At 71.3% G+C, this 55,783-nt stretch carries 56 protein-coding genes and 1 pseudogene (1 of these 57 cut by a window edge); 36 read left to right on the top strand and 21 right to left on the bottom strand.

Going from position 1 to position 55,783, the window contains the following annotated elements:
* The 4 genes and pseudogenes from ACGF5T_RS30180 to ACGF5T_RS30165 all read right to left on the bottom strand — a co-directional run.
* Positions 1-296, bottom strand: partial view of a DEAD/DEAH box helicase gene (locus tag ACGF5T_RS30180; RefSeq protein ID WP_356609373.1) — the beginning only. Its footprint begins 1,216 nt before the window's first position; only the first 296 of its 1,512 coding nucleotides appear in the window; its start codon is at positions 294-296; its stop codon lies off the left edge, out of view.
* A 280-nt stretch (positions 297-576) separates the two neighbouring features.
* Positions 577-780: a cold-shock protein gene (locus tag ACGF5T_RS30175; RefSeq protein ID WP_003974279.1), complete on the bottom strand. Its 204-nt coding sequence runs from the start codon at positions 778-780 to the stop codon at positions 577-579.
* Between the two features lie 307 nt (positions 781-1,087).
* A pseudogene (locus ACGF5T_RS30170) lies at positions 1,088-1,177 on the bottom strand (restriction endonuclease); the annotation flags it as partial.
* A gap of 74 nt (positions 1,178-1,251) precedes the next feature.
* Entirely contained in the window at positions 1,252-2,484 is a 1,233-nt protein-coding gene (locus tag ACGF5T_RS30165) for a PP2C family protein-serine/threonine phosphatase (protein WP_356609473.1), read from the bottom strand.
* Positions 2,485-2,900: 416 nt separating this feature from the next.
* On the opposite strand from ACGF5T_RS30165, the gene ACGF5T_RS30160 reads away from it, so the two are divergent.
* Positions 2,901-3,281: a DUF393 domain-containing protein gene (locus tag ACGF5T_RS30160; protein WP_356609371.1), complete on the top strand. Its 381-nt coding sequence runs from the start codon at positions 2,901-2,903 to the stop codon at positions 3,279-3,281.
* Between the two features lie 52 nt (positions 3,282-3,333).
* Here ACGF5T_RS30160 and ACGF5T_RS30155 read toward each other — a convergent pair whose 3' ends face one another.
* The 3 genes from ACGF5T_RS30155 to ACGF5T_RS30145 all read right to left on the bottom strand — a co-directional run bounded on the left by ACGF5T_RS30155 (position 3,334) and on the right by ACGF5T_RS30145 (position 6,537).
* Positions 3,334-4,428 carry an HTTM domain-containing protein gene (locus tag ACGF5T_RS30155; protein WP_366768919.1) on the bottom strand — a complete coding sequence of 365 codons (1,095 nt, stop codon included), beginning with the start codon at positions 4,426-4,428 and terminating at the stop codon, positions 3,334-3,336.
* Positions 4,418-5,035 carry a DUF5819 family protein gene (locus ACGF5T_RS30150; protein WP_392889881.1) on the bottom strand — a complete coding sequence of 206 codons (618 nt, stop codon included), beginning with the start codon at positions 5,033-5,035 and terminating at the stop codon, positions 4,418-4,420. Before ACGF5T_RS30150 ends, ACGF5T_RS30155 begins: the two co-directional genes overlap by 11 nt.
* A 242-nt stretch (positions 5,036-5,277) precedes the next feature.
* On the bottom strand, positions 5,278-6,537 hold the full coding sequence (locus ACGF5T_RS30145) for an ice-binding family protein (RefSeq protein WP_366768921.1): 1,260 nt from the start codon (positions 6,535-6,537) through the stop codon (positions 5,278-5,280).
* A gap of 346 nt (positions 6,538-6,883) precedes the next feature.
* Here ACGF5T_RS30145 and ACGF5T_RS30140 point away from each other — a divergent pair, with 346 nt between their 5' ends.
* The 6 genes from ACGF5T_RS30140 to ACGF5T_RS30115 all read left to right on the top strand — a co-directional run bounded on the left by ACGF5T_RS30140 (position 6,884) and on the right by ACGF5T_RS30115 (position 10,144).
* Positions 6,884-7,321: an Asp23/Gls24 family envelope stress response protein gene (locus ACGF5T_RS30140; RefSeq protein ID WP_356609365.1), complete on the top strand. Its 438-nt coding sequence runs from the start codon at positions 6,884-6,886 to the stop codon at positions 7,319-7,321.
* Between the two features lie 37 nt (positions 7,322-7,358).
* Positions 7,359-7,586 carry a hypothetical protein gene (locus ACGF5T_RS30135; RefSeq protein ID WP_356609363.1) on the top strand — a complete coding sequence of 76 codons (228 nt, stop codon included), beginning with the start codon at positions 7,359-7,361 and terminating at the stop codon, positions 7,584-7,586.
* A gap of 215 nt (positions 7,587-7,801) precedes the next feature.
* Entirely contained in the window at positions 7,802-8,635 is an 834-nt protein-coding gene (locus ACGF5T_RS30130) for a YhjD/YihY/BrkB family envelope integrity protein (protein WP_361014044.1), read from the top strand.
* 215 nt (positions 8,636-8,850) lie between these two features.
* A complete protein-coding gene (locus ACGF5T_RS30125; protein ID WP_356609359.1) occupies positions 8,851-9,438 on the top strand; it encodes a DUF5994 family protein in 588 nt (195 codons plus the stop codon).
* A 5-nt stretch (positions 9,439-9,443) separates the two neighbouring features.
* Complete coding sequence (locus ACGF5T_RS30120; protein ID WP_366768934.1) at positions 9,444-9,656, top strand: hypothetical protein; 213 nt, start codon at positions 9,444-9,446, stop codon at positions 9,654-9,656.
* A 5-nt stretch (positions 9,657-9,661) separates the two neighbouring features.
* Positions 9,662-10,144, top strand: coding sequence for a DUF5994 family protein (locus ACGF5T_RS30115; protein ID WP_356609357.1), 483 nt, complete (start codon positions 9,662-9,664; stop codon positions 10,142-10,144).
* A gap of 159 nt (positions 10,145-10,303) precedes the next feature.
* Here ACGF5T_RS30115 and ACGF5T_RS30110 read toward each other — a convergent pair whose 3' ends face one another.
* Positions 10,304-10,741: a hypothetical protein gene (locus ACGF5T_RS30110; protein WP_003974483.1), complete on the bottom strand. Its 438-nt coding sequence runs from the start codon at positions 10,739-10,741 to the stop codon at positions 10,304-10,306.
* Between the two features lie 517 nt (positions 10,742-11,258).
* Between ACGF5T_RS30110 and hemL the strand changes: the two genes are divergently transcribed.
* The 7 genes from hemL (at position 11,259) to ccsB (ending at position 19,112) form a co-directional block, all read left to right on the top strand.
* On the top strand, positions 11,259-12,575 hold the full coding sequence (gene hemL / locus ACGF5T_RS30105) for a glutamate-1-semialdehyde 2,1-aminomutase (RefSeq protein ID WP_356609355.1): 1,317 nt from the start codon (positions 11,259-11,261) through the stop codon (positions 12,573-12,575).
* Complete coding sequence (locus tag ACGF5T_RS30100) at positions 12,572-13,261, top strand: histidine phosphatase family protein (RefSeq protein ID WP_356609353.1); 690 nt, start codon at positions 12,572-12,574, stop codon at positions 13,259-13,261. The genes hemL and ACGF5T_RS30100 overlap by 4 nt, the downstream gene beginning before the upstream one ends.
* Before the next feature lie 157 nt (positions 13,262-13,418).
* Entirely contained in the window at positions 13,419-14,714 is a 1,296-nt protein-coding gene (locus ACGF5T_RS30095) for a hypothetical protein (RefSeq protein ID WP_366768922.1), read from the top strand.
* Positions 14,715-14,780: 66 nt separating this feature from the next.
* Positions 14,781-15,482: a TlpA disulfide reductase family protein gene (locus ACGF5T_RS30090; RefSeq protein ID WP_366768923.1), complete on the top strand. Its 702-nt coding sequence runs from the start codon at positions 14,781-14,783 to the stop codon at positions 15,480-15,482.
* A 10-nt stretch (positions 15,483-15,492) separates the two neighbouring features.
* Positions 15,493-16,254 (top strand): cytochrome c biogenesis CcdA family protein, encoded by a 762-nt coding sequence (locus ACGF5T_RS30085; protein ID WP_384696474.1) that lies wholly within the window; start codon positions 15,493-15,495, stop codon positions 16,252-16,254.
* A 3-nt stretch (positions 16,255-16,257) separates the two neighbouring features.
* Entirely contained in the window at positions 16,258-17,979 is a 1,722-nt protein-coding gene (locus tag ACGF5T_RS30080) for a cytochrome c biogenesis protein ResB (RefSeq protein ID WP_356609346.1), read from the top strand.
* Entirely contained in the window at positions 17,976-19,112 is a 1,137-nt protein-coding gene (gene ccsB, locus ACGF5T_RS30075) for a c-type cytochrome biogenesis protein CcsB (protein WP_356609344.1), read from the top strand. The genes ACGF5T_RS30080 and ccsB overlap by 4 nt, the downstream gene beginning before the upstream one ends.
* A 90-nt stretch (positions 19,113-19,202) precedes the next feature.
* Here ccsB and ACGF5T_RS30070 read toward each other — a convergent pair whose 3' ends face one another.
* A complete protein-coding gene (locus ACGF5T_RS30070; protein ID WP_361014062.1) occupies positions 19,203-20,603 on the bottom strand; it encodes a condensation domain-containing protein in 1,401 nt (466 codons plus the stop codon).
* 129 nt (positions 20,604-20,732) lie between these two features.
* Positions 20,733-21,449, bottom strand: coding sequence for a MerR family transcriptional regulator (locus ACGF5T_RS30065; protein ID WP_361014065.1), 717 nt, complete (start codon positions 21,447-21,449; stop codon positions 20,733-20,735).
* A 116-nt stretch (positions 21,450-21,565) separates the two neighbouring features.
* On the opposite strand from ACGF5T_RS30065, the gene ACGF5T_RS30060 reads away from it, so the two are divergent.
* Entirely contained in the window at positions 21,566-23,188 is a 1,623-nt protein-coding gene (locus ACGF5T_RS30060; protein ID WP_366768925.1) for a carboxylesterase/lipase family protein, read from the top strand.
* Here ACGF5T_RS30060 and ACGF5T_RS30055 read toward each other — a convergent pair.
* A complete protein-coding gene (locus ACGF5T_RS30055; RefSeq protein WP_366768926.1) occupies positions 23,115-23,663 on the bottom strand; it encodes a hypothetical protein in 549 nt (182 codons plus the stop codon). The genes ACGF5T_RS30060 and ACGF5T_RS30055 overlap by 74 nt on opposite strands.
* Before the next feature lie 106 nt (positions 23,664-23,769).
* Here ACGF5T_RS30055 and ACGF5T_RS30050 point away from each other — a divergent pair, with 106 nt between their 5' ends.
* From ACGF5T_RS30050 to ACGF5T_RS30030, 5 genes are all read left to right on the top strand, one after another.
* Positions 23,770-24,726: a helix-turn-helix transcriptional regulator gene (locus tag ACGF5T_RS30050; RefSeq protein WP_366768927.1), complete on the top strand. Its 957-nt coding sequence runs from the start codon at positions 23,770-23,772 to the stop codon at positions 24,724-24,726.
* On the top strand, positions 24,674-24,799 hold the full coding sequence (locus ACGF5T_RS30045; RefSeq protein WP_366768928.1) for a DUF397 domain-containing protein: 126 nt from the start codon (positions 24,674-24,676) through the stop codon (positions 24,797-24,799). The genes ACGF5T_RS30050 and ACGF5T_RS30045 overlap by 53 nt, the downstream gene beginning before the upstream one ends.
* A 62-nt stretch (positions 24,800-24,861) precedes the next feature.
* Positions 24,862-25,065, top strand: coding sequence for a DUF397 domain-containing protein (locus ACGF5T_RS30040; RefSeq protein ID WP_366768929.1), 204 nt, complete (start codon positions 24,862-24,864; stop codon positions 25,063-25,065).
* A 237-nt stretch (positions 25,066-25,302) separates the two neighbouring features.
* The gene (locus ACGF5T_RS30035) at positions 25,303-26,172 is read left to right on the top strand and encodes a helix-turn-helix domain-containing protein (RefSeq protein ID WP_366768930.1); all 870 of its coding nucleotides are present in this window, start codon (positions 25,303-25,305) and stop codon (positions 26,170-26,172) included.
* 16 nt (positions 26,173-26,188) lie between these two features.
* Positions 26,189-27,061 carry a hypothetical protein gene (locus ACGF5T_RS30030; RefSeq protein ID WP_366768932.1) on the top strand — a complete coding sequence of 291 codons (873 nt, stop codon included), beginning with the start codon at positions 26,189-26,191 and terminating at the stop codon, positions 27,059-27,061.
* A gap of 15 nt (positions 27,062-27,076) precedes the next feature.
* On the opposite strand, the gene ACGF5T_RS30025 is transcribed toward ACGF5T_RS30030, so the two are convergent.
* Complete coding sequence (locus ACGF5T_RS30025) at positions 27,077-27,400, bottom strand: PLD nuclease N-terminal domain-containing protein (protein WP_356609326.1); 324 nt, start codon at positions 27,398-27,400, stop codon at positions 27,077-27,079.
* A gap of 88 nt (positions 27,401-27,488) precedes the next feature.
* Here ACGF5T_RS30025 and ACGF5T_RS30020 point away from each other — a divergent pair, with 88 nt between their 5' ends.
* The 9 genes from ACGF5T_RS30020 (at position 27,489) to ACGF5T_RS29980 (ending at position 35,997) form a co-directional block, all read left to right on the top strand.
* Positions 27,489-28,946, top strand: a complete 1,458-nt coding sequence (locus tag ACGF5T_RS30020; RefSeq protein ID WP_356609324.1) for a menaquinone biosynthesis decarboxylase — start codon at positions 27,489-27,491, stop codon at positions 28,944-28,946.
* Positions 28,943-29,848 (top strand): menaquinone biosynthesis prenyltransferase MqnP, encoded by a 906-nt coding sequence (mqnP, locus tag ACGF5T_RS30015; RefSeq protein WP_356609322.1) that lies wholly within the window; start codon positions 28,943-28,945, stop codon positions 29,846-29,848. Before ACGF5T_RS30020 ends, mqnP begins: the two co-directional genes overlap by 4 nt.
* 31 nt (positions 29,849-29,879) lie before the next feature.
* A complete protein-coding gene (locus ACGF5T_RS30010) occupies positions 29,880-30,557 on the top strand; it encodes a UbiX family flavin prenyltransferase (protein ID WP_361014091.1) in 678 nt (225 codons plus the stop codon).
* Positions 30,558-30,623: 66 nt separating this feature from the next.
* A complete protein-coding gene (locus ACGF5T_RS30005; protein ID WP_219184458.1) occupies positions 30,624-31,079 on the top strand; it encodes an Lrp/AsnC family transcriptional regulator in 456 nt (151 codons plus the stop codon).
* Between the two features lie 60 nt (positions 31,080-31,139).
* Positions 31,140-32,303, top strand: coding sequence for an aminofutalosine synthase MqnE (gene mqnE, locus ACGF5T_RS30000; RefSeq protein WP_392889823.1), 1,164 nt, complete (start codon positions 31,140-31,142; stop codon positions 32,301-32,303).
* Positions 32,304-32,545: 242 nt separating this feature from the next.
* Positions 32,546-33,070, top strand: a complete 525-nt coding sequence (locus ACGF5T_RS29995) for a GNAT family N-acetyltransferase (RefSeq protein ID WP_366768451.1) — start codon at positions 32,546-32,548, stop codon at positions 33,068-33,070.
* A gap of 100 nt (positions 33,071-33,170) precedes the next feature.
* Entirely contained in the window at positions 33,171-33,470 is a 300-nt protein-coding gene (locus ACGF5T_RS29990) for a DUF4229 domain-containing protein (protein WP_356609313.1), read from the top strand.
* Positions 33,471-33,791: 321 nt separating this feature from the next.
* On the top strand, positions 33,792-35,141 hold the full coding sequence (locus ACGF5T_RS29985) for a dicarboxylate/amino acid:cation symporter (protein WP_366768452.1): 1,350 nt from the start codon (positions 33,792-33,794) through the stop codon (positions 35,139-35,141).
* 160 nt (positions 35,142-35,301) lie between these two features.
* Positions 35,302-35,997, top strand: coding sequence for a TetR/AcrR family transcriptional regulator (locus tag ACGF5T_RS29980; protein WP_356609309.1), 696 nt, complete (start codon positions 35,302-35,304; stop codon positions 35,995-35,997).
* Here ACGF5T_RS29980 and ACGF5T_RS29975 read toward each other — a convergent pair.
* Positions 35,970-37,064, bottom strand: a complete 1,095-nt coding sequence (locus ACGF5T_RS29975; protein WP_366768453.1) for a MaoC/PaaZ C-terminal domain-containing protein — start codon at positions 37,062-37,064, stop codon at positions 35,970-35,972. The two genes, ACGF5T_RS29980 and ACGF5T_RS29975, sit on opposite strands and share 28 nt — an antisense overlap.
* Positions 37,064-38,359: a 3-oxoacyl-ACP reductase gene (locus tag ACGF5T_RS29970; RefSeq protein WP_366768454.1), complete on the bottom strand. Its 1,296-nt coding sequence runs from the start codon at positions 38,357-38,359 to the stop codon at positions 37,064-37,066. Before ACGF5T_RS29970 ends, ACGF5T_RS29975 begins: the two co-directional genes overlap by 1 nt.
* A 101-nt stretch (positions 38,360-38,460) precedes the next feature.
* Between ACGF5T_RS29970 and ACGF5T_RS29965 the strand changes: the two genes are divergently transcribed.
* Both ACGF5T_RS29965 and ACGF5T_RS29960 read left to right on the top strand, forming a co-directional pair.
* Positions 38,461-39,747 (top strand): acetyl-CoA C-acetyltransferase, encoded by a 1,287-nt coding sequence (locus ACGF5T_RS29965; protein WP_356609303.1) that lies wholly within the window; start codon positions 38,461-38,463, stop codon positions 39,745-39,747.
* Positions 39,748-39,983: 236 nt separating this feature from the next.
* Positions 39,984-41,915 (top strand): AMP-binding protein, encoded by a 1,932-nt coding sequence (locus ACGF5T_RS29960; protein ID WP_356609301.1) that lies wholly within the window; start codon positions 39,984-39,986, stop codon positions 41,913-41,915.
* Positions 41,916-41,927: 12 nt separating this feature from the next.
* Here ACGF5T_RS29960 and ACGF5T_RS29955 read toward each other — a convergent pair whose 3' ends face one another.
* From ACGF5T_RS29955 to ACGF5T_RS29945, 3 genes are all read right to left on the bottom strand, one after another.
* Positions 41,928-42,572, bottom strand: a complete 645-nt coding sequence (locus ACGF5T_RS29955) for a methyltransferase domain-containing protein (protein WP_361014379.1) — start codon at positions 42,570-42,572, stop codon at positions 41,928-41,930.
* A 314-nt stretch (positions 42,573-42,886) separates the two neighbouring features.
* On the bottom strand, positions 42,887-43,192 hold the full coding sequence (locus ACGF5T_RS29950) for an AzlD domain-containing protein (RefSeq protein WP_392889876.1): 306 nt from the start codon (positions 43,190-43,192) through the stop codon (positions 42,887-42,889).
* A 5-nt stretch (positions 43,193-43,197) separates the two neighbouring features.
* A complete protein-coding gene (locus ACGF5T_RS29945) occupies positions 43,198-43,923 on the bottom strand; it encodes an AzlC family ABC transporter permease (protein ID WP_361014110.1) in 726 nt (241 codons plus the stop codon).
* A gap of 68 nt (positions 43,924-43,991) precedes the next feature.
* Here ACGF5T_RS29945 and ACGF5T_RS29940 point away from each other — a divergent pair, with 68 nt between their 5' ends.
* Positions 43,992-44,558 (top strand): XRE family transcriptional regulator, encoded by a 567-nt coding sequence (locus ACGF5T_RS29940; protein ID WP_361014113.1) that lies wholly within the window; start codon positions 43,992-43,994, stop codon positions 44,556-44,558.
* A gap of 138 nt (positions 44,559-44,696) precedes the next feature.
* Here the strand turns inward: ACGF5T_RS29940 and ACGF5T_RS29935 are convergent, their stop codons facing one another.
* Complete coding sequence (locus ACGF5T_RS29935; protein ID WP_003974443.1) at positions 44,697-44,900, bottom strand: cold-shock protein; 204 nt, start codon at positions 44,898-44,900, stop codon at positions 44,697-44,699.
* A 291-nt stretch (positions 44,901-45,191) separates the two neighbouring features.
* On the opposite strand from ACGF5T_RS29935, the gene ACGF5T_RS29930 reads away from it, so the two are divergent.
* The 3 genes from ACGF5T_RS29930 (at position 45,192) to ACGF5T_RS29920 (ending at position 52,772) form a co-directional block, all read left to right on the top strand.
* Positions 45,192-46,040, top strand: a complete 849-nt coding sequence (locus ACGF5T_RS29930) for a menaquinone biosynthesis protein (RefSeq protein ID WP_356609293.1) — start codon at positions 45,192-45,194, stop codon at positions 46,038-46,040.
* 112 nt (positions 46,041-46,152) lie between these two features.
* Positions 46,153-47,922, top strand: a complete 1,770-nt coding sequence (locus ACGF5T_RS29925) for a serine/threonine-protein kinase (RefSeq protein WP_366768455.1) — start codon at positions 46,153-46,155, stop codon at positions 47,920-47,922.
* Positions 47,923-48,290: 368 nt separating this feature from the next.
* Positions 48,291-52,772, top strand: a complete 4,482-nt coding sequence (locus ACGF5T_RS29920) for an FtsK/SpoIIIE domain-containing protein (RefSeq protein WP_366768456.1) — start codon at positions 48,291-48,293, stop codon at positions 52,770-52,772.
* Between the two features lie 60 nt (positions 52,773-52,832).
* Here the strand turns inward: ACGF5T_RS29920 and ACGF5T_RS29915 are convergent, their stop codons facing one another.
* The 3 genes from ACGF5T_RS29915 to ACGF5T_RS29905 are packed head-to-tail and all read right to left on the bottom strand — an operon-like array spanning position 52,833 to position 55,247.
* A complete protein-coding gene (locus ACGF5T_RS29915) occupies positions 52,833-53,447 on the bottom strand; it encodes a DUF3592 domain-containing protein (protein WP_366768457.1) in 615 nt (204 codons plus the stop codon).
* Between the two features lie 12 nt (positions 53,448-53,459).
* Positions 53,460-54,923 (bottom strand): hypothetical protein, encoded by a 1,464-nt coding sequence (locus ACGF5T_RS29910; RefSeq protein WP_366768458.1) that lies wholly within the window; start codon positions 54,921-54,923, stop codon positions 53,460-53,462.
* A 9-nt stretch (positions 54,924-54,932) separates the two neighbouring features.
* On the bottom strand, positions 54,933-55,247 hold the full coding sequence (locus ACGF5T_RS29905; RefSeq protein ID WP_366768459.1) for an SAV_915 family protein: 315 nt from the start codon (positions 55,245-55,247) through the stop codon (positions 54,933-54,935).
* Between the two features lie 120 nt (positions 55,248-55,367).
* On the opposite strand from ACGF5T_RS29905, the gene ACGF5T_RS29900 reads away from it, so the two are divergent.
* Positions 55,368-55,670, top strand: coding sequence for a hypothetical protein (locus ACGF5T_RS29900; protein ID WP_366768460.1), 303 nt, complete (start codon positions 55,368-55,370; stop codon positions 55,668-55,670).
* Positions 55,671-55,783 lie beyond the last annotated feature (113 nt).

The following is a 55,783-nucleotide window of genomic DNA, read 5'->3' as shown; positions in this document are numbered from 1 at the left end:
AACGGCACCGTCACGCCCTGCGAGCCGAGCGCCGCCAGCAGCTCGTGGGGCATGTCGAGAGCGGCGAAGGCCTCCGCGGCGGGAAGCGCGGGAGTGATCGTCTCGGGGAGGGCGAACTCGCCCTGAACCGGGGCGGGTCGGCGGCCGTGACCGCCGGAGCGGCTCGGCCCGCCGGAGCGGTTCGGCCCGCCGGAGCGGCGCGGGGCCGACGAACCGAAGCGGCTGCCGCCCCTCTGGGAGTCGGCACCGCCGTTGCGGGTGCGGGTGAATCGTTCGTTCGTGCGTGTGCGGTTCATGCGGAACCTTCCTCGACTCGGCACATATCAAGGAATTCCCGCAGCGAAGAGCGGCACGGAGAATTGCAAGAAAGGCCGGTGGGCGCGGCCACGGAACTGGCCGGCGAAAAGGGGGCGGGCGCGGACCCCTGAAACAAGTGATGCGCCGTGCGGCCGATCCGGGCGCGGTGAGCGTACGGATGTCCTGGCCGTCGTCCACAGGAAAACTGCGGAAAAATGCGAGCAGCTGGGGCCCGCACCCCGAAGGATGCGGGCCCCAGCTGCTAAGTGCGCGTCAGAGTCAGGCGAGAACGATGTTCTCGGCCGTCGGGCCCTTCTGGCCCTGCGCGATGTCGAAGTTCACCTTCTGGCCTTCGAGCAGCTCACGGAAGCCCTGGGCGGCGATGTTCGAGTAGTGGGCGAACACGTCGGCGCCGCCACCGTCCTGCTCGATGAAGCCGAAGCCCTTTTCCGCGTTGAACCACTTCACGGTGCCAGTAGCCATGTCTTTTTCTCCTTCGGGGCAGTGCGTCGGTACCCGCACTGTGCGGGCACCGCGTCGCCGCGATGATCACCCCATCCGGAAAAGACCGGATATACAAAAGCGCTTCCGTCGGCACGGGGGCCGGACGGAGGGCGCTTGAAGTCTGGGAACCACAACTGCAACTGAGATCGACAGTAGCACGGTGCGGCGGTCTGTGGGTGCTGAAGAAATCCGCTCCGCTTACTGCGGTAGAGAATCTGTCTGCGCGTTCCATTTGAATCTCGACCCGCGACTACAGGTATTGCTCCAGCCGGAACGAAGCGTTTCAGCCGACGAGTGGTCGGCCCGCGAGCGCTATGACCTGCTCGCGGGCGGCGGGGCTGTGGCCGACGAAGCGTTGTGAGACCAGGACGCGGTGGTCGACGCGGGGACGAGACGGACGCGGTTTTGGTCGGAGCGCATGGGCTCCGAGCGAAGCGACCAGACGGCTCGTCAGCTGGGAGCGGCCCGTCCTGTCCGCGACGGGGCAGAGGCGTCGGCGAGGTCGGCACCCGTGTCGGCGTCCCGCCCTACCCTCTCGATGCCGTGCCAGTCCAGGCACATGATGGTCGCGTCGTCCTCCAGATGTCCCTGATTGGCATCGACGACGGCAGTTATGAGGGCGCGGGCGGCTTCGCGGGGATGCAGTGCGCGGGTACGGACGATCAGGTCCGGCAGGGCGACGCTGCCGGCGTTGCGTTCCAGCATGCCGTCCGTCAGCATCACCAGCCGGTCACCGGGCCGTAGATCCAGCCGCTGGACACGGTAGGTGTGCGGTACGTGCAAACCGAACGGCATGTCGACCTGCGGAGTGATCTGCCGCACCTGCCCGTCCCGCATCACCAGCGGCCAGGGGTGCCCGGCGTTGATGAACTCGGTACCGCCGTCGGCCAGGCTGATCCGCAGAATTTGTCCGGTGACGTAGCCCGGGCTGTGCTCGCGCATGGCCTGATCGGCCTGGCGGGCCTGCTCGGCGAGGTCGGCGCCCGCCCGTCGGGCCCGGCGCAGGGCACCCACGGCGAGGGTGGCCAGGAGCGCGGCGTCGACGTCGTGGCCCATGGCGTCGGTGACGGAGAGCTGCACCGCGTCCCGGTCGATCGTGTAGTCGAAGGTGTCGCCCCCGACGTGGTCGGCGGGTTCCAGGGCCCCGGCGACCGCGAACTGTGCCGCCTCGCACGCCAGTGACGCCGGCAGCAGCCGGTGCTGGATCTCCGCCGCCAGGCTCAACGGCTTGGTGCGGCGGCCCCACTGATAGACGTCGGTGAAGGACCGGTTCGCGATGACGATGTACGCCAGGGCATGCGCGCTCTCGCCGATCTCCTGCATCACCTGGGCGTCCGGTGCCGCGGGCAGGAACAGTTCGAGAAGCCCTATGGCATCCCCTCGGTTGGTCACCGGGGCGACCACGCGTACCCGCCTGTCTTCGCCCGTTTCCTCCACGCGCGGCTGCTGGGTGCGGATCACGTCGTCGTACAGGGTGCCCCGCATCGTGATGCGGCGGGCGGGCTCGCCGGTATCGACGCTTCCTGCGGCCCCCAGCCGTACGACCGAACCGCCGGTGAAGTCGGTGATCAGGAACGACACCGACACGGCCCCGAGATGCTCCCTGAGCATCCGTGCGACCACGTCGAGGGACTCCACCGGTGCAGCGGTCTCCGCCGCCGCCAGCACCCCTGCCAGGGTCAGGGCCCCGCCCTGGACACTGCTCACAGAAGAGGTCATCGGCTCGCTGTCCCTGCCCGGCACGTCTCCGCTCACGCCCACTCCCTGCTGCTCGATGCTCCGGGCCTCGTCCAGTGTGCCGAAAATGCCGGTGCCAGGCCGATGCGGGCAGTCACATTCCACCACGACCGCCACATCGGACGCGTCAAGGCAACTCGAACAGACGGGGTCGGGCGAAGGCGCCGTTGCGTACCCCGGAGCTGCCGGCTGCGAGCGGGTCGGGCGGCGGGATCTGGCCGTGGCCGTCTCACACCCCACCCGTTGCATCGCGAGCCTGAGGCCCGAAACCCTGGCCGCGTCGGCTCGTGACGATGAACCGTCGGAAGCGCCATGGGGCGGCCTGCCCTGGCCGACTGCCCTGGTGAGGCAGGATTGCTGCCATGCGGACCCGACCTGTACTGGTTTACGACGGTGACTGCCGATTCTGTACGACGTCAGTCACCTTCCTCGAACGCCGGCTACGACCCGACTGCTCCATCACACCGTGGCAGTTCGCTGACCTGGCCGCTCTGGGCGCCACTCAGAGTCAGGCCGAGTACGAGGCCCTGTGGATCACGCCCGACGGGGCCGTGTACGGCGGTGCGCAGGCGGTGGCCAGGCTGTTGCTGCGCGCAGGCAAGGGGTGGGCCGTTCTCGGCGCGCTGCTCACCCTGCCGCCGTTCCGCTGGGTCGCGCACGGCGTCTACCGGATCGTCGCGAACAACCGCGACCGTCTGCCGGGCGGAACCGCGACCTGCGCCCTGCCCGCAGGCCGTCGCTGACGGTGGCCCCGGCGGACCGTCGGTGTCATCCCTTCCGCCCTGCCGCCGACCTTCACCGCAGGTGCAAGCCGGGGCTCCCGGACTTGACCTGCGGAGGCACGGCGCCACCCCCGGCCACTCCGGTCTCACCGCGGGGCCGCGGCAGCCGTACGCCGAACCGCCGTGCCGTACGGCGCCCCAGGCGGGGCAGTGAGGTGTAGAAGCGGTCGGGCAGGAACACGGCGTCCGCGATGATCATGGCGCCCGAGAAGACCGGCAGCCCCAGCAGGACCGCGATGCCGGCGTGCATGCCCAGCAGGACCGCGAGGACCGGGTACTTGAGCCTGCCGAACAGTACGAACGGGAAAGCGACCTGGGTGAGCACGGTCAGGTAGCTGATGGCCGCGATCGCGAGTGGGTACTGGTCCAGGAAGAGGGAGAGCGCGGGCCAGGGCTGGAAGAGTTCGAGGTGCAGTACGTAGTGGAGTGCCGTGCCGTCGGCCCAGTACGATCCCTGGACCTTGTACAGGCCGGCTGATCCGTACAGGAAGCAGACCTGGGCCGCGATGACGAAGACGCCGCAGTTGTGCACCACGGTGGTCAAGGTGACGCGGGCGTCACGGAGTTGCCGAGCGGTCGGGCCGGGACTCTTCGCACGGGGTGTCGCACCGGCCGCGCGAGCCGCCTTGCGTCGCTCGCGGCGTGCGTCCAGGGACCAGCGTCGGCCGCACGCGGTGAGCACGAGGTACAGGGACATCAGGAGGACCAGGTTGTCGCCTCCGTCCGTCATGAAGATCGACCGTGAGTGGAACGACGTCACCACGACGGCGAACACGATGGACGTGGCCCGGGTCCGCCAGCCGAGCATGAACAGCGCGGACGTCACGAGAGCCACCCCGTAGCACAGCTCGAAGTAGGCCCGGTCGTCCGACAGGAGCAGGAAGCTGTACCACCCGGTCTGGTCGAAGAGCTGCGCGGCCAGCGCGGGTGTCCACGGGGAGCCCGGACCCCAGATCTCGTGGCGGTGCGGGAACTCGCGGAGCAGGAAGACCAGGTAGAGCAGTCCGTAGCCGATGCGCAGCACCGACGTGGCGTACAGGGATACCGGTCGGCCGGTGACGAGCGTGAGTGCCGCAGCGGGGAGCTTGCGCAGCCGTTCACTTCCCATGAGAGGTCACCTTCCACCAGGGCAGGAGTCGGTTCTCGACAGGCTTCGGTGGACTGTCCGCCGCGTTGGAGCCGGGTGCCGCGACGGGGAGCGTGATGACCCGGAGCTGGATGAAGTCGATGTGGCGGCCGTCGTCGCCGCGGTGCTCGGCGATGCGGTCCGAGGCGATGTTGTTCATGTATTTCTGGAGCATCGCGGCCCGCTCCGAGCGAGCGGTGTCGTCCTTCCCGTGTGATTCGGCGTAAGCGGTCCAGGCGCGGCGCAGCAGATTCTGTGCCGTGTGGCTGGGAAACGCCTGGTGTTCGATGGCCTCACTGTCCACGGCCGACAGGTCGAACCAAGGACTGACCTGCATCGATCCACCGGGGTCGGCGTGCGCGGTTCTCGCCAGGACCTGTCGGTTGACGGAATCGGGATTGGGCGCGAAAAGCCGCCAGTTCTGTTCGAAGAGGGGATAGACCCATGCGTCGATCTGCTGGTTGTACCGCCGGGAGACGGGGTTGGGCGGTGCGACGTGGAAGAAGACGAGGGCGACGTGGACCGCAGTCACGGCCAGGCAGAGGAACACGGTCGTGTGCAGGACCGTTTTCAGTAGCCGTACCCCCACCGGCAGTGATCCGGAAGCGCCCGGTTCGGCGTGGCGTTCCCGCGGCGGACCGGAGTCGCACTGCCCGAGGTCACGCACGTCCGCTGCTTCGATTCGGCTGGCCACCGCCCACCTTGCCTTCATGTCTTCTGCCCGCAATCGGTATGCATCTGGAGACGCACCGGAGGCGCGCTGCGGAATCGATGTGATTCCGCAGCGCGCCGTCATCCGGTGGAGGGACTCATCGCAGCTCGATGGGCTGTCTAGCCCTTGGAGTCCTCGTGTTCCTCGGTCTTCGGAGCGTCGCCGTAGCCGTAGCTGCCGGGGAACTCGTCAGGTCCCATGCCGTAGCCGTGGTCCGGCTTGCTGGGCATTCCTCCGTTCCCCTTGCCGGGCTTGCCGCCCTCGTCATGACCCTCTCCGTGGCCACCACCGGGCTTACCGTCATGGTCGTCCCCGTGGTTGGGCCCACCGGGCTTGCCGTGGTGGCCGCCGGTGTTGCCCGAGGTGTTTCCGGCGGTGACGTTGTTCCCACCGGTGTTCCCGGTGGTGTTGCCCGCCGTGTTGCCGGAAGTGTTGCCGGAGGTGGACCCCACGGTGCCCCCGCCGGTGACGAGCGGCCCGCCCAGGAGGCCGCCACCGATCAGGCCCACGGTGGTGCCGGTGGTCGTACCGGTCGTGGTGCCGACCGTGGTCCCGGTCGTGGTCCCGGTCGTGGTCCCGGTGGTGGTCCCGGTCGTGGTGCCGGTGGTGGTCCCGGACGTGGTGCCGGACGTCGTGGTCGAGCAGCTGCCCGGGAAGATCCTGTTGTTGTCGAGCGTCACGGCGCCGTTGCGGGCCAGCGCCCGGCCCTCGATGTTCGTCCCCGTGTTCACGCTGATCGAGGTCAGTGCCATAAGGGTGCCGACGAACGTCGAGTTGGTGCCGAGCGTGGCCGAACTTCCGATCTGCCAGTACACGTTGCACGCCGAGGCGCCGTTCGTGAGCAGCACCCGGCTGGAGGAGGCCGTCGTCAGCGCCTCGGGGATCTGGAAGACCCAGACGGCGTTCGGGTTCCCGCCGGCGTCCAGGATCAGGTCACCGGTGAGGCCCACACCGGACGAAGCGGTGTAGACGCCGGGGAGCAGGGTCTGACCGGCACCGATTCCCGCCGCGAGGGCGAAGTCGGTGGCCTGGCTCGCGGCGTTGTTGTACGCCGTGACGAGGTCGCTCTTGGCGTTGTTGGCTACCTGGTCCGCCGCGTGCACGGCACCGAGGACCTGGCCCGGCGGGAACCCGGAGATGGCCGTCCCCGGACTCACTCCGAGATCCTGACTGAGGAGTGACGGCCCGGTGTTGGTGACCTCGGAACCTGCCAGAACCGAGAAACTGGCAGCCGTGCCGAGGGGTACGGGCGTGGCGATCGCCTCGGCAGGCGTCGGCACGACGGCGACCATCACGGCGGCAACCGTCGCCGCGAGTCCTGTGGTCAGCCATCCGGTCAGAGAGCGGCGTCTGGCCGCCTGCGGGATCTTCAGCTTCATTTGAGAGGCCATTTCCTGTGGAGGGGCCGTGAGCTACCGGGCCTTTTCCTGCCGGGAAGCTTGAGAATTGGTGGCATATTACGCAGAGATGTGCCCGAGTGGGATTGATTGCGGGCGGGTCGCGCCCGGTCGAAAATTCAGAACCCCAATGCACGCAACTATTCCGCAATTAATATTTACGTCGGCGGGGTTGGGTGACGGAAGGGCGGGATTTGATATTTCGCAGCGCGACGCGGTCCGTGCCGAGGGGCGGGGGGAGGCCCGATCGCCTGGTGGAGCAAAAAGTATGAAAGGCGTACATTTGGACGAGAGTGCCGTGTGGGCCTCGTGAGGGAGGACTGTCCCGATGACTGAGAACACCGGCGTCAAGCGTGGTGGAGCGCCCGGGTCCCGCGGCCGGACGACCATCGCGGATGTAGTGGTGGCGAAGATCGCCGGAATGGCGGCGAGGGACGTGCGCGGCGTCCATGCCCTGGGGAGCGGATCCGCCCGCGCGATGGGATCCATGCGGGAACGGATGCCTGGTGCCGGGAGCGGCCGGTCCGCCACCCGCGGAGTCGGTGTCGAGGTCGGAGAGACGCAGGCGGCCGTTGATCTGGAGATCGTTGTCGACTACGGCGTCCCCATCAAGGACGTGGCCGGTGAGGTGCGCGAGAACGTGGTCTCGGCGGTGGAGCGGATGGCGGGTCGGGAAGTCGTCGAAGTCAACATCACGGTGAGCGACGTGAAACTGCCCGATGAGGAGGAAGAGGAGGAAGAGGAGGAGGGACAGCGCGTCCGGTAGTCGAGGTGGAAGGCCGGAGTAGGCCAAGGAGCACGTGATGAGCAGAGCCGTGGTGGGCCTGATCACGGGAATGGCCCTGGGTTTCGCCGCCTATTTCGGGGACGCCTGGGCGTTCCTGCTGGTCCTGGGGCTGGGCGCCGTCGGTCTCGCGGTCGGGCGGTTGATGGAGGGCGACCTCGAGCCGGGCGACCTCGTCCGCCGCCGGGATCGGGGCGAACGGATACGCGGGGACCGGCGACGGGTCCGGGGAGACTGGCGACAGTGACCGGTGGCGCCCGGGAGGCGCACGGGTGCTCTCCGTGAGGAGCGCGGTGCGAAGCCACCGTGATGCTGCCTGAGGGCGCGTCGTCGAGAGGCGCGAAGGCCGGCTGGTGGCTGGTGGTGGGCCCGGTAGGGACGGCTGGGGCGCGTCGTTGGTCGGGTGAAGCGTCCCGTCGTGCCCTCACGTGGTGACGGTATGGACCGTGGTAGTCGACAGACATGCCGATGAAGCCTTCTACTGCCGCGGACCGTCCACCATGGTTCGGGCGGCTCCGCCTCGCCGTCAGTCGTTCACCGGTCGGGCGTGGATGGCGACGGAGCAGGGGCATCGAGCTGGGGTCGCGTTCGCTGAGCTTTGCGGCGCTCGGGTTGCTCACGCTGGTGCCTCTGCTGATCATCGTCTCCTCTGCCGATCCCGAGCGCGGACGGGGGTTCGCACAGTGGCTGGGGGAGGGGCTTGGCGTCTCGCCTGCCTCCAGACGGCAGGTCGAGAAGTTGTTCACCCGACCCGGGCAGGCGCTGCGGAGCACGACCGTGTTCGGTATCGCCGCCCTTGCCGTGTTCGGCCTCTCCTTCGGCGCGGCGGTGCAGACCGGCTACGAGAAGGTCTGGGACCTGCCACCGGCCCGCTGGTGGGCCAGGTGGCGGCATCTGGTCTGGATCGGCGTTCTCACCGGATACCTCTTCCTCTCCGCCACCACCACGCTGCGGCCGAAACCGCTGGCAGGAGGGGTCGTTGCATCGCTGAGCGCTGTTCTGTTCCTCTGGTGGTCCCAGCATCTGCTGCTCGGCGGCCGGATCCGCTGGCGTGCCCTGCTCCCGGGCGCGGTGGCCACCGTGATCGGTCTGCTCGGCCTGAGGGTCTTCTCCAGCGTCGTGTTCTCGCCGTTGATCGCGTCCAACGCCGTCACCTACGGTCTCGTCGGCACCGTCCTGGTCATTCAATCCTGGCTGGTCGGCGTGGGTGTCGTCCTCTTCGGCGGCGCGCTGGTCGGCCGATTGCTGCATGAGGAACTCCTACGCCTGAGGCCCCCACGGAAACGGCGCAGATGAGAACGGCCCCGCACCACCCGGTCAGTTTGCCTGGGCCGCCTGTTGAGCCAGAGTCCGGAGGAGAACCCAGGTGGGTTCCACGGTCCGTGCGGATGGTTCCAGGAGTACGCTGAAGTTACCGAGGGCATTCCGTACACCGGCTTCCACGCTCGTGTCGTTTTCGGCGATAGATGACACGGGCCGGTGGTAATCGGCCCGGGGCAGAGGTTCGCACCATGACTGCGACCGTTTCCCTCCCGCCGACATCCGAAGACCGGTTCACCACCTCGTCTCCGCGTCTGTCACTGGCTCCCGCAGGTTCCGCACCCGCTTTGCTGGACGGTGCCTGGTGGCCCCGCTCCCCTGATCTCGCGGCGGAACTCCCCGCGTTGCTGGCCTTGCTCGATCCGCTTTGGGGACGGATCACCCGGGTCACCGTGAATCCGGTTCACTGGCCCGTCATTCCGCGCAAGGTGATCGTGGCCGGGCGTGTGGTGAAGGTCGGCTGGTTCCTGGCCGAGCAGGACCCGCACGAGCTGCTGCTGCTTTCGTACCGCGTAGGCCGCTGGAACCTGTTGGTGATTCCGCCGTCGACGCCGGCTGCTTCGGCCGCGTGGCTGATGGCGGCCGGGAGCGACCCGCTGGGCACGTCGACCGCGAGCCGGCTCGTGGCGGAGGCGGAAAACCTGCGGACTGCCGCGAAGGACGACCGTGCCTCGGAAGCGGTCTGGAACTCCGAAGGTGGGCACCTGGCCGATCCTGCCCCGCGTCCACGGATCCCCGGAGTCACCATCGGCGTACCGAACCAGGCGAAGGGGATGTGACCACCATGGAAATCCTCGTCACTGTAATCGTGCTCCTGGCGGCGATCGCCCTGGGCGTGCTCGTCATCCACCTGCTCAACGCCCAGCACGATGAACGCATCGCCGCCTTCCACTACGGCCACCCCGGCCCGGCTGTTCCGGGACCGGGATCACCCGCTCCGCGGAAGGCACGCGGTCGGGACGGAGCGAGCGGGATCGGTACGTCGGGAAACAGGTGATCCTCATGACCGGCTCCGACCCCCCTTCGGCTGCCCGGCACCTGCCGGGTGGCGTGCACGGGGACGTACTTCCCGGATACGCGCTGCTCCGGCTGCGGACCACGGAGTCGCGAGATGGTGTGCTCGACGGTGCGTGGTGGCCGCGGTCGCGCGACGTCCGTGCCGAGCTGCCCGCACTGGTGGACGCCCTCACCGGCCATGTCGGCCCGATCACGCGCGTCGGACTGGACGCCGCTGCCTGGGACGGGCTCACGACGCGGATCGTCGTGGACGGCCGGGTGGTGCACATCGACTCCTTCGCGGTGGGCGATGACACCGTTCTCGTCACCCGAGGCGACCGGGACGTCTTCTCGCTGCTGGTGGTTCCGCCGGAGACGGCTCCCGAGGCCGCTCGCGCCGCGATGGCTCAGGCCGTCCGGAGCGACAACACCACCCGGGCGGAACAGATACTCATCGCCACCCGAAGCGCGCCGACGTCGCCGGAATGAGGCCGGCCGATGATCCAGCAGGACCCGCACCACCCTGGGCACCTCGGCACCCCGGCAAAGCCGACGTGCCCTCCATGTGCCCTGACCGCCTGACGGCCCCTCCCCGGCACGCAGAAGGGCGAGGCCCGAAGACCCCGCCCGGCCCTACGAAACCCCAGCTCAGGGCCACACCAGGCAGTACGGCTGGTGCCCCGCCTCATGCAGCCGGTGCGAGAAGTCCTGCCACTCGTGCAGCAGCTGGTACACGTTGAACGCGTCCCGTGGGCCGCCCCGGTCCGGGACCGTCGACCAGATGAAGGCCGCCGCGCCGACGGCCTCCTCGCCGATGCCGCGCAGGGGGTCGACGACGGTCATCGGGAGCTTCACGACCGCGTAGTCGGGGTGCAGGACGACCAGCTCCAGCGGGGGCACCTTGTGCAGGGGGACGCCCTCGATGCCGGTGAGGACCATCGCGGCCATGGTCTCCGGCTTGATCTTGGTGAACATGCCGTTCATCCCGAGCTCGTCGCCGCCGAGTTCCTCGGGGCGCATCGAGATCGGGACGCGTGCCGCGGTCGCGCCGTCGGGCGCGCCGAAGTACTTGTAGGTCACCCCCACCCGACCACCATTCCTGCTCCCCGCCCCCAGCCGGTCGGCCCGCCGGTCGAGCCGGTCGGGCTCGCCCGGGATGCCGTGTGCCTGACGTGCGTCGGTCGCTTCCTGCGCCTCGCGCCGGTGCCTCCCCCGCCGGGCACGTCGAGGACCCAGGTCGTCGGTCCCCTCGCCCAGTCCGCCACCGCGATGCATATCTCCACCCGACTGCTTTTCTAGGACGCGTGGCCCCCGCCGCGCAACCCGATCATCGTGTCAGTGACCTCCCCCACGGCCGCTCGCCGAAACGTGCGGTGAAACATATGTCCGTCATATGTCCGCGGGACGTCGGCGGCCCCCCTCCACGCCGCCCGCGTGAGCTGCGTGGATGGGCTCCAGTCTGGCAGACGGTACGGCGATCGGGGCGGTTGTCTACCCTGATGAGGTCACCCTGGGCAACCAGGGGGCGTGCGGGGCCCCAGCCGGGCCCGGGCAGCGTCCGATACGTCGGAGAAGGTCGAGAAGGTCGGAGAAGTCGCAGGTCATGAGCGAACTGGCATACCCATACGAAGCACCGGCCTCGCAGGCTCTGTTCGACCGCGCGGCGGCCGTCACGCCCGGCGGTGTGAACTCCCCGGTGCGCGCGTTCCGCGCCGTCGGCGGCACGCCCCGGTTCATGGTGTCCGGCACCGGGCCCTACCTCACCGACGCCGACGGGCGGGAGTACGTCGATCTGGTCTGTTCCTGGGGGCCGATGATCCTCGGGCACGCGCACCCCGAGGTGGTCGCCGCGGTGCAGGAGGCGGTGGCGCGCGGGACGTCGTTCGGGACGCCCGCCGAGGGTGAGGTCGCCCTCGCGGAGGCGATGGTCGAGCGGGTCGCCCCGCTGGAGGAGGTGCGGCTGGTCTCCAGCGGCACCGAGGCCACGATGTCGGCGATCCGGCTGGCCCGCGGGTTCACGCAGCGGACCAAGGTGGTCAAGTTCGCCGGGTGCTACCACGGCCACGTCGACTCGCTGCTGGCCGCCGCCGGCTCGGGCCTGGCCACCTTCGCGCTGCCCGACACCCCCGGCGTCACCGGCGCCCAGGCGAGCGACACGATCGTGCTGCCGTACAACGACCTCGAGGCGGTGCACGCGGCCTTCGCCGCCCACCCCGGCGAGATCGCCTGCGTGATCACCGAGGCCTCGCCCGGCAACATGGGCGTCGTGCCGCCGCTGCCCGGGTTCAACCAGGGGCTCAAGGACGCGTGCGCCGCGAACGGCGCGCTGTTCGTCTCCGACGAGGTCATGACCGGCTTCCGCACCAGCAGGGCAGGCTGGTTCGGCGTGGAGGGCGTGGTCCCCGACCTCATGACCTTCGGCAAGGTCATGGGCGGCGGCTTCCCGGCCGCGGCCTTCGGCGGACGCGCGGACGTCATGGCGCACCTCGCCCCGGCCGGCCCCGTCTACCAGGCCGGCACCCTCTCCGGGAACCCGGTCGCCACCGCCGCCGGCCTCGCCCAGCTGCGGCTCCTCGACGACGCCGCGTACGACAAGGTCGACGCGGTCTCGGCGCGGATCCGGTCGCTGGTCACCGAGGCGCTCACCAAGGAAGGCGTCGCGCACACCCTGCAGAACGCCTCCAACATGTTCTCCGTCTTCTTCACCGACGGGCCGGTCACCAACTACGACGAGGCCAAGGCGCAGGAGTCCTTCCGCTTCACCGCCTTCTTCCACTCGCTGCTCGCGAACGGCGTCTACCTGCCGCCGTCCTCCTTCGAGTCCTGGTTCGTGTCCACCGCCCACGACGAGCGGGCCCTCCAGCGCATCGCCGACGCCCTCCCGGCGGCGGCCCGCGCGGCCGCGGAGGCGAGCGCATGAGCGAGGACCGCGACCAGGAGCTGACCGTCGTCCACGTCATGCGGCACGGCGAGGTGGAGAACCCGACCGGCGTCCTCTACGGCCGCCTGCCCGGCTACCACCTCTCCGACCTGGGCCGGCGCATGGCCGACCGGGTCGCCGAGCACCTCGCGCCCCGGGACGTGACGTACGTCGTCGCCTCCCCGCTGGAGCGGGCGCAGGAGACGGCGACGCCGATCGCCAAGACGCACGGACTCGACCTCGCCACCGACGCGCGGCTCCTGGAGGCCGAGAACGTCTTCCAGGGCAAGACCTTCGGCATCGGCGACGGCGCGCTGCGCCGGCCCGCCAACTGGAAGCACGTGGTCAATCCGTTCAAGCCGTCCTGGGGCGAGCCGTACGTGGACCAGGTCGTGCGGATGATGAGCGCGCTGGAGGCGGCCAGGGAGCGGGCGCGCGGGCACGAGGCCGTGATCGTCAGTCACCAGCTGCCGATCTGGACCCTGCGGTCCTACGTCGAGCGCCGCCGGCTCTGGCACGACCCGCGCAAGCGGCAGTGCACGCTGGCGTCGCTGACCACGTTCACGTACCGGGGCGACCGGATCGTGTCCGTCGGCTACACCGAGCCCGCCCGCGACCTCGTCCCGGCCCACCTCCTCGCGGGGGCCAGGCCGGTCAAGGGGCAGGGCAAGGCGTACGGGGCCTGACCGCCGCGGTCCGCGCTCGCGACCGACCGCCGTGACCGGCCCCGCGACCGGCGGTATGTGACGCTCGTTACGTAACCCGCACATATTTCCGGAACCCGCACGTTCGTCACGTCCTCTGACTGGATGACCACCAGAGGACGTGACGAACGAGGTTGCGATGCGCACTTCCACCCGCACTCTCACCCGCAGGGGGATGCTCGGACTCGGCGCGGGGGCCGCGGCCGCCGCCGGGCTCGCGGGCTGCGGCTCCGGCTCCCACACGGCGTCGGGCGGGACGCACCAGGCCGGCGGTTCCGGGAAGCCGTCGCCCTCCGGGAGCGGCGAGGCCCCCGCGAAGCCCATCGGCGACGGCTCCACGTCGTACACCGGCAGGCAGCCGCACCAGCCGGACGCGCCCGTGCCGCTGGAGCCGGGCGAGACCCCGCCGCAGTTCGTCGTCTTCTCCTGGGACGGCGCGGGCGAGGTCGGCAACGGGCTCTTCCCGCGCTTCCTCGACCTCGCGAAGGAGCACGGCGCGCACATGACCTTCTTCCTCTCGGGCCTGTACCTGCTGCCCGAGTCGAAGAAGCGCCTCTACGACCCGCCGAACAACCCGCGCGGCGCCTCCGACATCGGCTACCTCACCGACGCCCACATCAAGGACACGCTGAAGAACGTCCACCGGGCCTGGCTCGACGGCCACGAGATCGGCACCCACTTCAACGGCCACTTCTGCGGCGGCACCGGCACGGTCGGCAACTGGACGCCCGCGCAGTGGCGCAGCGAGATCGACCAGGCGAAGTCCTTCGTGAAGGAGTGGCGGACCAACACCGGCTGGACCGACCTGCCGTCGCTGCCCTTCGACTACGACAAGGAACTCGTCGGCGGCCGCACGCCCTGTCTGCTCGGCCAGGACAGCCTGCTGCCCACCGCCCGGGAGCTGGGCTGGCGCTACGACGCCTCCTCGCCCGGCGGCCGTCAGGTGTGGCCGGCGAAGAAGGACGGGATCTGGGACCTGCCGTTGCAGCAGATACCTTTCCCCGGCCACTCCTTCGAGGTCCTCTCGATGGACTACAACATCCTCGCCAACCAGTCGCTGAACTCGACCAAGGCGCCCGCCCACAACTACCCGGGCTGGCGTGAACAGGCCACCGAGGCCTACGTATCCGGCTTCAAGCGGGCATACGAGACGAATCGGGCGCCCTTCTTCGTCGGCAACCACTTCGAGGAGTGGAACGGCGGCATCTACATGGACGCCGTCGAGAACGTCATCGAGCACATCGCACGGGAGAAGGAGAAGGGGGACGGCCAGGACATCCGGCTGGTCTCCTTCCGCCAGTTCACCGACTGGCTGGACGTGCAGCGCCCCGAGGTGCTGGCCAAGCTCCGCACCGTCGAGGTGGGGCAGCGGCCGGCCGGCGGCTGGAGCACCTTCCTCAAGGAGGCCCCCACGCCCTCGGGAAACGCCGCCTGAAATGCGGGTTTCCGCCCCTGAGGGGGGTGCGCAAGATCCCCGGAACGGACATGCGAAACTTTTCACATGAGTGCCGCCAGCCGCGCCCCCCTGCGCTCGAACCGCTCGAACCGGTCGAACCGCTCGCACCGCGCCAGCACCACCGCCCGGGCCCGCCGCCGTGTCGTCCTGACCGCCGGCGCCGCGGCGGTCGCGCTGCTGGCCACCGCCTGCGGCTCGGGCGGCACCTCGGGCGGCGGCGGTGACACCGGCTTCGTCACGGGCGCGGACGGCATCTCCACCGCCGACAAGGGCGAGCGGGCCGACGCCCCCGACCTGTCCGGCGAGACGGTCGACGGAGGCCGGCTCGACGTCGGCGACTACAAGGGCAAGGTCGTCGTCCTCAACGTCTGGGGCTCCTGGTGCCCGCCCTGCCGGGCCGAGGCCAAGAACTTCGAGAAGGTCTACCAGGACGTGAAGGACCAGGGCGTCCAGTTCGTCGGCATCAACACCCGCGACACCTCCACCGGCCCGGCCCGCGCCTTCGAGAAGGAGTTCGGGGTCAGCTACCCGAGCCTGTACGACCCCACCGGCAAGCTGATGCTCCGCTTCGAGAAGGGCACCCTGAACCCCCAGGCCATCCCCTCCACGCTCGTCATCGACCGGGAGGGCAAGGTCGCCGCGCGCACCCTCCAGGCGCTCAGTGAGGAGAAGCTCCGCAAGATGCTCGCCCCGTACCTCACGGACGAGTCGGACGAGTCGGACGAGTCGGGCAAGTCGGAGACGTGACGTGACCTCGATGTCCACCCTCGCCGCCGAGGGCTTCAACGGCACGGTGCTCAACGGCGCCCTGCTGGTGGCCCTGCCCATCGCGCTCCTCGGCGGCCTCGTCTCCTTCTTCTCGCCCTGCGTCCTGCCGCTCGTCCCCGGCTACCTCTCCTACGTGACCGGGGTCACCGGCACCGACCTCGGCGAGGCCCGCCGCGGCCGGATGGTCGCCGGAGCCTCCCTCTTCGTCCTCGGCTTCACCGCCGTGTTCGTCTCCAGCGGAGCGCTGTTCGGCTACTTCGGCTCGACGCTCCAGGAGGAGCGGGGCGTCCTGACCAAGGTGCTCGGCGTCCTCATGATCCTCATGGGCGTCTTCTTCATCGGCCTGATGCCCTGGTTCACCCAGCGCGAGTTCCGCTTCCACAAGCGCCCGGTCACCGGCCTGGTCGGCGCCCCGCTGCTGGGCGCGCTGTTCGGCATCGGCTGGACGCCCTGCATCGGCCCGACCCTCGCCTCCGTGCTGGCGCTCTCCGCCGACCAGGGCACCGCCGGGCGCGGCGCCATACTGACCGTCGCGTACTGCGTCGGCCTAGGCGTGCCCTTCGTGCTCGCCGCGGTCGCCTTCCGCAAGGCGCTCGGTGCCTTCGGCTGGATCAAGCGCCACTACGTGTGGGTGATGCGGGTCGGCGGCGTCATGATGATCGCGACCGGCCTGCTGCTGCTCACCGGCGTGTGGGACAGCATCGTGCAGGACATGCAGACCTGGTCCAACGGCTTCACTGTAGGGATCTGACCGATGAGCGACACGACCACGGACAAGACCCCGGCGGCGGGCGAGGACCAGGATCTCGGCGCCGCCGGCTCCCAGCTCTCCACCGCCCCCCGGGAGGAGGCCCCGAACCTCCCCGCCCTCGGCGTCGTCGGCTGGGTCCGCTGGTTCTGGCGGCAGCTCACCTCGATGCGGGTGGCGCTGCTGCTGCTCCTGCTGCTGTCGCTGGGCGCGATCCCCGGCTCGCTGATCCCGCAGAGCGGCGTCGACGAGATGAAGGTCGCCGAGTTCCGCGACCGGCACGACATCCTCGGGCCGCTCTACGACAAGCTCGGCCTCTTCCACGTCTACAGCTCGGTGTGGTTCTCCGCGATCTACATCCTGCTCTTCGTCTCCCTCATCGGCTGCATCGTCCCGCGCACCTGGCAGTTCGTCGGCCAGCTCCGCAGCCGCCCGCCCGGCGCGCCCCGCCGCCTGGACCGGCTGCCCGCGTACACCACCTGGCGCACCGCGGCCGAGCCCGAGCAGGTCCGCGAGGCCGCGCTCCGGCTGCTGGGCGGACGCCGCTTCCGCGCCCACACGGTGGGCGACGCCGTCGCCGCCGAGAAGGGCTACGTGCGCGAGGCCGGCAACCTGCTCTTCCACATCGCGCTGATCGTGATGCTGATCGCCTTCGGCTGGGGCCAGCTGTTCAAGTACGAGGGCAACAAGCTGATCCTGGAGGGCGACGGCTTCTCCAACACGCTCACCCAGTACGACGACTTCAAGTCCGGCAACCTCTTCGACCCGGACCACGACCTGACCCCCTTCAGCTTCAGCCTGAAGGACTTCCACGGCACCTACGAGGCGAGCGGCCCCAACCGCGGCACCCCGCGCGTCTACGAGGCCGAGGTGACCTACAGCGAGGGCGCCTTCGGCAAGGAGCGGACCAGGACCATCGAGGTCAACGAGCCCCTGGAGATCGACGGCTCGAAGGTCTACCTCACCGCCCACGGCTACGCGCCCATCGTCACGATCAAGGACGGCCAGGGCAACGTCGTCATGGACAAGGAGGCGACCGCCCTGCTGCCGCTGGACTCCAACGTCACCTCCTCCGGCGCCGTCATGGTCCGGGACGGCTACCGCAACGCCGAGGGGAAGAAGGAGCAGCTCGGCTTCAACGCCTTCTTCCTCCCGACCTACGGCGGCAAGGGCAGCACGATGCTGTCGACCTTCCCCGCGCTGATCAACCCGATGCTGGCGCTCTCCGCCTACCACGGCGACCTCGGGGTGGACGCGGGCTTCGCCAAGAGCATCTACCAGCTCGACAAGACCAACCTGGAGGAGTTCAAGGACTCCGACGGCAAGCTGTTCAAGAAGCAGCTCAAGGTCGGCGAGACCATGACCCTCCCGAACGGCGCCGGCACGGTCACCTTCGACGGAGTCCAGGAGTGGGCCAACTTCCAGGTCACCGAGCAGCCCGCCAGCGGCTGGGCGCTCGCCGGTTCCGTCGCCGCGATCCTCGGCCTCGCCGGCTCCCTGTTCATCCAGCGCCGCCGCGTGTGGGTGCGGGCCGTCAAGGGCGCCGACGGGGTGACCGTCGTGGAGATGGCCGGCCTCGGGCGCAGCGAGTCCGCCAAGGTCCCCGAGGAACTCGGCGACCTCGCGGGCGCCCTGTACGAGCAGGCGCCCGACGCGCCGAAGAACGACGACGACACCCCCGATTCCCCCGACACCCACGTCGTACCTGCCGAAGGGGCTGAGAAGTGACTCTCGCCGCCGCAACCGATCTGGCCGCCGCGACCAACGAGAACCTCGCGAACATCAGCAACACGCTGATCTACTCCGCGATGGCGGTCTACACCCTGGCGTTCTTCGCCTACATCGCCGAGTGGCTCTTCGGCAGCCGCAGCAAGGTCGGCCGCACCGCCGCCGCGCTCACCGCGACCGGCGAGGCGGCGAAGACGAGGACCGCCCCGGCGGTGACCGTGAAGAAGGCCGGCTCCACCGCCGTACTGGAGCGGCCCCAGGTCGTCGTCCGCTCGGCGAGCGGCTCCCGCGACGTGCCCGACGGGCCGGGGGCGCACGGCGGCACCGTGCAGGGCGACCTGTACGGGCGGATCGCCATCTCCCTCACCGCGCTCGCCTTCGTCATCGAGTTCGGCGGCGTGCTCGCCCGCGCCCTGTCGGTGAAGCGGGCGCCGTGGGGCAACATGTACGAGTTCAACATCACGTTCACGACGGTCGCCGTCGGCGTGTACCTCGCGCTGCTGCTCCTGAAGAAGAACGTCCGCTGGCTCGGCCTCCCGCTGATCACCACGGTCCTGCTCGACCTCGGCCTCGCCGTCACGGTCCTGTACACCGCCAGCGACCAGCTCGTCCCCGCGCTCCACTCGTACTGGCTGTACATCCACGTCTCCACCGCGATCTTCTGCGGCGCGGTGTTCTACGTCGGCGCGGTCGCCACGATCATGTACCTCTTCAAGGACAGCTTCGAGAGCAAGCTCGCCTCCGGCGGCACGCCGGGCCGCTTCGCCAGCTCCGTCCTGGACCGGCTGCCCGCCGCGGCCTCCCTCGACAAGTTCGCCTACCGCGTCAACGCCGCCGTCTTCCCGCTGTGGACGTTCACGATCATCGCGGGCGCCATCTGGGCGGGCGACGCCTGGGGCCGCTACTGGGGCTGGGACCCCAAGGAGGTCTGGTCCTTCATCACCTGGGTCGCCTACGCCTGCTACCTGCACGCCCGCGCCACCGCCGGCTGGAAGGGCCGCAAGGCCGCCTACCTGGCCCTGCTCGCCTTCGGCTGCTGGCTGTTCAACTACTACGGCGTCAACATCTTCGTCTCCGGCAAGCACTCCTACGCCGACGTGGGCCTGGGCGCCCTCCAGTCGGTGGGCTTCTGAGCCCTCACCGCCGAAGGCCGGTTCCGGTGACCCTGGTCACGGGGACCGGCCTTCGCCGTGCGCGGGGAGGCACGGCACGGGGCGGTGTCCCTAGGGGCGGTCGCGGGCCACGCCGGTGATGATGTCCCGCAGGCGTTCGACGTACAGGCTCAGGTTCTTGTGGGCGATGTCCGTGTCCGGGTGGCGGGCGGCGAACCACAGGCCCTCCGGGAGGCGGGTGACCCAGGCGCACACCTGGTCGCCGTAGGAGACCCGCAGCAGCGCGTAGGCCGACTGGCCGGGCCAGTGGCCGGAGCCGGGGACCTCGCGGGCGTCGACGTAGGACACGATCGAGTACAGGTCCGGTGAGACCGGCCGGAAGTCGGTGCCGAGCAGGCGCAGCACCCGGTCGATCGGCATGCGCGACATCCGCCGCTTGGCCCGGAGTTCGGCGTGGACGGTCCGCAGGGCGGTGGGGAAGTCCCGGGCCCGGTCCGCCGGCACTTCGATCGGCGCGCCGCCCACGTACCAGCCCACGGACTCCGACCACTGGGACCGGGACCTGGTGTGGAACGGCACCACCGTGCGGTAGACCGGCTCCCCGCCGATCTCGTGGACGGCGAGCGCGGTCGCGGCCAGGACGCCGGCCAGGCTGCCGCCGTAGGGACGGCAGTACGCCTCGAAGGCGGCGGCGTCGGCCGGGTCCACCAGCGGCTCGCGCAGCAGCCTCTGCTCCGGCAGCGGCCCGCCCGGCTCCAGCCCGAGGTCGACCGGGAAGGAGGGCAGCCGCCCGTCGCACCGCCGGATGAACTCCCGCCAGCGGGCCACGACGTCGTGGTCGCCGTCGATCCGGTCGGCCTCCGCGCGCTCCGCCTCGCAGAAGTCGACGTAGCTGCCGACCGGCGGCTCCTCCAGGGTCCGGCCCTCCACCCCGGCCCGGTACAGCTCGTGCACCTCGGCGGGGATGCGGTACAGGGAGTAGGCGTCGACGTTGCTGTGGTCGAAGGCCATGTAGACGCTCGCGCCGTCGTCCCGGACGACGGCCGTGTAGATCAGGTTGGGCCAGCGCAACGCGTCCGCGACACCGTCGAAGCGGGTCTGGAGGTGGCGGGCCAGGTCCGCCGCGTCCGGGAAGTCCCCGACGTCCTCCCGGCGCAGGGCCACCGCGTCCGCGTCGAGCGTGAACCGGCGCATGGTGTCGTCGGCCCCTCCGCCCCAGCGGAAACCGCTGCGCAGCGTCTCGTGCCGCAGGGTCCAGGCGCGCAGCGCCTCCTGGAGCGCGTCCAGGTCGACCGGGCCGGGGAGGTCGAAGGCCGCGCCCAGCCAGGTCGGCACGAACAGGCCGTCGTCGCGGAGCGACCGCGCGGTGCGGATGTGCGACTCCTGGATGTACGCCGGTGGCCGGGCGTCCTCGGGCAGGGCCGCCGCGACCTCGACGGTCGCCGGACTGAGCGTCCACTCGACGAGGTGCCCGGGCCGGATCTCGCAGCGGTGGATGTCGGTCAGTCGCACGAGGGGTCTCCGTTCGCAGATGTCACAGACCCGACCAACTGAATGCCCACTCCGCGACCGTGCACCGGGTGTGTCGGCACTCTTCAACGAAACGGATGGCCCCTCGAACGGCGGTACGGGGACCGCCGTTCACCCCGCCCGGTCGTCCCCCAGGTAGGCGTCGAGGGCCCCCGCGCCCGCGAGCATCGCCCGGGTCCGCGCGGTGAGCGCCCGCTCCCGTGCCCCGAGCGCGGCCCGCAGCGCCTCGCTGCCGCCCTCGCGCCGCAGGCCGTCCAGGACGGGACGGATCTGCTCGAACAGGTAGTGGGCACCGCGCAGCGTGTGCACGAGCCGCGCGTCGCGTACGTCGGCGGGCCCGAACACCCGGTAGCCGGTGCCGCGGTCACGCCGGGGTGTGAGCAGCCCCGCCGCCTCCCACACCCGCAGCGCGGACGTCCGTACGCCGATCAGCGCCGCCACCTCGCCGATGCGCAGTCCGGCGGAGCGGGGCGGCGGCCCGGGCTCCTCGCGGGCCAGCGCCTCCAGTGCCGCACTCGCCTCCCGCAGCGAGACCCGCTCCGTGTGCAGGGCCGCGTGCGCGCCGTCGACGAGCGCGAGCGCGCCGGGCACGTCCCCCTCGTGCACGGTCCGCATGATCCGCGTCGCCGCCACCGGCCCGTACCCCGGTTGCAGCGTCCGGTACGTCAGGAGCGCCCGCAGGTGCCGTTCGCCGAAGACGCGGTAGCCGGACTCGGTCCGGTCCGCCGGGGGGAGGACGCCGGCGTCCTCGTAGTTGCGGATCTGCTGCGTCGACAGACCGGCCCGGCGGGCGAGGTCGACGGTGCGCAGACGGCGGTCGTTCGTCATCGACGAGAAGGGTAGGCCCCGGGCCGAGACTGGTGATTCACGCGATGCGGGAGACGGTGGCGGACGCCGACACTGCGGGGGCTGTTGCCCCCACCCACCCCGTCACGGAGGTGCCGATGTCCGGCCCGCTCACGACACGCACGCCGAGAACCCGCACCGCACGCTCATGGCAGCGCCGCTTACGAGGAGCGCTGTCCGGCGTCCTCCTCCTGTCGGCGACCGCCCTGGCCGCCGCCCCCACCGCACTCGCCACCCCCGCCGCCGCGGCCGACGCGCCGACCGTCACCACCCGCTACGGGCAGGTGCGCGGCGCGACGGCCGAGACCACCCACGACTACCTGGGCATCCCCTACGCCGCTCCGCCCGTCGGTGACCTGCGCTGGAAGCCGCCCGCGGCGCCCGCGCGCTGGACGGGCGTCCGCGACGCCACCACCCCCGGCAACCCCTGCATGCAGGCGAACTCCGCCACCCCCTGGGGAGACCTGGCCGGACCCGGCACCCCGAGCGAGGACTGCCTCTACCTCAACGTGCACGCGCCCGCCGAGCGTTCCGTCACCAAGCGGCCGGTGATGGTCTGGATCCACGGCGGCGGCTTCACCATCGGCTCCGGCGCCTTCTACGACGGCGGGAACCTGGCCACCCGCGGCGACGCGGTCGTCGTCACCCTCAACTACCGCCTCGGCGCCTTCGGTTACCTGGCCCACGAGGGCCTGGCCGGCGAGTCCCCGGAGGGCCTCTCGGGCAACTACGGCCTGCTCGACCAGCAGGCGGCCCTGCGCTGGGTACGGCAGAACATCGCGGCCTTCGGCGGCGACCCCGGCAACGTCACCGTCTTCGGCGAGTCGGCGGGCGGCGGCAGCGTCTGCCAGCACCTCGTCTCGCCGCGTGCCACCGGGCTCTTCGACCGGGCCATCGCCCAGTCGGGCTGTGGCTTCCCGCTGCCCACCCAGGAGTCCCAGCAGCGCACCGGCGCCTCCTGGGCCGCCTCCCTGGGCTGCGCCGACGTGGCCTGCCTGCGCGCCAGGCCCGCCGGGGAGCTGCTCACGGCCTCCACGGCCCCCACCGCCCGCTGGGTCCCCAACGTCGACGGCCGCGTCCTGCCCCTCCAGATCGCGGACGCCCTGGAGAGCGGCCGCTTCCACCGCGTCCCGGTCCTCCAGGGCACCACCGCCGACGAGGGCCGCCTCACCGTCGCGACCACCTACGACCTGGCCGGCCGGCCCCTCACGGCGGCCGGCTACCCGGTGGCCGTCCGCACCCTGTACGGCGACCGCGCCGAGTCGATCCTCGCCCGCTACCCCCTGTCGGCGTACGGCACCCCCGCCGAAGCCCTGGGCGCGGTCCTCACCGACTCCCAGTTCGCCTGCCTCCAGTCACGCACGGCGCGGCTGATGTCCGGCCACACCCGCTCCTACCAGTACGAGTTCGCCGACCGCCAGGCCATGGACCACCTGAACCTGCCGGTCGGCTTCCCGCTGGGCGCCCCGCACGGCTCCGAGATCCGGTACGTCTTCGGCGGCGTCTCGGGCACCCCCGCCCAGAACGCCCTGGCGGACAGGATGCTCGGCTACTGGACCAACTTCGCGCACACCGGCGTCCCGTACGCGGCGGGTGCCCCGCGCTGGAACCAGTACCCCAAGGTGCAGGTGCTCGCCCCCGAGGCGATCACGGCGTCGACGACCTTCCCGCAGGACCACCGGTGCGACCTGTGGCTCCCGTCGGACCCGGCCCGCTCCTGAGGGTCTCCAGCACCGGCTCCAGCACCGCGTAGTCCGCGAAGCAGCGCCGGTAGCGCAGGTGCCGGGTCTCCCGGGTGTGCCCGCGCTGCCACTCCTCCACCTCCTCCGGGCCCCCACGCGGCCCGGAGGAGGCACCGCAGTCGGCCTCGTCGCCCGACACGCAGCGCGCCTCGTACTCCGGCCATGCGGACGGGTCCTGGACGATCGTGAACGGCACGTACCGGAACACCCGGCGCAGCGCGTGCGCCTGCCGCTGGTGCCGGGTCAGCAGCACGTCCGCGTCGGTCTCCGCGCTGCCGTCGCCGACGGCCCGGGCCTGGGCGCGCAGGACGGCCAGCTGCGCGCAGAGGGCGCAGCCGGCCACCGGTTCGGGCGGCGGCGGCAGCGCGACCAGCGCCCGTGCCGTCGACGCGTCGCTGAGCGAACGGCCGTTGACCGCCCGCACGGCGGCGCTCAGTCGACCTTCGTGATCCATCGTGCAACCTCCGTGACTCTGGGTGTATCGAGGGTTGCTCAGGGGAATCGTGGGGAGCAATGCTTGGCGCGTGACACTCGTGGACTGTCACGAAGGGGGTCGCTTCGTGGGACGGCGCAACGCCGGTGGTTCGGGCGCGAGTACGGCCGCCGTGTTCGGCGAGGTGCTGCGGCACTTCCGTGAGGCCGCGGGGCTCACGCAGGAGGGCCTGGCGGCCCGCATCCCCTGCGACCGCTCGCATGTCGCCCGCGTGGAGGCGGGCTCGCGGGTACCGCAGGACACGTTCGCGAAGACGTGCGACGAGCTGCTGGGCGCGGGCGGGGTGCTGGGGCGGCTGTGGGGGCGGATCGACTGGTATCCGGAGGTGGAGCATCCGGATTGGTTCCGGCGCCGGGCCGAGATGGACGCGGTGGCCGTCGCTCTGCGGGAGTACCAAGAGCGGGTGGTGCCGGGGCTGTTGCAGACGGAGGCGTATGCGCGGGCGTTGTTCTCCCGCGTCGCGAGCGGCGAGGAGCTGGAGGAGCGCGTGCGGGCACGACTGAGCCGACAGCAACGCTTCATGGGCGACGAGCGCCCGTCCTACGTCGTCGTCCTGGACGAGAGCTGTCTTCGCAACGTGGTGGGCGGCCCGGAGGTGATGCGGGACCAGTGCGCGGCCCTCTTGAACCTCGGGCGTCGCCCCAACATCCGCATCCAGGTGGCGCCCGCAAGCTACCCGGAACTTCTGCGGCCCAACGTCTCGATGTCTCTGATCGAGCTACCCGGCGGGGAGCGTTGGGTGTATTCGGAGTCGCTGGAACGGGGTCATTTCACCAGTGATCCAGCCGTGTTCGCCCAGCAGAGCCACACCTATGATGTGCTCAGGGCGGACTCACTTTCGACTCGCCAGACGGCCGCCCTCATCGGTGACGCGATCGAAGGGTACGACCATCATGGGCAGCCACGAATCCGACGCAACGTTCTGGATCAAGAGCAGCTACAGCGGGGAAAACGGCGGCAACTGCGTCGAAGTGGCCCCCGGATTCCCCGGCGTCGTCCCCGTCCGCGACAGCAAGAACCCTGACGGCCCCGTCCTCCTCGTCGGCCGCGCCGCCTGGTCCGCATTCACCGGAGCGCACCTTCTCGTGCACCGGTGACAGGGGCCCAACTCGCGAGGACGTCGCCCTCATCGGCGACGCGATCGAAGGGTACGAAGACCATGGGCAGCCACGAACCCCACGCGATGTTCTGGATCAAGAGCAGCCACAGCGGCGCCAACGGCGGGGACTGCGTCGAAGTGGCCCCCGGCTTCCCCGGCGTCGTCCCCGTCCGCGACAGCAAGAACCCTGACGGCCCCGTCCTCCTGGTCGGCCGCGCCGCCTGGTCCGCATTCACCGGAGCCCGCTTCCTCGTGCGCCGGTGACACGGGCGCCTACCCTGAAAAAACCACTGGGAGAAAGAAACCCAGCCAAGCCCCACCCCACCCTCCCGCCCACGGCGTCGCCTCACTCGCCTGGGTGAACATCACCGGTTGGGCTGGCTTTCGGGGGCCCCAACTCCCTTACTCTCAGCGCATTAACCGCTGACATATGTCAGCCCCCGAGGGGACTCGGAATCCCCACGAGGGCCTGGCCAACGAGGAAGTCGAACCCTCTTCCTGATGGATACCCGCGACCCTAGCGTGCCCCCGCACGCCCCGTCCGCCCCCGGCGGCAAACACCCCCGATCAGGGGTCACGCACGAGCACGTGCGCCACACCACCAACTTCACCGTGGTCGGCAACCACCTCGCCCAGCACCCGCACCTGTCGCTGCTGGCGATCGGCCTGGGCCTGTACATCCAGTCGGTGCGCGTCGGCACTCCGGTGGACATCAGGAGCCTCACCGCCCGCTTCAAGGAGGGCGCGACCCGCATCGGCGCCGCCCTGAACGAGCTGGAGGAGTACGGCTACCTGCGCCGCGAACGGGAGCGCGTCCCGGACGGCCGCATCGTCACGCGCACGGTGTCGTGCAACGACCCGGCAAGCGCGGCCCGGCGCCGCACCTCCGGACGCCCGCACGCTCCCGCGCGGGCGGAACGCCCTCCGCGCCGCCCGCCTGCGGCGCCACGCCCGCTGCCCGCCGTACCGCAACCCGGCTGCAAGGCCCCCGCACTCCTGAAACAGGCCACCGACGTCCTCACCGGCCTGCGCCGCCACGACCGCCGCCTGCTGCTCTCGGCCTGCGACACGACCCACCTGGCCCCCGGCGTGGCCGCCTGGCTGGAACGCGAGGTCAGCCCCGCCGCCGTACGCGATGCCCTGACCACCGGCCTGCCCGCTGAGGGCGTACGCCGCCCGGCGGCCCTCCTGGCCCACCGTCTGACGGCCCAGCTGCCACCCCCACCGCCGGTGGGCCCCCGGACGACCGCCGCGCCACCCCCGGTCCGGCACCCCCTGCGCAACTGCGACCGCTGCGACCGCGGCTTCCGCGCCCCCGACCACGAACCCCACTGCCGCGACTGCCGCACGACAGCCGCCCACCACACCTGACCTAGAACGGAACCCCATGGTCAGCTCGTCTCACGAGGCGATGCACCGCATCTTCCAACACGACCCGGGACTCTTCAGCCGCGTCTCCCGCTTCCTGGGGGTCGACATCCCCAGACCCGTCGCGGCGACCACCCTGCCCACCGACCTCACCGAGGCGAGCCCCGTCGAACGCCGGGTCGACACCCTCCTGCGCTTCGAGACTGCCGACCAGGGACCCTTCCTGCTGGCCGTCGAGGCCCAGGGCAAGAAGGCCCCGGACAAGCCCGCGAGCTGGGCGTACTACGTCTCGTACCTATGGACGAAGTACCGCCTGCCCACCGCCCTGCTGGTCGTCTGCCAGGACTACGCGACGGCCAAGTGGGCCCAGCTACCAGTGACCTGCGGGCCCCCCGAGCTGCCGACGCTCACCCTGACGCCCCTAGTGGCCGGACCGCACAACATGCCGGTGATCACCGACCCGGAGGAGGCCCGTGCCGATCTCGTGCTGGCCAGTCTGGCGGCCATCACACACGCCGCCGAACCGGTCGTGAATGCGATACTGAAGGCCCTGTCCACAGCACTGAGGGACGCGCCGGAAGACGTCGTGGACCCCATCGTCGAATTCACCGCACACGGGCTGGGAAACCGCCCGGCCAAGCACCTCTGGAGGAACCTGGTGGCCGTGGACCTCTCCTTCTACAAGTCCTACATCTCCGAAGAGATCCGCGACGAGGGCCGCGCCCAGGCGGCTGCCGACGCCGTCCTGATCGTCCTGGAACAGCGAGGCCTCCCAGTCTCCGACGAAGTCCGCGGACGCATCACGGCGTACGGCGACCTCGAAGTCCTCCGCCGCTGGCTCACCCGGGCCGTCACCGCTTCCACCGCCGAGGCGATCTTCGACGACGAGTGACCGGGCCCCCGGGGGTCAGTCGCCCTTGGGGTCCTCGTCCTTGTCGCGGTCGCGGTCCTTCTCGTCGTCCTTGTCCAGCGACTTCAGGAAGTCCGGGTTGTCGTCCGGCGCGACCCACTGCCGCCGCCCACCGCCCTGCCACGGCGAGGAGCCGGCCGGCTGCCGCTTCTTGCCGGCGATGATCCAGGAGACCGAGCCGACCAGCGGGAAGAGCAGGACGAGGATCGCCCACAGCGGCTTGGGGATGTGCCGGACGTCCTCGTCCTTCGTGCTGATGCAGTCGATGAACGCGTAGACGCTCAGCGCCAGTGGGATCAGGAACATCAGCACCCGGAGCATGGGGCCTCTCCAGCTCAAGCGGTGGGCGGGGACGCGTCACGGCCCCCAGGTACAGGGCCAGGGTAGCGGCTCGGGGATACTGGACCCCATGGCTTACGACGATCTTCGCTCGCTGCTCCGGGCGCTGGAGCGCGAGGGCGACCTCAAGCGCATCAAGGCCGAGGTGGACCCGTACCTGGAAATCGGGGAGATCGTCGACCGGGTGAACAAGGCCGGCGGCCCCGCCCTGCTCTTCGAGAACGTGAAGGGCTCCGACATGCCCCTCGCGATGAACGTCTTCGGTACCGACCGGCGCCTGCTCAAGGCCCTCGGCCTGAAGTCGTACTCCGACATCTCGGACAAGATCGGCGGGCTGCTCCGCCCCGAGCTGCCGCAGGGCTTCGTCGGCATGCGCGAGGCCTTCGGCAAGCTCGGCACGATGACCCACGTGCCGCCGAAGAAGGTGAAGCCGGGCAGCGCCCCCGTCCAGGAGGTCGTCCTGACCGGCGACGACGTGGACCTCGACCGGCTCCCCGCCCTCTTCACCTGGCCCGACGACGGCGGCTCCTTCTTCAACCTGGGTCTGACCCACACCAAGGACCCCGAGACGGGCATCCGGAACCTCGGCCTCTACCGGCTCCAGCGCCACGACAAGCGCACCATCGGCATGCACTGGCAGATCCACAAGGACAGCCGCAACCACTACCAGGTGGCGGCGAGGAGGGGCGAGCGGCTGCCCGTCGCCATCGCCTTCGGCTGCCCGCCCGCCGTGACGTACGCCTCCACCGCCCCGCTCCCCGGCGACATCGACGAGTACCTCTTCGCCGGGTTCGTGCAGGGCAAGCGGATCGAGATGGTCGACTGCAAGACCGTGCCGCTCCAGGTCCCCGCCCAGGCCGAGGTCGTCATCGAGGGCTGGCTGGAGCCCGGCGAGATGCTCCCCGAGGGACCCTTCGGCGACCACACCGGCTTCTACACGCCGCAGGAGCCCTTCCCGGCCCTGAAGATCGACTGCGTGACGATGCGCAAGCGCCCGCTGCTCCAGTCGATCGTGGTCGGCCGCCCGCCGACCGAGGACGGTCCGCTGGGCCGGGCGACGGAACGCTTCTTCCTGCCCCTGCTGAAGATCATCGTCCCCGACATCGTGGACTACCACCTCCCCGAGGCCGGCGGCTTCCACAACTGCGCGATCGTCTCGATCGACAAGAAGTACCCCAAGCACGCCCAGAAGGTGATGCACGCCATCTGGGGCGCCCACATGATGTCCCTGACCAAGCTGATCGTCGTCGTCGACTCCGACTGCGACGTCCACGACCTGCACGAGGTCGCCTGGCGGGCGCTGGGCAACACCGACTACGCCCGTGACCTCACCGTCGTCGAGGGCCCGGTCGACCACCTCGACCACGCCTCCTACCAGCAGTTCTGGGGCGGCAAGGCGGGCATCGACGCGACGAGGAAACTGCCCGAGGAGGGGTACACGCGCGACGGGGGCTGGCCGGACATGGTGCTGTCCGACCCGGAGACGGCGGCGAAGGTCGACCGCCGCTGGAAGGAGTACGGACTGTGACCTCGGCTTCCGCCGCGCTGCCGCAGCAGCCGGGGCGCACCAAGGCGTTCCTGCGCCTGGTGATGATCGAACACTCGGTGTTCGCGCTGCCCTTCGCCTACATCGCCGCCCTGACCGCGATGTACCTGTGGGACGAGAACATCCACTGGGGCCGGCTGCTCCTGGTCACCGTCGCGATGGTGGGCCTGCGCACCTTCGCCATGGCGGTCAACCGGATCATCGACCGCGAGATCGACGCCCGCAACCCCCGCACCGCCCACCGCGAACTGGTCACCGGCGCCATGTCGGTCAAGCACGCCTGGACCGGCGCGCTGATCGCCCTCGTCGTCTTCCTGGGCGCCGCGGCCCTGCTCAACCCGCTCTGCCTCGCCCTCGCCCCCATCGCGGTGATCCCGATGGTGGTCTACCCCTACGGCAAGCGGTTCACGAACTTCCCGCAGGCCATCCTCGGCCTCGCCCAGGCCATGGGCCCCATCGGCGGCTGGCTGGCGATCAGCGGCGAGTGGTCCTGGGAGGCCGTCATCCTCGGCCTCGCGGTCGGCATCTGGATCGGCGGCTTCGACCTGATCTACGCCTGCCAGGACGTCGAGACCGACCGGCAGGTCGGCGTGAAGTCGGTCCCGGCCCGCTTCGGCATCCCGGCGGCCATCTGGGGCGCCCGCGCCTGCCACACCGTCACCACGGGCCTCTTCGTCTGGTACGCCCTCGCCACCGACGCCGGATTCTTCTTCTGGCTCGGCCTGTTGATCGTGGCGGGCGCCTTCGTCTATGAGCACACCATCGTGCGCCCGACCGACCTGACCCGCCTGAACAGGGCGTTCTTCTCGGTCAACGGCTTCATCGGGATCGCCCTGTTCGTGTGCGCGCTGCTGGACCTGCTCGTCCGGGGCCTCACCGTCTGAAAACCCTGAGCCTGCGACTAGGCTCGACACCATGAAGCCAGGACAGACGCAGCGCACGCCTTGGATCGTGGGGGTGTCAGGGGCATCCGGTACGCCGTACGCGGCGGCGGTGCTGCGGGCGCTGCTCGCCGCCGGCGAGAGCGTCGACCTGGTGGTCAGCCGGGCCTCGCGGCTCACCCTGCTCGACGAGACCGGCATCTCCTTCCGGGACGCCCACTGGGAGACCGACCTGCGGCAATGGCTCGCGCGCGGCGCCGACGGCAAGCCCGGGACCTTCGACGTGGACGACCTCTCCCGCGTACGGCACTGGAGCGCGGGCGACCTCGCGGCCGGGCCGTCATCGGGGTCGTACCCCGTCAAGGGCATGCTGATCGTGCCCGCCTCGACGGCCTGCGTCGCGGGCGTCGCGCTGGGACTGTCGAAGGACCTGCTCCAGCGGTCGGCGAGCGTGACCCTCAAGGAGCGCCGCAAGCTGGTCGTCGCCGTGCGGGAGACCCCGCTGGACGGCCGGACGCTGCGGCACCTGGTGACGCTGGACGACGCGGGCGCCGCCGTGGTGCCCGCCTCGCCCGCCTTCTACGCGGGGGCGACGCACATCCAGGACCTCGTGGACTTCGTCGCCGGCCGCGTCCTGGACGCGGCCGGGGTCCGGCACGACCTGTACCGCCGCTGGCGCGGCGACCTCGGCGGGGCACGCCCCACCACCTGAGCACCACCTCCCCCCACACGTTGTGACCCACATCTTCAGAACTCTTCAGTGGAAGGCTTCGATCGCATGGACGCGGTGGACAGGCAGCTCATCCAGGCCCTGAGGGAGAACGGCCGGGCCTCCTACGCGGAGCTGGGGCGCCTCGTCGGACTGTCGGGGCCCAGCGTCACCGACCGCATCAACCGGCTGGAGGCCGCCGGGGTCATCACCGGCTACCGGGCCACCGTGGACGCGGCCTCGCTCGGCCTCGGCGTCATCGCCCTGATCGGCATCTCCCTGTCCGACGCGGCCGACCACGAGGACGTGGCGCAGCGCCTGAAGGACCTGCGGGAGATCGAGGACTGCTGGTTCATCGCCGGCGACGACTCCTACATGCTCAAGGTGCGCGCCACCGACGTGGACGGCCTGGAGAGCATCATCAGGCGGCTGTCGGGGACCAAGGGCGTCTCCCGGACCCGTACCACCATCGTGCTCTCCACCAAGTGGGAGAACCGGGTGGGCGAGCTGCCCGAAGAGGTCTGACACCGGGGGCCGCAACCGGGGGCGTACGGTTTACGAGTCTGTCTCAGAAAGAGGTATCGCATGGACGCCGGGCTCAAGCGGGAGCTGGAGCAGAAGGTCCGCTCCGGGGAGCGGCTGACCCGCGAGGACGGCATCGCGCTGTACGAGTCGGACGATCTCGCCTGGCTCGGCGGCCTCGCGCACGAGGTGCGGACGCGCAAGAACGGCGACGTCGTCCACTTCAACGTCAACCGCCACCTCAACATGACCAACGTGTGCACCGCCTCCTGCGCGTACTGCTCCTTCCAGCGCAAGCCGGGGGAGAAGGACGCGTACACCATGCGCATCGAGGAGGCGGTGAAGCTCGCCAAGGCGATGGAGGGCGAGAACCTCACCGAGCTGCACATCGTCAACGGCCTGCACCCGAACCTGCCCTGGCGCTACTACCCGCGCTCGCTCAGGGAGCTGAAGGCCGCGCTGCCCGACGTCTCGCTGAAGGCGTTCACCGCCACCGAGATCCACCACTTCGAGACCATCTCCGGGATGTCCGCCTCCGACATCCTCGACGAGCTGATCGACGCCGGCCTGGAGTCCCTCACCGGCGGCGGCGCGGAGATCTTCGACTGGGAGGTCCGGCAGCACATCGTCGACCACCGCACCCACTGGGAGGACTGGTCGCGCATCCACCGCCTGGCGCACGAGAAGGGGCTCAAGACCCCGTGCACCATGCTGTACGGCCACATCGAGGAGCCCCGCCACCGCGTGGACCACGTGCTGCGCCTGCGTGAACTCCAGGACGAGACGGGCGGCTTCCAGGTCTTCATCCCGCTGCGCTACCAGCACGACTTCGTGGACATGAAGGACGGCAAGGTCCGCAACCGGCTCCAGGCGCGCACCCAGATGGCGACCGGCGCCGAGGCCCTCAAGACCTTCGCGGTCTCCCGGCTGCTCTTCGACAACGTCCCGCACGTCAAGGTCTTCTGGGTCATGCACGGCGTCCAGACCGCCCAGCTCGCCCTCCAGCACGGCGCCGACGACATGGACGGCTCGGTCGTCGAGTACAAGATCACCCATGACGCGGACGACTTCGGCACGCCGAACAAGCTGACCCGCGAGGACCTGCTCGACCTGATCCGGGACGCGGGGTTCCGGCCGGTGGAGCGCAACACCCGGTTCGAGATCATCCGGGAGTTCGACGGGCCGGACCCGGCGCGCCGCGAGGCGCCGCAGCCGATGCGGGTCTGAACGAGGGTCGTCCGGTCCCATCGCCGGCTGCAGGCCGGTGGGGGCTGGTCGCGCGGGTCCCGGCGCCACTTTCCGGGGCGTTCGGTGAACGTGCCCCGAAGGGGCGCGGGGAACTGCGCGACCAGCCACGGAGCCCCCGCACCCGGCCCCGGATGCCAACCGGTCACGGCGGTGGCCGTGGAGCATGTCCACCACCCGGAACGCGACGGCCCACGCACCGGGGTAATGGTTACCATGGCAGCGTGTCCCTTACCTTCACCTTCGACCCACCCGTCACCCCCGCGCTGCGCGACGGCGTGCTCGACCTGTGGACCGACGTCTCCAACGCGGGCGGCTCCGTGGGCTTCGTACCGCCGGTGACGCGGGAGGACATCCGCCCCGAGCTGGTCAAGCACCTGGTGGGCATGGCCGAGGGCCGCACCCGCCTGCTCGTCGGCCACGACGCGGAGGGGAAGGTCGCCGCCACCGCCTTCCTCGCCCTGAACACGCACCGGCTGATGACCCACTGGCTGTGGCTCTACACGGTGATGGTCCACCCCCGCCACCAGGGGCGGGGCTACGGCCGCGACCTGATGGCCGCCGCCGCGGACGCCGCCCGCACCGTCGACGGCATCGAGGCGATCCGCCTCACCTGCCGGGGCGGACTCGGCCTGGAGCGGTTCTACGCGTCCTGCGGCTACAAGGAGGTCGGCCGGGTGCCCGGCGCGATCCGGGTGGCGCCCGGCGACGACCGGGACGACGTCTTCCTGCTGCTGCCGCTGGCCTGACCGGGCCTCCCGGCCGGACCCCACCCCGCTGCAAGATCGGCACCCCGGCATGTTTCACTGGACGTGCCTGTTTGTGCCGGAAACGGAAGAGTGGATTGAGATGCTCCGCTACACGCTGATGCGCCTCGGGATCTTCGTGGGCTGCCTCGTGGTCGTCTGGGGGCTCGTCTACGCAGGCGTCTTCCCGCGCGGCCTCGGCGAGTCCAACGGCATGTGGATCCTCCTGCTCTCCCTGCTGATCTCGGCCCCCATCAGCTACGTCGTGCTGCGCAAGGAGCGCGACCGGGCCTCGGTCCAGGTCGCCGGCCGCGTGGACCGGATGAAGGCCAACCTCGACGCCAACCGCGGCATGGAGGACGTCGCCGACGACTCCTCCCGCACCCGGAGCCAGGCCTCGTAACGCACCTCACAGACCCGCACGCCCCGGTTTCCGAAATCCCAGGAAACCGGGGCGATCTGCGTTTTACGGGCACAGGACCCGCGTCGCCTGTCAAAGTGAGGCTTTGGGGGTCTCAAAGCACAGGTGTTAAAGTCGTGTGCATGAAGCACGCAGCCGCGCCCCACACACCCCCGAGCCTCGGGCTCGTGGCGCGCCTGCACGTGGACCTCTGTCGGTGCGCGTCCGCGAACTGTCGCCCCTGACGTTCCCCCTCATCCCGTCGTTCTCCACGTCAGCACTGCGCGTCCGTCCCCGCGTCCCGTCCCCTTACGGAGTCCGTCCGTGTCCTCCCTCACGAAGTCTTCCGACGAGAAGACCTCCAAGTCACCCAAGCTGCCCTTCAAGGTGCCGTTCTGGGCCCAGATCATCGGCGGTCTGGTCCTCGGTGTCCTGCTGGGCTGGCTGGCCCGCAGCCAGGACATATCGTGGCTGGTCACCACCCTGGAGAAGGTCGGCGACATCTTCATCGGCCTGCTGAAGCTGGCCGTCGCCCCGCTCGTCTTCTTCGCGATCCTGGTGTCCATCACCAACCTGCGGAAGGTCAACAACGCGGCCCGCCTGGCGTCCCGCACCCTCCTCTGGTTCATGATCACGTCGCTGATCGCGGTGGCCATCGGCCTCGTCATCGGCCTGGTCACCAACCCGGGCGCCGGCACCGGCCTCACCCCGGCCGACGGCGCGAAGCCCGAGAACACCGGCTCCTGGATCGACTTCCTGACCGGCATCGTGCCGAACGACGTCATCACGCCGTTCACCGAGCTGAACGTGCTCCAGATCGTCTTCATGGCCGCCGTCGCCGGCATCGCCGCCCTCCAGCTCGGCGAGAAGGCCCAGCCGATCCTCAACCTGAGCGAGTCGATCCTCGAACTCCTCCAGAAGGCCCTGTGGTGGGTCATCCGCCTGGCCCCGCTCGGCACCGTCGGCCTGATCGGCCACGCCATCGCCACCTACGGCTGGGACCTGATCGGCAAGTACGCCACCTTCACCGCCGACATCTACGTCGGCTGCGCGATCGTGCTGTTCGGCGTCTACCCGGCGCTGCTCGCCACCGTCGCCAAGGTCAACCCGATCCAGTTCTTCAAGGGCGCCTGGCCCGCGATCCAGCTGGCCTTCGTCTCCCGCTCCTCGGTCGGCACCATGCCGCTCACCCAGCGGGTCACCGAGCGCCTCGGCGTCCCGAAGGAGTACGCCTCCTTCGCCGTGCCCTTCGGCGCGACCACCAAGATGGACGGCTGCGCCGCGATCTACCCGGCGATCGCCGCGATCTTCGTCGCGCAGATCTTCGACATCCAGCTCGGCGTCGGCGACTACCTGCTCATCGCCTTCGTCTCGGTGGTCGGCTCCGCCGCCACGGCCGGCCTCACCGGCGCCACGGTCATGCTGACCCTGACCCTCTCCACGCTGGGCCTGCCCATGGAGGGCGTCGGCCTGCTCCTCGCCATCGACCCGATCCTGGACATGATGCGCACGGCGACGAACGTGGCCGGGCAGGCGCTGGTCCCGGTCCTGGTCTCGGCGCGTGAGGGCATCCTCGACCGCAAGGCCTACGACGAGGCGCACAGCTCCCCGATCGACGAGCCGGAGCCCGAGCCGCGCAAGCAGGTCTCGGAGCCGGTCCCGGCCGCCGTCTGAGGGCACTTCGGACCACCACGACGCCCCGCGCCGGGACACCGGCGCGGGGCGTTTGCGCGTGTCCGCCGGGGAGGGGCGGTCCGCCCCGGGCGGGCGCGCGAGCCGGCCGTCCCCGGCGCGCGGTCCTGATCGGCGCCGTGCGGACCGTACGCTGATGCGCATGGGTGCTTCGAAGACCAAGCGGATGCCGCGCGCGGTGCGCGAGCAGCAGATGCTGGACGCCGCCGTGCGCATCTTCGGGCAGCGGGGCTACATGGCGGCGTCGATGGACGAGATCGCCGAACTGGCGGGCGTCTCCAAGCCGCTGGTGTACCTGTACCTGAACTCGAAGGACGACCTCTTCACCGCCTGCATCCGCCGCGAGGCCCGCGCCCTCACCGAGGCGGTGCGGGCCGGTGTGCTGCCGGGGCTGTCCGCCGACGGGCAACTCTGGTCGGGGCTGCGGGCGTTCTTCGACCACACCGCGCGCCACCCGGACGCCTGGCGGGTGCTGCACCTGCACGCCCGCACCCACGGGGAGCGGTTCGCGGCCGAGGTGGCGGTGATGCGCGCGGAGATCGTCGCCTTCGTGACGCAGCTGATCGCCGCCGCGGCCCGGGACGCGCACCGGGACCCGCACCTGCCCGAGGGCGAGGTCGCCGGGCTGGCCGAGGCGCTGGTCGGTGCCGCCGAGGCGCTCGCGGACTGGGCGAGCGCCACCGAGGGCGTCACCGCGAAGCAGGCGGCGGCGACCCTGATGAACTTCGCCTGGGCGGGCCTGGGCGACCTGATGGCGGGCCGGCCCTGGTCGGCGCCGGAGGAGCCGGACGCCGACCCGGTGGTCCAGGCTCAGGCGGCCCCGGTCCGGGCCGGATAGGGCCCGACCTCGCCCGACAGGTGCAGCCGGTCGCCGGCGCCGCGCAGCTCGAAGCGCCCGCCCTCGGCCCCGTACCGCACCGTCCCCGGCAGCAGCACCGGTGCGCGGAACTCGGCCCGCACCACGGCCGCGTCCGGTGTCCCGTGCTCCGCGAGGCACCGGGCCACGGTCCACATGCCGTGGGCGATGGCCCGGGGGAAGCCGAAGAGGCGGGCGGTGAGGGGGTGCAGGTGGATCGGGTTGCGGTCGCCGGACGCGGCACCGTAGCGCCGTCCGACGTCATGGGCGAGACGCCACTCGGCGCGGGTGGGCAGGGGCGGCGCGGGGGGTGCGGCGGGGGTGTGCCCGGGGCGCCCGGCCGCGGGAGGGAGCGCGGGCGTGCGGTGGCGGGCCAGGTAGGTGCTGCGCGACTCCCAGACCAGGTCGGCGCCCTCCCGCAGCCGGGTCACCACGGACGCCTCGGTACCGCGCCGGTGCGGGGCGAGACCCTCGACGTGGACGGACAACTCGTAGGCGGCCGTCGCGGTCAGGACGGTGTGCCGGGTGATGTCGATCGAGGTGTGGACGAGCCCGAGCAGCGGCAGCGGGAAGCGCCGGGCGCTCATCAGCCGCATGACGGCGGGGAAGCCCAGCACGTGCGGGTAGGTCACCGGCAGCGCGTCCGCCCCGGTCGCGAACCCGCAGGCCCGCTCGTAGGCGGCCAGGCGCGCGAGGTCGACGCGCAGGCCGGGCAGGACCAGCCGGGTGCGGGGGAAGCCGGCGTCCGCGCGGGGCCGCTTGAGCGGGGACAGCAGCGCGCCGCGCGCGAGGAGCGGCGCGAGGGCGGGCGGGCCGCTCAGGGTGGTGACGGGGGAAGGGGAGCCTGCGGCGGGGGGAGGGGGGCCTGCGGCGGGGGCAGCGGAGCCTGCGGCGGGGGCAGCGGAGCCTTCGGCGGGGGGAGGGGAGCCTTCGGCGGGGGGAGGGGAGCCTTCGGCGGGGGCAGCGGAGTCTGCGGCAGGGGAGGGGGAGCCCTCGGCGGCGGAGTCGGGGGAGGCGGCGGAGCCCTCGGTGGGGGAGGCGGAGTCCATCACGCCCCCAGCAGGCTCTGGCCGCAGACCCGGACGACCTGGCCGTTGACCGCGCCGGAGGCGGGGTGGGCGAGCCAGGCGGTGGTGCGGGCGACGTCGACCGGGAGACCGCCCTGGGCGAGGGAGTTCATGCGGCGGCCGGCCTCCCGGATGAGCAGGGGGACCGCCGCGGTCATCTTCGTCTCGATGAAGCCCGGCGCGACCGCGTTCACCGTCACCCCGTGCTCGGCGAGCGCGCGCGGCGCCAGCGAGCGGACCAGGCCGGCGATCCCGGCCTTGCTCGCGCCGTAGTTGGTCTGGCCGGCGTTGCCCGCGAGCCCGGCGATGGAGGCGGTCGCCACGATCCGGCCGCCCCGGTGGACCGCGCCCGCGGCCAGCAGCGCGTCCGTGGTGCGCAGGACGCTCGCGAGATTGACGTCGAGGACGGAACTCCAGCGGTCGGCGCCCATGTTGACCAGTCGCCGGTCGCGGGTGATGCCCGCGTTGTGGATCAGTATGTCGAGTCCGCCGGGCAGGGCCGCGGCGATGCGCTCGCCCGCGTCGGCGGCGGTGATGTCCAGGGCGAGAGGGGTGCCGCCGAGGCGCTCGGCGAGCCCGCGCGCCTCCCGCTCCGCCTGCGGCACGTCGAGGACGACGACGTGGGCGCCCTGCTCGACCAGCGTCTCCGCGACGGCGGCGCCGATGCCGCGGGCGGCGCCCGTGACCAGGGCGGTGCGTCCGGCGAGGGGGCGGTCCCAGTCCTCCGGGGCGCTGACGGCGGCGCCGGCGGGGGCGACCTCGATCACCTGGCCGCTGACGTAGGCGGAGGCGGCGGAGAGGAGGAAGCGGAGGGTGGACTCGGCGGCGGAGGCGTCGGTGAGCCGGACCAGGTTGACCGTCCGGCCCCGCCCGATCTCCTTGCCGAGCGAGCGGGTGAAGCCCTCCAACGCCTGCTGGGCGGCGGCCTGGTGGTGGTCGTCGGGGTCGAGCGGGGCACCGAGGACGACGATCCGGCCGCTCGCGGCGACGGACCCCACGACGGGGTGCAGGGCGGTGTGCACCCCGGCGAGCGCGTCGACGTCCCGCACGCCGGTGGCGTCGAGGACGACGGCGGTCGGGTGGCCGTCCTCGCCGGCGGCGAGACCGGTGCGGGCCAGCACGGGGGCGAGGTCCAGGTCGGTCTTGCCGGCCGTGAGGTGCAGCAGGCCGCCCGCCAGCGCGTCCCGCCGGAGCGGTGCGGGCCGTGGGAGGCCGAGGCGCCGGGTGAGGAAGCGGCCGGGCGCGGTGCCGGTGAAGCTGAGATAGCGGTCGGCCATGTCCTGTCTCCCCAACGGCTGTGCGGCGTGTGCCGACTTTGCTTACTCTGGAGTAAGGTTACCGGAGGTAAGCCTATGTCACGGGTGAGGAGCAGGTCGAGATGAGCCCCCTGGAACCGCCCCGGACGCGCCGCGTCGCGATCATCGGCGGCACACGTGTCCCCTTCGCCCGCTCCGACGGCCCCTACGCCACCGCCTCCAACCAGGAGATGCTCACCGCGGCCCTCGACGGCCTGGTCGAGCGCTACGGCCTCCAGGACCCGGGCGCGGTCGGCGAGTTCGTCGCGGGCGCGGTCCTCAAGCACAGCCGCGACTTCAACCTGGCCCGCGAGACGGTCCTCGGCTCGGCGCTGGACCCGCGCACCCCGGCCTACGACGTCCAGCAGGCCTGCGGCACGGGACTCCAGGCCGTGATCGCCGCCGCCAACAAGATCGCCCTCGGCCAGACCGAGTCGGCGGTCGCGGGCGGCGCCGACACGGCGAGCGACGCACCGCTCGGCGTCAACGACCGCCTGCGCCGCATCCTGTTGGAGGCGCGCCGGGCGAAGTCGCTCGGCGGCCGGGCGAAGGCGCTGGCGAGGATCCGCCCGGGCCACCTGGTCCCGGACATCCCGCGCAACGCGGAGCCGCGCACCGGCCTGTCGATGGGCGAGCACGCCGCGGTGACCGCCCGGGCCTGGGGCGTGACCCGCGAGGCGCAGGACGAACTGGCGGCGACGAGCCACCAGCGGCTGGCGGCGGCGTACGAACGCGGGTTCTTCCAGGACCTGGTGGTCCCCTTCCGGGGCCTGGCCCGCGACCAGAACCTGCGCCCCGGCTCGACCGTGGAGAAACTCGCCGCGCTGAAGCCGGTGTTCGGCCTCTCCGGTGACCGCCCCACGATGACGGCGGGCAACTCCACGCCCCTGACGGACGGCGCGGCGACGGTCCTGCTGGCGAGCGAGGAGTGGGCGCGGGCCCGCGGGCTGGAGCCGCTGGCGTACCTCACGGCGTACGAGACGGCGGCCGTGGACTTCGTCGGCGGCGATGTCGCGGGCGGCGAGGACGGCCTGCTGATGGCCCCGGCGTACGCGGTCCCGCGGATGCTGGAGCGGGCCGGGCTCGGCATCGAGGACTTCGATCTGGTCGAGATCCACGAGGCGTTCGCGTCCCAGGTGCTGGCCACGCTGGCGGCCTGGGAGAAGCGGGGCCTGGCCCCGGTGGACCGGGCCCGCCTGAACGTGGCCGGTTCCTCGCTGGCGACCGGCCACCCCTTCGCGGCGACGGGGGCCCGCGTCGTGGCGACGCTGGCCGCGCTGCTCGCCGAGCGGGAGGGGCCCGGACGCGGGCTGATCTCCGTCTGCGCGGCCGGTGGCCAGGGGGTGACGGCCATACTGGAACGAACGTGACTTACTGGCAGGTAACCCCCGACACTGCACACCTCCGGCGCGGGACCATCCCCGAACCCGCACCAACTTTCCACGAGTGCCCCGTACGATCCCCGAACTGACCGCCGGTAACCCCGGGTCCCGGGGGCGGCGATGAACGCCTCGGCGCGCGAGGCGCGTACCTCACGCAGCAGAGCACTGCCGGCCGCGCAGTGCACGCGATGCAGTGTCGCCGCTGCACGTCACAGGAGCCGCCCGTGTCCACCTCGCTTCCCTCCTTCGCCGCGTCCGCCGCCTACGCCGACTCGCCCGGCCCCACCCTGGTGGAGCCCGAGACGCGGCGGCTGGACGGGGCCGTACGGGAGGCGTACGTACCGCCGTTCGCCCCGCCGGTGCGGCACGGCTCCCTCGCCGACCTGCCCTTCGACAACGCGGCCGCGGCCCACGACCAGGTGGTCCTCAGCCGCAGGTCGGCGCAGGGGGAGTGGTCCGACGTGACGGCGGCGGACTTCGCCGGGCAGGTGCTGGCCGTCGCCAAGGGCCTGATCTCCGAGGGCCTGATGCCGGGCGACCGCATCGCGATCATGGCGCGGACGACGTACGAGTGGACGCTGCTGGACTTCGCCGCCTGGGCGGCCGGCCTGGTCACCGTCCCCGTCTACCCGACCTCCTCCCTCTTCCAGACCCGCTGGATACTCCAGGACTCCGGCGCCGTCACCCTGGTCACCGAGACCACCGCGCAGGCCGCGGCCATGGGCCCGGAACTGGACCGCATCCCGGACCTGAAGCACCTGTGGGTCATGGAGAAGGGGCACGTGGAGCGGCTGGCGGAGCTGGGCGCGCAGGTGCCCGACGCGGAGGTCGAGGTCCGCCGGGGGATGCTGAGCCCGAGCACCCTCGCCACCCTGATCTACACCTCGGGCACCACCGGCCGCCCCAAGGGCTGCGCGCTGACCCACGGGAACTTCTTCGCCGAGGTCGACAACGCCATCGAGCTGCTCTACCCGGTCTTCAAGGCGAAGACGGGCGAGGAGCCGTCCATCCTGCTCTTCCTGCCGATGTCCCACGTCTTCGGCCGCATGGTCGCCGTGGCCTGCGTCCGAGCCCGGGTCCGCCTCGGCCACGCGCCCAGCCTCAGACCGGAGGACCTGCTCCCGGACCTGGCGGCCTTCCGTCCGACCTGCCTGCTGACCATCCCGTACATGCTGGAGAAGGTCTTCAACAGCGCCCGCGCCAAGGCCGAGTCGGGCGGACGGTCCTCGACCTTCGACCGCGCCGTCTCGGTGGCGGTGCGCTACGGCGAGGCCATGGAGGCCCGCCAGACGGGCGGGGGCGGCGGCCCGGGCCGCGGCCTGAAGACCGCCCGCTCCTTCTACGACCCCCTGGTCTTCCGGAAGATCCGCAACGCCATGGGCGGCCGGGTCCGCTACGCCATCTGCGGCGGCTCCCCGCTCGGCCGCCGCCTGGCCGCCTTCTACGCCGGCGCCGGCATCGAGATCTTCGAGGGCTACGGCCTCACCGAGACGACGGCCGCGGCGACGGTCACGCCCCCGCTGAAGCCACGCCTCGGCACGGTCGGCTGGCCGCTGCCCGGCACCCGCGTCCGCATCGCCGCCGACGGCGAGATCCTGATCGCCGGCGAGCAGGTCCTGCCCGGCTACTGGGACCCGCAGGCGGGCGGCGTCGTCCCGGCCGCCCCCGACGGCTGGTTCGCCACCGGCGACATCGGCAGCCTGGACGACGAGGGCTACCTGACGATCACCGGCCGCAAGAAGGAGCTGCTGATCACCGCGGGCGGCAAGAGCGTGGCCCCGGCCCCCCTGGAGAACTGGCTGCGCTCGCACCCCCTGATCTCCCAGTGCATCGTCCTCGGCGACCGACGCCCCTACGTCTCCGCCCTGTTCACCCTCGACCCCGACGGCCTCACCCACTGGCGCCGCATGAACGGCAAGCACCCGGTGCCGCCCGAGCTGCTGACCGACGACGAGGAGGTCCTGGCGGTGCTCCAGCGCGCGGTAGACGAGGCCAACAAGCTGGTCTCCCGCCCCGAGTCCATCCGCCGCTTCGCCGTCCTGCCGCGGGACTTCACGGAGTGGGAGGGCCATCTGACCCCCTCGATGAAGCTGCGGCGCGAGGCGATCATGCGGGACTTCGCGGGTGCGGTGGAGGGACTGTACGACGGCTCCTGACCGGCCGGCCGCTCAGCGGCGGGCGATCAGGCAGGCCTGCGGGACCTTGGCGGAGGTGTCCTCCTCCTGGAGGCGCACCGTCCGCGACAGCACGGTGAACCCGGCTCCCTCCAGCAGCCGGGCCACCGGCTCCGGCCGCCGCCGCTCGTAGTCCAGGGAGACCTCGTGGCCGAAGGGCCGGTCGACCCGGCTCGGCCCGTCGCCGACCTGGAAGGCGAGGAGCAGGTGCCCGCCCGGCGCCAGCACGCGCCGGATCTCGGCGAAGAGGTCCGGCAGCCGCTCCCACGGCGTGTGGATCGACGAGTACCAGGAGACGGCCCCCGCGAGGGCGCCGTCCGGCAGGTCCAACGCCAGCATCGAACCCTGCTCGAAGCGCAGGCCCGGGTTCTCGCGCCGCGCGATGGCGAGCATCGACGCGGACAGGTCGACGCCGAAGACCCGCAGGCCCAGCGAGGCCAGGTGCGCGGTGACCCGGCCGGGCCCGCAACCGAGGTCGGCCACCTCCCCGTCCGGCCCCACCATCTCGGCGAACGCGCCCATCAGCGCGCGGTCCAGCGGGGTGCCGGCGCCGAGGTGACGGAAGCGGTCCGCGTAGTCCTCGGCGATCGTGTCGTAGAAGTCGCGGGTGGTGGTCACGAAGGCGGGGTCGGTGCTCACGGAGGCGTCGGTGGTCGTGGTGGCGTCGGTGGTCACGGCGGTCACGTTGGCGTGGTCGGTCTCGGCGGTCTCGGCGGTCACGGCGGTCACGGCGGGCTCGGCGGTCACGTTGGCGTGGCCGGTCGTGGTGGTCACGGTGGTGTCGGCGGGCTCGGCGGGCTCGGCGGTCACGTTGGCGTGGTCGGTCTCGGCGGTCACCGTGGCGTGGTCGGTCGTGGCGGTCTCGTCGGTCATGGCGCGGACCCTAACGGCGCCCACCGACAGCGGCGCCTCGTTCCGGCCCCGCCGCCCGCAGCGCGGCCGTGAGCGGGGCCTCACTCCAGCCCCGCCGCCCGCAGCCCCGCGGTGACCGCGGCCGCCCCCAGCACCACCACCGCGAACGGCGCCCGCCGCCACGCCAGTACGCCCCCCGCCAGCACCCCCACCGGCCGCGCCCAGCCCGCGAAGCCGCCCGCCTCGGTGAGCGCCCCCGTCGCCAGCAACGCCACCAGCAGCACCACGGCACCGGCGGACAGCAGCTCGCGTGCTCGCTGCGGCACCGTCACCCGGCCGTGCAGCGCCGGGCCGACCAGGCGGAAGGCGTACGTCCCGACCGCCAGCGCGAGGATCACGGCGACCATGGCACTCACGCGGCCTCCTTCCGGACGGGCGCGCGGTGCAGGAACAGGCCGGTCAGCGCCAGCAGCACCGGCACCCCCGCCGGGACGGCCGGAGTCAGCGCCAGGGCCACCGCGGCGCCGGGCAGCGCCGCCCGGCGCAGACCGGCGTCCTCCCGCAGCGCGGGGAGAACCAGGGCGACCAGCACGGCGGGGAAGGCGGCGTCCAGCCCGTACGTCGCCGTGTCGCCGAGCGCGGTGCCGGCCAGCGCGCCGAGCAGCACGCCGAGGTTCCACACCGCGAACAGCGCCACGCCCGACAGCCAGAAGGCCGCCCGCCGCCGCGCCGGGTCCCGCTGGGCCAGGGCGAACGCGACCGTCTCGTCGGTGACCAGATGGGCGCCGACCAGCCGCGCCACCCGGCCCGTACCGATGGACTCCGCGATCGCCAGGCTGAAAGCCGCCGTACGGGTGTTCAGCAGCAGGCCGGTGGCGGCCGCGGCCACCGGGCCGCCGCCCGCCAGCAGCACACCGACCGCGCTGAACTGGGCGGAGCCCGCGTACACGACCAGCGACATCACCACCGGCACCCACACCGGCAGCCCGCCGGCCACCGCGATCGCGCCGAACGAGACGCCGACGACGCCGCCGGCGGCACTGACGAGGGCCACGTCCCTGAGCAGCTCGGGGTCCCGGCGCCACCGACCGGAAGGATCGGGTGGAGGGGACGGGGTTGTTCGCTGTACCGAACGCATGTTTCCTACAATGGACAGACCGAGTCCTGTTCGTCAAGACGAACGAACGTACCGATGGAGCGAACGCCATGTCCGAGCCGGCCTCCACCCGCCCACCCCTCGACTGGATCGCCGCCTCCCTGCGGCGCGAACGGACCCGGTCCGGCCTGTCCCTGTCCGAGCTGGCCAAACGGGCCGGGGTCGCCAAGTCCACGCTGTCGCAGCTGGAGGGGGCGAGCGGCAATCCGAGCGTGGAGACGCTCTGGGCGCTGGCCGTGGCCCTCGACGTGCCGTTCAGCACCCTGGTGGAGCCGCCGGCCGCCGCGGTGCGGGTGATCAGGGCGGGGGAGGGGCCCCAGGTGGGGTCCGAACGCGCCGACTACACCGCCACCCTGCTCTCCTCCAGCCCACCCGGAGCGCGCCGGGACCTCTACCACCTGCGGGCGGAGCCGGGGGCGGCCCGGGAGTCCGAGCCGCACCTGCCGGGCACGGTCGAGCACCTGGTCGTCGGCAGCGGGCGCCTCCTGGCCGGCCCGCGCGGGGAGAGCGTGGAACTGGGGCCCGGCGACTACCTGACCTACCGCGGGGACGTGCCCCACACCTACGAGGCGCTGGCGCCGGGGACGGCGTTCGTCCTGGTCATGCAGCACGTGTGACGAGACGGGGAGGCGGGCGCCCCGGGGACGAGACGGGGAGGCGGGCGCCCCGGGGACGAGACGGGGAGGCGGGCGCCCCGGGGAAAGGCAGGAGCCCCGTCGCCTGACGGCGCGGGGCTCCTTGGGTACTGCTGTCAATCAGACAGGAGTGACGTTCTCAGCCTGCGGGCCCTTCGGACCCTGCGTGACGTCGAAGGACACCTGCTGGTTCTCCTCGAGGGAACGGAATCCCTGAGCATTGATCGCGGAGTAGTGGACGAAGACGTCCGGGCCGCCGCCTTCCTGGGCGATGAAACCAAAGCCCTTTTCGGCGTTGAACCACTTCACGGTTCCGGTAGCCATAAGCCCTCCTTGGGCCCAAAGGGTTGCCCTGCTCCAGAACCAGCAAGTGTGAAGACTGGAATGCTGCACAACTGCATACGTCTGAGAACGACGAGAGCCCGCGGTCACATGCTCCGCAGGCTCTGTACTGCAAGGGAAACCAAACTGCAACTTGCTGTGAGCCTAGCACGCAGGCACCCGAGCGCAACAGAGGCCAAGATCACTTCACCCGGACGTTTGAACGCCTGCGCCGATCGGCCGACGCCGGGGGTCGGCGGCGGACGGAATCCGCGGGAGGGCTAGCCTCGCGATGTGGACAATTCTCGCACCCGGCCGCGCGTCGGCCACATCCAGTTCCTGAACTGCCTGCCCCTGTACTGGGGGCTCGCGAGAACAGGCACGCTCCTCGACTTCGAGCTCACGAAGGACACCCCGGAGAAGCTCAGCGAGCAGCTGGTGCAGGGCGGTCTCGACATCGGTCCCGTCACCCTGGTCGAGTTCCTCAAGAACGCCGACGACCTGGTCGCCTTCCCCGACATCGCCGTCGGCTGCGACGGCCCGGTCATGTCCTGCGTGATCGTCTCCCAGGTGCCGCTGGACCGGCTGGACGGCGCCCGCGTCGCCCTCGGCTCGACCTCCCGCACCTCGGTCCGCCTCGCCCAGCTGCTCCTCGCCGAGCGCTTCGGGGTCCAGCCCGACTACTACACCTGCCCGCCGGACCTGAGCCTGATGATGCAGGAGGCCGACGCGGCCGTCCTCATCGGCGACGCGGCCCTGCGCGCCAACATGATCGACGGCCCGCGCTACGGCCTCGCCGTGCACGACCTGGGCGCGCTGTGGAAGGAGTGGACGGGGCTGCCGTTCGTCTTCGCGGTGTGGGCGGCGCGCAAGGACTACGCCGAGCGCGAGCCCCTGCTCACCCGCCAGGTGCACGAGGCCTTCCTCGCCTCCCGCAACCTCTCCCTGGAGGAGGTCGGCAAGGTGGCCGAACAGGCGGCCCGCTGGGAGGCCTTCGACGAGGAGACCCTCGCGCGGTACTTCACCACCCTCGACTTCCGCTTCGGCGCCCCGCAGCTGGAAGCGGTCACCGAGTTCGCCCGCCGGGTCGGCCCGACCACCGGCTTCCCGGCGGACGTGAAGGTGGAGCTGCTCCAGCCCTGACGGACCCGCACGCGGCCCGGGGCTCCCGGGCGGGCGGCCCACTACCCTGCTTCCAGGTACCGGCGTACGGGGGACACGCGGGAACGCGGGGACACGGGGAGGGGTGGACGCCATGCGACCGCTCGAAGTCGACGAACCCACGGTCGTGGGGCCCTACCGGCTGCTGGGCCGACTGGGCTCCGGCGGCATGGGCCGGGTCTACCTGGGACGCAGCTCCGGCGGCCGCACGGTCGCCGTGAAGATCGTGCACCCGCACTTCGCGCTCGACGAGGAGTTCCGGGCCCGGTTCCGGCGCGAGGTGGACGCCGCGCGCCGGGTGGGCGGCGCCTGGACCGCGCCCGTACTGGACGCCGACCCCGAGGCGCGCGTGCCGTGGGTCGCCACCGCCTACGCGGCCGGGCCGTCCCTCACGGCGGCCGTCGCGGACGGCGGCCCGCTGCCGGCCCGCTCGGTCCGGGCGCTCGGCGCGGGCCTCGGCGAGGCGCTGGCGGCGGTGCACGAGCTGGGCCTCGTCCACCGCGACGTGAAGCCGTCCAACGTCCTGCTCACCCTCGACGGCCCCCTCCTGATCGACTTCGGCATCGCCCGCGCCACTGGGGGCACCGCCTCCCTCACCTCGACGGGCGTCTCGGTCGGCTCCCCCGGGTACATGGCGCCCGAGCAGATCCTCGGCAAGGGCGTCACCGGGGCGGCGGACGTCTTCTCGCTGGGCGCGGTGCTGGCGTACGCGGCGACGGGCGAGCCGCCCTTCCCCGGCGACTCCTCCGCCGCACTGCTCTACAAGGTCGTCCACGAGGAACCCCGGCTCGGCGCCCTGAACGGTGAGCTGCGGGGCCTGGTGGCCGCCTGCCTGGCCAAGGACCCGGCCGCCCGCCCGGCCCCCGGCGAGGTGGCCCGGCGGCTGGCCCCCGAGGGCGCGGCGCACCTGGTGACCGGCGGCTGGCTGCCCGGCCCGCTGGTGGAGCGCGTCAGCCGCAGCGCCGTGCACCTGCTGAACCTGGAGGCGGCGGAGTCCGCGTCGGGTCCGGTGAGGTTCAGCCGGCCGTCCGTGGGCGGGCCCGAGGCGGGCGGGGCGGAAGCGGGCAGGGCGGAGACGAGCGGGGCGGAGACGTGCGGGGCGGAGGCGGGCGGGTCTGCGGCGGGCGGGGCGGAGGCGGGCGGGTCTGCGGCGGGCGGGGCGCCCCGGGTGTCCGGCGCGTTCGGGCCGGCGCCGGTGATGCCCACGCCGACGCTGGTCCCGGAACCCAGGCACGGTGGCGGTGGCGGTGGCGGCGGCGGTGACATGGGCGGAAGCGGGCACGACGTCCCGCCGCCCGGCAGACTCTCGCTGTCCGTGGCGGCCACCTCCACCCGGGACACCGGAGGCCGCAAGGGCCGCAGGCTCACCTGCACGGTGGCCCTCGCGGTGGCGGGGGCGATGGCGGCGGTGACGGTCGGTTCGGTGTTCGTGTTCGACCTCCTGCCCGGCTCGGGCGGCGAGTCCCCGCCCGGCGACTCGGACACCGCCACCCACACGCCGTCCGCGCCCCGCACCGTCCCCGGGCGCTACGTCGGCACCTGGGAGGGCCAGGCGGTCGCCGTCAAGGGCAACCTGCCCCTCGGCACCTTCCGCCTGACGGTCCGCGAGGCCACGGTGGGCCGACCCCTGGGCACCCTGCGTCACACCGACATTTTCGGCGGCACCTGCGACGACCTGCTGACCCTGCGAAAGGTGACGGCGACCCGGATCGTCGCCGAGGCCGTGGGAGCCGAAGCCAACCGGGACGTCTGCAACCCGGCCCTCCACACCGTCCACCTCACCCCCGTCGGCGACGACCTCCAGTACGAGTCCGACAGCGAGGCCTCGGGCCGACCGAAGGCACGGCTGTCGAGGACGGAGTAACCGACCGGTCGCCTCTCGGGGCACGGTTCGCCGAAGCGACGTCCGGCCCCTGCGCCCCGCCCGGCCGCCGCGGTCACTACTGTGTCAGCGCCGGGCCCGCCACGGCGGCAGGGCGGCCGGCGAACCGTCACGGTCCGCCCCCCACGGGCGAACCCGCCGCGACGCGGCACGCCCCCGGGCCCACACACCGCCGGATGCCGGGGCCCCGAGCGGCCGTACGCACCGCCGGACGTCCGGGACGTGGGCGGCCGTACGCACCGCCGGACGTCCGGGACATGGGCGGCCGGGTCCGCCGTCGCAGACGGACAGTAGTCTCCGTTGCCGGAGCAACGAACACGGCCGCGAGGCCCACGGGGAGGAAGACCACCATGCGGATGCTGGTCACGGTCGTCAGCGAGGGCGGTGAGCCGCACGACGTCGTCGTCACGGCGGACGACACCGCGACGGCCGGCGACGTCGCCCAGGCGCTGTCGACGGAACTCGGCCGAAGCGGAGCCCCGGTGGGCATGCCGTCGAACGTCAGGGTCATGCCCGGCATGGCACCGCCCTCGTTCCCCGGCTACGGGGCTGCCGGGACCGGCGGACCCGCCCTGTGGGCCGACGGCGTGCTCTGCGACCCGGCGGCGCCCGTCGCCCAGGTGCTGCAGGACGGCATGCGCGTCACCGTGGACGACTCCATGGGCCCGCTGCTGCGCAAGGGCGAACCCGTCGGCCAGTTCGAGCTGAGGGTGGCCGGCGGTCCCGCTTCCGGGCGTGTGGTCCGCCTCGGAGTCGGCGTGACCACTCTCGGGTCGGCGCCCACCTGCACGCTCACCCTGCCCGGAGCCGACCTGCCCCCGATCGCGCTCCGCGTCGCGATAGACATGCAGGGCAACGCCACGCTCGGCCCCGAGGGCGGCGCCGAGGTACAGCTGGACGACGAACCGGTGACGGCGCCCGGGACGCCCTGGCCGCCGGACGGCGTCGTACGCATCGGCGACTCGCTCCTGGTCCTGGCCCGCGTCGCCGCGCCGGACGCGCACCTGTCCGCGATGAGCGAGGGCGGCCTGGCCTACAACCGCCCGCCGCGGCTGTCCCCGCTGCGGCCGCGCCGCCGCCTCGTGGTGCCGGTGGCGCCTAGCAAGGGGGAGCGGGCCCGCTTCCAGCTCCTCATGGCGATCATGCCCATGGCCTTCGGCATCGGCATGTACTTCCTCACCAAGCAGATCTACATGCTGCTCTTCTGCCTGATGAGCCCGTTGATGATGGCCGCGCAGTGGATCAGCGAGAACCGCGAGGGCAAGAAGAAGCACCGGACGTCGGTCAAGCAGTACAAGAAGGACCTCGCGGCCCACCAGGCCGAACTGGCCGCCCTCGCCAAGGAGGAGCAGCGCGCCCGCCGGGCCGACGCCCCCGACCCGGCCGAGGTCCTGCTCTTCGCCACCGGCCCCCGCCGCCGCCTGTGGGAGCGCCGGCTGACCGACCCCGACGCCATGCAGCTGCGGATCGGCGTCGGCAACCTGCCCTCGGACGTGGAGCTCGTCCTCGGCCGCGGCGGCTCCATGTACGAGGAGGACGCCCCGGACCCGCCGGTCCTCGCCGACGTCCCGGTCACCCTCCCCTTCGCCCAGCTCGGCGTGGTCGGTGTCGCCGGCGACCGGGAACGGGCGCTGGCCACCGCCCGCTGGCTCGCCGTGCAGGCCGCGGTCCTGCACAGCCCGCGCGACCTCTCCCTGGTGTCCCTCACCGCCACCCCCCACGCCGGCGCCGACTGGCACTGGGTCCACTGGCTGCCCCACACCAGCCCCGACCAGGGCCAGGACTGCGTAGCACTCGTCGGCTTCGACTCCGAGACCGTCACCCGCCGCGTCAACGAGCTGCTCAACGAACTGGCCCGGCGCAAGGCCGCCCGCGAGCAGAACACCACCACCGGCCAGCTCTACCCCGACCCGAACGTCCTGCTGGTCCTCGACGGCGCCCGCCTGCTGCGCCGCGTACCCGGCGTCCCGCAACTCCTCAGCGAGGGCCCGCGGTACGGCATCCTCGCCCTCTGCGTCGACGAGGACGAGCGGCTGCTGCCGGAGGAGTGCAAGGCCGTCGTCGCCTGGTCCCCGGACGCGGCACACCACGTGCGCGTACGCGGCCACGGGCTGGAGTCCGCCGGGGACGTCCTGGCCGACCAGGCCGTGCCCGCCTGGTGCGAGCTGCTCGCCCGTTCCCTCGCGCCGGTGCGCGACGTCAGCCGCGACGACGCCGGCGGCGCCCTGCCCACCGCCGCCCGGCTGCTGACCCTGCTGGGCATGCCCGACCCGTCCGGGACCGACGTGGAGCGCGTGTGGCGGGCGGGCGGTTCGTCGACCGCCGCGCCCGTCGGCATCGCCGCGGACGGCCCGTTCGTCCTGGACATCCGACGGGACGGACCGCACGCGCTGGTCGCGGGCACCACCGGCGCCGGTAAGTCCGAACTCCTCCAGACGATCATCACCTCGCTCGCCGTCGTCAACCGCCCGGACGCGCTGAACTACGTCCTCATCGACTACAAGGGCGGCAGTGCCTTCATGGACTGCGCCCGGCTGCCGCACACCGTCGGCATGGTCAGCGACCTCGACGCCCACCTGACCGAACGGGCGCTGGCCTCGCTCGCCGCCGAACTGCACCGCCGCGAGAAGATCCTCTTCGACGCCGCGGCCAAGGACATCGAGGACTACAACGACACCCGCAAGCTCCGTCCCGAACTGGAGCCGATGCCCCGACTCGTCCTAGTCATCGACGAGTTCGCGTCCCTGGTCGCCGAACTCCCGGACTTCGTCGCCGGCCTGGTCGACATCGCCCGCCGGGGCCGCTCCCTGGGCGTGCACCTGATCCTGGCCACCCAGCGGCCCGCCGGCGTCGTCAGCGCGGACATCCGCGCCAACACCAACCTGCGCATCGCGCTGCGCGTGACCGACGCCTCGGAGTCCATCGACGTCATCGAGGCCCCCGACTCGGGCGCCATCGCCAAGTCCACCCCCGGCCGCATGTTCGTCCGCTCCGGCGCCCAGTCCCTGGTCGGCGTCCAGTCCGCCCGTATCGGCGGCCGTCGTCCCGCGATCGGCGGGACCGGCCCGAAGGCGACCCTGCTGCCGTTGCCGTGGCACGCCTACAGCCGGCCGCTGCCCAAGCGCGACGAGGCCGAGGACGACGGCACCATGGTCACCGACCTCGCCGTACTCGTGGACGCCGTGTGCGACGGTGCGCGCCGGATGGGCTTCGGCGAGCAGCGCAGCCCCTGGCTCGACCCGCTCTCCGAACTGGTGACGGTGGACGAGGCGACGGCGTACGCCTCCCCGGCCGGACCGGAACCGGCAACGGACGTCGCGCCCATCCCGTACGGCCTGATCGACCTGCCGGCCCGGCAGACGCGCATGCCGCTCTCCCTCGACCTGGTGCACGGCGAGCACACCATGATCCTGGGCGGTGCCCGCTCGGGCCGCTCGACCGCCCTGCGCTCCCTGGCGGGCTCCCTGGCGCGCGGCACCTCCCCGCACGACGTGCACGTCTACGGCATCGACTGCGGTTCCAACGCGCTCCTGCCGCTGATGCGGCTCCCCCACGTCGGCGCCGTGGTCACCCGTGACGAACCGGACCGGGTCCGCCGCCTCATCGAGCGCCTGCTCGCGGAGATCGCCCGGAGGCAGCAACTGCTCGCCATGGAGGGCGCCTCCAGCGCCGCCGAGCAGCGCGCGACGGCCTCCCCGGAGGACCGCCTCCCCTGGATGGTGCTCCTGCTGGACGGCTGGGAGGGCTTCGCCTCGACCTTCGAGGCGTACAACTACGGCTCCCTCCTCGAAGCGGCCCAGCGCATCTTCCGCGAGGGCTCCGCGGTCGGCCTCAAGGTCGTCATGACCGCCGACCGCACCGGCCTCAGCGGCCACGTCTCGTCCGCCTTCGCCGACCGGCTCATCCTGCGCTTCGCCGACCCGAACGACTACTCCACGGCCGGACTCCAGGCCCGCGAGGTCCCCAAGAACATGCCGCCCGGCCGCGCCCTGCGCATCACCGACACCGGCGTGGACGAGACCCAGATCGGCCTCCTCGCCCCGGACCCGGCCGGCCAGGCCCAGGTACGGGCCCTGCGCGAGATCGCCGAGGAGACCGCCGCCCGCCACGGCCGGATCCCCGCGGCACGCCGCCCGATGCGGGTGGACGCCCTCCCGTCGCACATCACGTCCTCCGAGGCCCTCGCCCTCGACCCCGACTTCACGCCGCCGTCCGCCCTCTGGGCGCTGATCGGCGTGGGCGGCGACGAACTCCACCCCATCGGCGTGGACCTGGAGGAGAGCGGCCCCGGCTTCGTCATCGCCGGCCCGCCCAAGTCCGGCCGCTCGACGACCCTCATGGCCGCGACGGAGTCCCTCCTGCGCGCCGGGACGCCGGTGGTCCTGGTCGCCCCCCGCCGCTCCCCGCTGCGCGACCTGGAAGGACGGGACGGCGTCCTCGGCCTCCTCAACGCCGACAGCCGCGAGTCCGACCTCGACGAACTGGTGGCCAAGGCGAACGGCGGCTCCTACGCCGTCGTCGTCGACGACGCGGAACTCCTCTACGACACGAGTCTCGACGAGGCCCTGGAAACGGTGGTCCGCAAGGGCGCCGACGGCGGCATCGGCCTCATCGCGGCCGGCTCCACGGACAGCCTCTCCGGCCAGTACCGGGGCTTCGCCGTCGAGGCCCGCAAGTCCCGCAACGGCATGCTCCTCACCCCCCAGAGCCCTTCCGAGGGCGAACTCTTCGGCATCCGCCTCCCCGCGAACGCCGGCGGCGGCCCAGCAGGCAGCGGCCTCTTCGTGACCGGAGGCTCCTTCATGCCGATCCAGGCGGTCCTGAACGGCTGACACCGCGTCACGGCACGACTGCGGGCCCCTGCCTGGGAGGCGGGGGCCCGCGGTGTCTGCCTAGGGCTGGGGTTTGGTGAGCGAGACGGGGGAAGCCTCGGGCTTCTTCTCGGGCTCGGCCGGGGGATCGGAAGGCCAGTTCTTCAGGATCCAGCGGCGGCGGAGAAGCCCCCAGATCATTCCGATCAGGATGAAGACAGCGCCGACTGTCGCGCCAAGAGCGGGCAGATTGAAGGGAGGGTGGGTGACCCAACGATCCAAGAGTGCGTTGGACGGGTCATCGGGGTCGTATGCGACCAGCATCGAGTCACCGGTGGCCACGTCCGGGTACATTCCGGCGTAGTCCGACAGCCTGACCCTGTTTCCTGCCTCAGGTCCCGTGACGAACTCGATCTCCACGTACTCGGGCTTGTTGTCGACTCCAGTGACGATCGCAGCGGCGTTGTGCCCGCTAGAGCGGAGATCATGAACGAGGGAACGTGGTGGGATCCACAATCCAAGAGCCAGTCCAGCAAACAGGAGAAACGTGCAGAAGATCCCCAGGAACGTGCGGTTCGTCGCGACATACGGACGGGGCTTCTGCGCGGCACGTCTCTGGGCGGCGAGCTGTTGTGCAGCGACGACCGATGGCGGGAGCTGGTACTCATCTGCCGCACGCCGCTTCTTCTTAGCCACTAGAGATCCACCTCACGAGAACCACCCACCGACCGACTTTTTGACGCCGGATGCGGCGTCCCCGAACGAGTCGCCAACGTCCTTTACCGCGCCAGTGACCGCATTGATTGCTCTCCTACCCTTCTTGGTCTTCGCGAAGTAAGAAAAACCGTAGCCAGCGCTGAAGCCGAGAGCGAGACCTGCTGCAATCCCCCACCCTACGGGGCCACTCGCAGTCGCAACGAGCGCCATACCTACGAAAGTCCCCGTGGTGCCTGCAGCCATCCCCCCGACATTGGCGACGATGGCGACGTCCTTCTCTTCGTTATGCGCGACATCCCACCCGATAGCCCCGACGGTGAGTACCGTCCCTACCAACGGCAGCTTCCCGCCCGCATGCAGACTGCGTCCGAAGAGTGACGTCGAACTGGGTGGCCGGAGCCCTGGAACCTTGCCGATCAGCCAGCTTCCCCCGTCCGCGACGGACGCTTCCATCAACCGGGAGAACGAACCCATCCCGAACTTGCCGAGGATCCGTTCCGCCTCACGCGCGGACCGTCGGGATGCTTGGGCCGCCTGTTTGGTTGCCTTCTTCAACGCCCTCCTGTCCTTCGCGTTCATGGCGCCGATGCGTTGCTGATACAGGCGACTGGCGTCGTCGGAGAACCTCTGTGACCGTTCCCAGAAGTGGCTTGCATACTTCGCTTGAGTGCCGAATACGGCCGCGACCAGGCCGACTGTGTCGGACCATGTGTCGGCGGGATCGCCCAGCTTCTGCACGGCCAGCTTCAAATGCCGCCATGCCAGATCGCGGAGGGCCGGGTCGTCGCCCTGCATCAGCGCCCGGGTGAACACACCAGTGGGTTGGTCTTTGCTGATCTCCCCGTGGAAAAGGGTAGCCGCCTTCTCGAAGCCCGGTGCGGGCGAGTGCGCGTAGACGGCGGAGGTGAAGGCCGAGCCGAACACTTTCATGTCGTCCTCGGCGGTCGGTGCGTCGCCGGCGGCGATGGTCAAAGGGAGGGCTTTCAGGAACTTCGGGTCCATCTTGGCGTAGAACGCAGACGTGAAGTCCGGGTCGCCCTTGTGCTTCGACAGTTCCTTGGCGATCCGATGAAATTCGGACCCGGCCTCGGACTTGCTGAGGTCCGCCACCTTGTTCATCTGTTCCGCGAGCTTCTTCCCACCTTCTCGCGCTTCGCCCACGGTCGGTACCGGCTCGGGAAGTCGCACCATGGCGGAGCCCCGTTTGAGGCCCTTCTGGTCCAATTCCATGGCCGAGGCCAGAGCCTGCCTGCGGCGCAGCATGGGGAGCTCGTCGTCGACCCAGTCGGCGATCTTCCCCATCTCCGACAACGGTTGTGTGTCGAGATTGAACTTGTGAAATCTGGCCAAGTAGGCCGTTCTGGCGCTGTGCAGGCTCTTACTGCCGCCTTCGAGGGTCTTGATGGTTCGCATCAGGTTGTCCGGGTTGATGCCGGAGAAGTTCGGGTCGACCACTTTGAGCTCCTATTCCGCACCGGGGGCGAGCCGGGGGTCGAGGAGGACGGACTGCGCACCCGATCCTCTCAGTGCCTCTTCCAGTTCACTCGTAAGGATGACCACCCATGGCTGCTGTTCCCCCATGGCTTCCACCAGAAGGGGCACCGTGGAGAACGCGAGTGCGACGAGATGCTCTTCGCCGCTGTTTCCGGCCATCGGCACGAGCATCACGTCGACGGTGCTGTCATCGATGGGAGAGCCTTCGGGTGTCTGCGGAACTTCGGTCATGGTCGGCAGGACGAGGTGCTCAGGTGCGCTCGAAGTTGAGGAGCTGGAGGTCATCGGCTCAGATTATGAGTCGCCGTGGACGGCGGGCAATGGGCATATGAGCCTTCCGCTCAGCCGACGCTTGGTACGTTGAGCAGCAGTTCGTGAATAGTTGAAAGGTGATCGGTAACGCCTGTGACGGATTCCGAAGCGAAGGTTCCCAACCCAAGAAGAGCCGACCTGGAAAAGCTCCGCAGCGACCTCGCCAAGGAGGTGGAAAGCCTCCGGAAGGCCCTCAAGACCCCGACCGAGGAGATCGGTGGTGACAAGGTCTGGGTCGGGAAGAACGCGAGAGCCTGGCACCGGGAGTTGGACGGTCGGCATCGGAAGCTCGCGGAGCAGGTCGGGAAGTTGTTGCCCGTCGTCGACGCGGCCATCCGCGGTGAGCCCGAGAAGGTGTCGGCGGCCGAGGCGCGCTCGTACCACCAGGCCCGGTGAACGCCGTCGGGGCGCCGGGGCCGACTGCAGGTCCTTGATCAGGAGCTGCAGGTCGTGGGCCTTGCGTGCGTACAGCTTCGACAGTTCCCGGAGCCTCGTGAGATCTGCACCGC

The organism is Streptomyces sp. NPDC047853 (assembly GCF_043204535.1).
GTDB lineage: Bacteria > Actinomycetota > Actinomycetes > Streptomycetales > Streptomycetaceae > Streptomyces.
Note: the sequence above shows the minus strand (reverse complement) of the source record. Positions and strands in the feature narration are given on the sequence as shown.

Bases quoted from the DNA above. Each gene is read 5' to 3' on its own strand.
- ACGF5T_RS30175 (WP_003974279.1), bottom strand. From the start codon at position 780: ATGGCTACTGGCACCGTGAAGTGGTTCAACGCGGAAAAGGGCTTCGGC.
- ACGF5T_RS30160 (WP_356609371.1), top strand. From the start codon at position 2,901: ATGCGGACCCGACCTGTACTGGTTTACGACGGTGACTGCCGATTCTGT.
- ACGF5T_RS30155 (WP_366768919.1), bottom strand. From the start codon at position 4,428: ATGGGAAGTGAACGGCTGCGCAAGCTCCCCGCTGCGGCACTCACGCTC.
- ACGF5T_RS30145 (WP_366768921.1), bottom strand. From the start codon at position 6,537: ATGAAGCTGAAGATCCCGCAGGCGGCCAGACGCCGCTCTCTGACCGGA.
- ACGF5T_RS30140 (WP_356609365.1), top strand. From the start codon at position 6,884: ATGACTGAGAACACCGGCGTCAAGCGTGGTGGAGCGCCCGGGTCCCGC.
- ACGF5T_RS30135 (WP_356609363.1), top strand. From the start codon at position 7,359: ATGAGCAGAGCCGTGGTGGGCCTGATCACGGGAATGGCCCTGGGTTTC.
- ACGF5T_RS30130 (WP_361014044.1), top strand. From the start codon at position 7,802: ATGCCGATGAAGCCTTCTACTGCCGCGGACCGTCCACCATGGTTCGGG.
- ACGF5T_RS30125 (WP_356609359.1), top strand. From the start codon at position 8,851: ATGACTGCGACCGTTTCCCTCCCGCCGACATCCGAAGACCGGTTCACC.
- ACGF5T_RS30120 (WP_366768934.1), top strand. From the start codon at position 9,444: ATGGAAATCCTCGTCACTGTAATCGTGCTCCTGGCGGCGATCGCCCTG.
- ACGF5T_RS30115 (WP_356609357.1), top strand. From the start codon at position 9,662: ATGACCGGCTCCGACCCCCCTTCGGCTGCCCGGCACCTGCCGGGTGGC.
- hemL (WP_356609355.1), top strand. From the start codon at position 11,259: ATGAGCGAACTGGCATACCCATACGAAGCACCGGCCTCGCAGGCTCTG.
- ACGF5T_RS30100 (WP_356609353.1), top strand. From the start codon at position 12,572: ATGAGCGAGGACCGCGACCAGGAGCTGACCGTCGTCCACGTCATGCGG.
- ACGF5T_RS30095 (WP_366768922.1), top strand. From the start codon at position 13,419: ATGCGCACTTCCACCCGCACTCTCACCCGCAGGGGGATGCTCGGACTC.
- ACGF5T_RS30090 (WP_366768923.1), top strand. From the start codon at position 14,781: ATGAGTGCCGCCAGCCGCGCCCCCCTGCGCTCGAACCGCTCGAACCGG.
- ACGF5T_RS30085 (WP_384696474.1), top strand. From the start codon at position 15,493: ATGTCCACCCTCGCCGCCGAGGGCTTCAACGGCACGGTGCTCAACGGC.
- ACGF5T_RS30080 (WP_356609346.1), top strand. From the start codon at position 16,258: ATGAGCGACACGACCACGGACAAGACCCCGGCGGCGGGCGAGGACCAG.
- ACGF5T_RS30065 (WP_361014065.1), bottom strand. From the start codon at position 21,449: ATGACGAACGACCGCCGTCTGCGCACCGTCGACCTCGCCCGCCGGGCC.
- ACGF5T_RS30060 (WP_366768925.1), top strand. From the start codon at position 21,566: ATGTCCGGCCCGCTCACGACACGCACGCCGAGAACCCGCACCGCACGC.
- ACGF5T_RS30055 (WP_366768926.1), bottom strand. From the start codon at position 23,663: ATGGATCACGAAGGTCGACTGAGCGCCGCCGTGCGGGCGGTCAACGGC.
- ACGF5T_RS30040 (WP_366768929.1), top strand. From the start codon at position 24,862: ATGGGCAGCCACGAACCCCACGCGATGTTCTGGATCAAGAGCAGCCAC.
- ACGF5T_RS30035 (WP_366768930.1), top strand. From the start codon at position 25,303: ATGGATACCCGCGACCCTAGCGTGCCCCCGCACGCCCCGTCCGCCCCC.
- ACGF5T_RS30030 (WP_366768932.1), top strand. From the start codon at position 26,189: ATGGTCAGCTCGTCTCACGAGGCGATGCACCGCATCTTCCAACACGAC.
- ACGF5T_RS30025 (WP_356609326.1), bottom strand. From the start codon at position 27,400: ATGCTCCGGGTGCTGATGTTCCTGATCCCACTGGCGCTGAGCGTCTAC.
- ACGF5T_RS30020 (WP_356609324.1), top strand. From the start codon at position 27,489: ATGGCTTACGACGATCTTCGCTCGCTGCTCCGGGCGCTGGAGCGCGAG.
- ACGF5T_RS30010 (WP_361014091.1), top strand. From the start codon at position 29,880: ATGAAGCCAGGACAGACGCAGCGCACGCCTTGGATCGTGGGGGTGTCA.
- ACGF5T_RS30005 (WP_219184458.1), top strand. From the start codon at position 30,624: ATGGACGCGGTGGACAGGCAGCTCATCCAGGCCCTGAGGGAGAACGGC.
- mqnE (WP_392889823.1), top strand. From the start codon at position 31,140: ATGGACGCCGGGCTCAAGCGGGAGCTGGAGCAGAAGGTCCGCTCCGGG.
- ACGF5T_RS29990 (WP_356609313.1), top strand. From the start codon at position 33,171: ATGCTCCGCTACACGCTGATGCGCCTCGGGATCTTCGTGGGCTGCCTC.
- ACGF5T_RS29980 (WP_356609309.1), top strand. From the start codon at position 35,302: ATGGGTGCTTCGAAGACCAAGCGGATGCCGCGCGCGGTGCGCGAGCAG.
- ACGF5T_RS29975 (WP_366768453.1), bottom strand. From the start codon at position 37,064: ATGGACTCCGCCTCCCCCACCGAGGGCTCCGCCGCCTCCCCCGACTCC.
- ACGF5T_RS29970 (WP_366768454.1), bottom strand. From the start codon at position 38,359: ATGGCCGACCGCTATCTCAGCTTCACCGGCACCGCGCCCGGCCGCTTC.
- ACGF5T_RS29965 (WP_356609303.1), top strand. From the start codon at position 38,461: ATGAGCCCCCTGGAACCGCCCCGGACGCGCCGCGTCGCGATCATCGGC.
- ACGF5T_RS29950 (WP_392889876.1), bottom strand. From the start codon at position 43,192: ATGGTCGCCGTGATCCTCGCGCTGGCGGTCGGGACGTACGCCTTCCGC.
- ACGF5T_RS29945 (WP_361014110.1), bottom strand. From the start codon at position 43,923: ATGCGTTCGGTACAGCGAACAACCCCGTCCCCTCCACCCGATCCTTCC.
- ACGF5T_RS29940 (WP_361014113.1), top strand. From the start codon at position 43,992: ATGTCCGAGCCGGCCTCCACCCGCCCACCCCTCGACTGGATCGCCGCC.
- ACGF5T_RS29935 (WP_003974443.1), bottom strand. From the start codon at position 44,900: ATGGCTACCGGAACCGTGAAGTGGTTCAACGCCGAAAAGGGCTTTGGT.
- ACGF5T_RS29925 (WP_366768455.1), top strand. From the start codon at position 46,153: ATGCGACCGCTCGAAGTCGACGAACCCACGGTCGTGGGGCCCTACCGG.
- ACGF5T_RS29920 (WP_366768456.1), top strand. From the start codon at position 48,291: ATGCGGATGCTGGTCACGGTCGTCAGCGAGGGCGGTGAGCCGCACGAC.
- ACGF5T_RS29905 (WP_366768459.1), bottom strand. From the start codon at position 55,247: ATGACCTCCAGCTCCTCAACTTCGAGCGCACCTGAGCACCTCGTCCTG.